The following is a 57,671-nucleotide window of genomic DNA, read 5'->3' as shown; positions in this document are numbered from 1 at the left end:
GGATTTAGGATAATGGCCAGAAACAGGGCCAGCAAAAACGGCACAATGATATCGGACGCGGCTCTTACACCGGCCAAGACAATAACCAGAGCCGCAGCCATAATTGCAATTCGAATACCCTGCGCGCTCAATACGGTTCGAGACATGGTGATTCCTTGTTGTCATATATCCTGATCGGTACGTTCCGATCCAGCTGTTCGCATGTTGCCTATCCAAGCCCTTGCTCACCCATCATTGTTCAGATGCTGTCTCTAGCCAGATACGGTAACTCTCTATAGATTATCGCAGGATTTTTTTGATAACCACCCACCCACTAAATTCAGAATATCAATATGAATAAGGTCATTGGTAGTGGTAATTAAATAATTGATTGTAATATATTTTACGTCAACATATTGATGGATACTCCATCCCACTGGCTAGAATCACGTATACTGGCGTTTTATTCTCTTTGATCCGGATCCCGAATGCTGTCGTTTAACCTCGATCGCCACGACTCTCTGTCGCTGCAAAAACAGATTTATCAGCAAATCCATACGGCGCTGCACAACGGAGTGTTAACGAACGGCGAACGCCTGCCTTCCATTCGTGAGCTCGGAGAAAAGCTACAGGTTTCCCGCAATACGATTACCGCCGTTTATGAAAAACTGGTTCTGGAAGGCTTTATCGCCAGCCGTCCAGGCGTGGGATACAATGTCATCCTCTCATCACGCGTAGAGCTCCCCGAGTCTAAAACGCCGCAAAGTGATTTAGACCACCCGCCCAGCGTTTTGCAGACTCAGGCTCCAGACACCTACGTTGACGTAGATAGCCCTATGTTTTTCAGTCTGGGTAATCCGGATGAGTCTTCATTTCCTTGGCAGCGCTGGCGCAGTTGGAATAACAAAGCCTCGCGCAGTAAACATCTGTTGATGACGCGTTATCACCCACCGGCAGGTCTGATGTCGCTGCGACAAGAGTTGGTCAAATATTTGGCTAATGCACGCGGCATTCATACCGATGCAGAGCACATCATCATCACCAACGGCGTCCAAGAAGGTCTAGCCCTGATTGCGCGCACGCTACTAACGCCGCAAGAGCATATTGCCGTGGAGTCACCCTGCTATTCCGGCGCGTGGAATTTGTTCAGCAGTTGTACCCCGCATATTCACGCTATTCCGGTTGATGATTTTGGGCTGCAAACCCAACGTCTGCCAGACCAGCAGTGCGCGCTAGCCTACGTGACACCGTCACATCAGTATCCTGTGGGCGGAACATTACCGCTAGAACGACGTAAAATGCTGTTGGACTGGTCGCGGCGCTCAAACGCCTACGTGATTGAAGATGATTACGACACTACGTTTCTCTACGGCACACAGCCGCTTCCGGCGTTGAAATCATTGGAAAATGCGAACAACGTTATTTATCTCAGCAGTTTTTCGAAAACGCTGGGGCCCGGCATGCGCATTGGCTTTATGGTATGTCCAGAGCGGTTAGTTGCGCCAATTCTTAATCTGAAAGCGCTGTGGAATCACGGTGCTAGTTGGCTGTATCAGCAATTTCTCGCCGATTTTATGCACGATCAGGGTTATCACCGCCATTTGCGCAAGCTGGAAATCGAATATGGCTCACGCCAAAAACTGCTACGTGAAGGATTAATGGCGCTATTCCCCAGTGCCACGCTGCTAGGCATCTCGTCGGGCCTGCACATCACATTAAAAACGTCACTATCGGCCCACACAGTTAGTCAACTGCGTGAACGCTGTCTGCGCGAAGGCGTACGTTTCGATACCTTGGGTAGCATGTGTAATGGTTCCGAGAATGCCTATCTCGCAGAAAATCAGGATACGCTGATGCTGTTTGGCTTTAGCGCGCTGTCGCAGGGACATATTCGGCTAGCATTAGAGATTATTGGCAAAGCCTGCCGGGAACTGGGTATTTCGTCCGCCGGCAAAGCTTAGGATAGATCATTTATGTGGATTATTCGTCGCGGCCGGGAAGGCGTAAGCGGAGCGGCTTGCTGCGTGACTTGTTGAAAATCATATTGCCATTTTCACGTCCGGCACGGCGAGCCCGCTGCTCATCAACCGGCAATGCCCGCTCCTCCTGGCATTCAGAACTACAGCAACCGCTGTATTTCTCTGCGCAGGACGGACATTGAATAAATAGCAGATGACAACCGTCGTTCAAACAGTTGGTGTGCGTATCGCATGGTGTCCCACACTGGTGACATTGGGAGATAACATCGTCGGTGATACGTTCGCCCATGCGCTCGTCAAAAACAAAGTTTTTACCTATAAACTTCAGCGGTAATCCCTGCTCACGCGCACGGCGAGTGTATTCGATGATGCCACCTTCAACGTGATAAACGTTGTTAAACCCGTTATGCAGCATATAGGCGCTGGCTTTTTCACAGCGTATCCCACCGGTGCAATACATCACGATTTTCTTATCTTTATCCTGCTGTAACATATCCACAGCCATCGGCAGCTGATCGCGGAAAGTATCCGAAGGCACTTCTAACGCATCAGTGAAGTGCCCGACTTCGTACTCATAGTGATTGCGCATATCCACAAACACCGCATCAGGGTCATCTAACATGGCGTTCACTTCAGCCGCTTTTAGATATTGACCCACGTTGGCAGGATTAAAGCTGGGATCATCAATACCATCGGCCACAATTCGCTCGCGCACTTTCATGCGTAACACCCAGAACGATTTTCCATCATCGTCGAGCGCCACGTTCATTCTTAGCCCGTCGAAATCAGGGTGCGCCTGATACAACGCGCTTTGCATCGCATCGTAGCGGCTTGCAGGAACGGAAATCTGTGCGTTAATGCCTTCATGCGCGATGTAAATACGGCCAAACACGCCTAGCTCACGGAACGCAATGTAGAGAGCGTCACGAAAGAGCTGCGGTTCTTCGATTCGGCAGTATTTGTAGAATGAAACCGTAGTGCGCGGCTCAGTTTCGGCCAGCATCTTGGCTTTTAATTCTTGGTTGGATATTTGGTTATGCAACACTGGCATGGTGTTCATTTCCTCAATGTTAGTTATTCAGATTCTCACAGGCACATCGAGCATATCACCCGAGTCAGCACCGCATAGGGCGGCGATTATGGATATTCATTGATGAATAATCCACCGACAGACCGTGTGGTTATTTAAAAAATAGCTAACAAAAAGATAAATAAATGTTGCTGGTTACTTATTCATCCTCACGCGTTTGGGGATAATGAACGATATTGTAGAATTTAGCGGCTTGATTGCTCGTATTGCGATAACTGTGTATTTGGTCAGCCACAAAGCGCAGCGGCTTGCTGGTGGTCACCGCCTGCCATACGCCTTTCACCTGCACTTCTATTTCGCCATCGATCATGAGAATGTCTTCAACAACCCCTTGCTCGTGCGCGTAGGAGTTGTGAATACACCCCGCATGCAAGGTGATCAGAAGCACTTCATAGCCCAACTGGGCATCAAAACTAAGCTGGGTTTGAGCGGTAATCGCCTCATCTTCATGATGCAAACTTAGCGTAGGCTCTTCATCCACCAGCTGCGGGGGTAAAAATTCACTGAAGGAAGCCTGTAGCCCGCTGGAGATCCGCCACAGGGTGACGACGGTCGGACTCGATTCACCACGCTCTATTTGCCCAAGCATGGCCTTGCTCACCCCCGTAGCCTGCGCCGTTTTATCTAGACTCCATCCGCGCCGTTGACGCAGTTCACGCAACGTTTTCCCAATATGAAGAGCAAGATCGGTCATGATTCATTCTCATTTGAGTTGTGCGTTATAACGCACAGTGCTAATCTTGTTTCGTGCGCTATAACGCACAAGGCGGTGAAAAGTTTATCCTAATACAAGCCATTCACCAATCCTGATACATAAAAAACTCGGACTTACCCATGCAGGCTATTGTCTACGGCGTGATCTCATCCCTTTTCTTCGCCTTCACTTTTATTTTCAATCGTTCTATGGAAATCGGCGGCGGCGACTGGATGTGGAGTGCCAGTTTACGATTTTGGTTTATGGCACCGATGCTATTGGTACTGGTCGCCCTGCGCGGCCAATTACGCCAAAGCCTTGCTCATCTGCGACAGAATATCCGCCCATATTTGCTGTGGAGCACGCTGGGCTTTGGACTGTTTTATGCGCTTGTCACACTGGCGAGCGCCTATGGTCCCGGCTGGTTAGTGGCAGGGACGTGGCAAATTACCATTATTGCAGGATCGTTGCTGGTGCCTTGGCTGGGCGCAAGCGGTGAGCCTAAGCATAAAATTCCGTGGTTTGGACTACGTTGGTCACTGCTGATCTTACTTGGTATCGCGCTGATGCTGTGGCAACAGGCTGAACATATCAGCCTATTTCAGGCGCTGGCGGGGCTTATCCCCGTGGTCATCGCCGCATTTTTGTATCCTCTTGGCAACCGCAAGATGATGAATATTTGCCACCATAATGTGGATACGTTGCAACGCGTATTGAACATGACCCTCGCCAGCCTGCCATTTTGGTTGGTGATTTCGTTAGTGGCTTGGTCACGTGTTGGTCTTCCTTCCGCACCACAGGTCGAGCAATCCGTGTTAGTGGCGCTGTTTTCTGGCGTTATTGGCACACTGCTTTTCTTTGCTGCAACCAACCGCGTGCGTAATGACCCATCGCAGCTTGCCGCCGTGGAGGCCACACAATCAGGCGAAGTATTGTTTACGCTGCTAGGCGAGATGTTTTTCCTCGGTGCCGCGCTGCCTTCCCCCGTATCTCTGCTTGGTATTACCTTAGTTATTTTGGGTATGATTGCGCACAGCATGGCCTCTAAGCAAATAAGAGGCTCAGGCAAAACGCGGGTCCGACGCAAAGCGAGCAACCAAGAAATCGAGGAACGCGCGTAGGGATACAGGTAGAAACTGACGCGACGTGTAAACACCATAAATCCCCAGATCTTCTGGTTGATATTCAGCAAGGATCTCAATCAATTGCCCATCCTCAAGCAATTGATTAACCAAATAACGCGGCAACAAGCTGATGCCAAAACCACGCAGCGTTGCCGCCGTTAACACCGTTGCACAGTTAGCACTTAAATTGCCGCTTATCGGTACCGTGATGGATTCTCCTTGATAGACAAAACCCCAATGATGATGAGCGTAGTATTCATGCGTCAGGCAGTTATGTTCACTCAAATCCGTAATTGTTTGCGGTAATGCATGGTGTTCGAAATAGCGAGGAGCCGCACACAATACCGAATGACAGGTTCCCAAGCGGCGAGCAATCAGGTTGTGATCCAGCTGATTCGTAATGCGGATTGCCAGATCGATACGTTCATCCACTAGGTTAAGCGTTTTTTCTTGGCGGCAAATATCAATCTGAGCAACAGGATTGAAGGTGAGATAGTCACACACCGCATCGGTGAGAAAGGCCTGTATCAGCGACTGACTGCTCGTGATACGTAACAAGCCTCTCGGTTGCTGCTGACTATTATCAACCACCTGCTCAATCTCTTCACTCAGCAGCAGCAACGCTTTACAGCGCACAAGAACTTCTTCGCCCGCGCTGGTTAGGCTTTGGCTGCGCGTAGTTCGATGCAACAGACGGCCACCAATCCACTGTTCTAAGTCTGCCAAATAGCGTGAAACCATGGCTCGCGAAAGATTCAGCTTCTCTGCGGCGCGACTCAAACTCCCCTGCTCAACGACGCAAACAAAAACCCGCATCGCACTGAGTCGATCCATGTGTTCTCTCCTACGATTTGCTCGATTTGGTAAACAGTATGTCTACTATTCTGGCCTATTTCTTTCAACAATTGCTGAATATACTTCCAAACAGTAATAATTCACATTAATAATAAAGGCCTGTCTCATGCAACCATCCATCGCGGTTAAACCTCTGATTTTGTCATTAGTTCTCTCCACCAGCGCCTTTGCAGCACAGGCTAAAGCGCTTGAGCTGCAAACCTATAACCCGGGTGCGACCAGCCTGTTTCCAGTCTCTTCTGAATTAATTGTTGGCGATAAAGAAGCTGTGCTAATTGATGCACAATTTGAGAAAAAAGACGCTAATGCGCTGATCGACATGATCAAAAAGAGTGGCAAAACGCTGACCACAATTTACATCAGCCACGGCGATCCTGACTTCTACTTTGGCTTACAAACGCTAGCAGCGGCCTATCCGCAGGCTAAAATTGTGGCCACTCAACCTACCGTTGACCATATCAAAGCGACTCAAAACGCCAAGCTTCAGTATTGGGGCCCATTGATGAAAGATCAGGCACCGACAAAAATCATTACGCCAGAAGTCCTTCAGGGCAACGAAATCACGCTTGAAGGTCAGAAACTGGTTATTGAAGATCTCGATAGTGCCTCGCCAGACCGTACCTATGTCTGGATCCCCTCACTCAAAGCCGTGGTAGGTGGAGTATTAGTTTCTGCCAATCAACATATTTGGACTGCCGATACCCAAACGAAGGCCTCGCGTGAAAACTGGATTAAAGCGTTAGATCGCATGCAGGCGTTAAACCCTCAAACGGTGGTTCCTGGACATTATTTAGGAACACCTCCGAAAGGTGACGCCGCGATTGTATTTAGCCGTGACTATCTGAAAAAGTTTGAACAGGTTTTAGATACTCATAAAACCTCTGCGGGTGTGATCGACGCTATGCAAAAGGCTTACCCTAACCTGAAAGATGGTGAAAGCCTTAATTTAAGCGCGAAAGTGAATACCGGCGAAATGAAGTGGTAATATTTCAATTATTTTGATGTTGTTTATCAATGTTATCCGGTTACTTGCGGGGGCAAAGTGCCGGATAATACCCATACAGTTTAGCCAAGAAATTTTACTTTTCCGGTGCTCGTTGGCACCACCTCTACAAAGGATGTAAGTATGCTCACCTCGCTGAATCAGGCTTTCACACGTTTAACCGATCACCCAGACGGCGGAAAACTATTGCTGCGTCTCACCTTTGGCCTATTGATGCTGTTTCATGGCGTTGCCAAAATTGAACACGGCGTTGGCTGGATTTCTGAGATGCTACAGGCACAGGGTCTGCCTGGGTTTGTCGCCTATGGTGTATTTATTGGCGAAATCGTTACGCCAGTGCTGATGGTTTTGGGCATTTTCACCCGCCCTGCGGCCCTGATTTACGCCGTTAACCTGTTGGTCGCCACCCTGATGGTGGGTACCGGCAAGTTTTTCACCCTGACCGACGTCGGTGCTTGGGGACTGGAAAATGAAATGCTGTATTTCATGGGTGGCATCATCATCATGTTGCTAGGCAGCGGACGTTACTCTGTCGTCAGTAATCAGGCTCTGCGTTAATACTGCAATTACTCCCCTTACCACTCGCTTAATCTGTTCTATCAAAAAGAGCTATTTGAAACCTTCAAATAGCTCTTTTGAAAACATCCCTTCTTAAACCATTTGTCGTCAAAAGCCCCGTGTCATAGCGATTCACAGCGGAAAAACCGTACCATTAACGATGTTTACCCTGCTTTACACCTCATTTCCGTTACAAAAGCCCAAATAACTGTTCACAAAACAACGATTTTGATGATAAAAAGATGACCACGCCTATAAATCTATGTTAGTTTCCAAATCCCGTATTATTAATGAATACTCGAATAACATGGCAAAAGCCAAACAGTTCATTAATAAATACTATAAATACAATGAGTTAAATATTAAGTTTTTAAGTTATCAATCATACGCTCTCGTTCTTTGCGTATAGTTAATGGGAATACAACATGCAATCCTCTGATAAAACACAGCAAGGCCGTACTTTCCTCGGTCATCCCTATCCACTCGGGTCATTGTTCTTTACCGAGATGTGGGAACGCTTCTCCTTTTACGGGATCCGCCCACTGCTTATCCTGTTTATGGCCGCCAGTGTTTATGAAGGCGGAATGGGCATTCCACGTGAGCAAGCCTCGGCTATCGTCGGTATTTTCGCCGGTAGTATGTATCTGGCCGCGCTGCCGGGTGGCTGGTTAGCCGACAACTGGTTAGGTCAGCGTCGTGCTGTTTGGTATGGTTCGATTCTGATTGCGTTGGGCCACCTAGCCATCGCGCTTTCTGCGCTGTGGGGCAATACCCTATTCTTCGTGGGTCTGCTGCTTATCGTTCTGGGAACCGGTTTATTTAAAACCTGTATTTCGGTCATGGTGGGTACCCTCTATAAAGACGGTGACACGCGCCGCGATGGCGGATTCTCACTATTTTATATGGGGATAAACCTCGGTTCATTCATTGCGCCGCTGGTAACCGGTTTACTCGTGGGTGAAAAGGGCTGGCATTGGGGCTTCGGTATTGGCGGCCTAGGCATGCTGGTTGCGTTGCTGATTTTCCGCTTCTTCGCTGTTCCTTCCATGCGCCGCTACGATCGTGAAGTCGGTTTGGGATCTAGTTGGAACCATGCCGTTGTTGAACGCAAAAACGTTGGTCGCTGGATTTCTGTCTTAGCCGTGATTGCCATCGTTTTGATTGGCCTGCTGGCAAACGATGTCATTCCAATTAACCCAGTCTTAATTGCCAGCGTGATGGTATACGTCATCGCCACCTCCGTAACGCTGTACTTTGTCTACCTATTTGCCTTTGCTGGATTAGCATCAGAAGAGCGAGTTCGTTTGCTGGTCTGCTTTATTTTGCTGGTTTCCGCGGCCTTCTTCTGGTCTGCATTTGAGCAGAAGCCGACCTCATTCAACCTGTTTGCCAATGATTATACCCAACGCCAGTTTGGTGATTTTGAAATCCCAACGGTATGGTTCCAGTCACTGAACGCCCTGTTTATCATCATCCTTGCGCCGCTGTTCAGCTGGTTATGGCCTGCTTTGGGTCGCCGTCAGATGCAACCAAGCAGCATGGTAAAATTTGTGATCGGTATTCTTTTTGCCGCCGCGGGTTTTGGCATCATGATTTTGGCCGCCCAGGATGTACTGGCCACTAGCCAATCTGTATCGCCGTTCTGGCTGGTGGGAAGTATTCTGCTATTAACGCTGGGTGAACTTTGCCTAAGCCCAATCGGGCTAGCGACCATGACATTACTGGCTCCCGATCGGATGCGCGGTCAGGTGATGGGGCTGTGGTTCTGTGCGAGCTCTCTGGGTAACCTTGCTGCGGGCTTGATCGGCGGTCAGGTTAAAGCTGATCAGCTTGATATGCTGCCAGACCTATTTGCGCGCTGCTCTATCGCACTGGTTATTTGCGCCGCGGTGCTAGCACTGCTGATTTACCCAGTACGCCGCATGATGAAAAACGTCGAAATCTAATATCGACCATTTCTCAATCAGTTCATATTCCAAGGCACCCTTTCAGGGTGCCTTGCTGTATCTGCGACCACGATCGCAATCACATCCCGACATCCTATTTCCTTAGATTTACATTTGTCATACTAAAAACATGGTAAAATACGCCAGCATTAGGGCTGAGCATTCCTAAGCTGTATTTTAAAAAAAGAATCTCTTTGTCAGTGTGAACATCAATAAGCGATAAATTGATGTGCGGTATCTCCGAAACTTCATGCCATTTAGCTTACAATAAATAGACTTGGGCTGAGTGTTTTAGAGCGGATAGCATACGCAGTTATTAAGGTAGAGTAATGGAAGTAATCAAAGAGATCCTACACGCACTGTGGGAACAAGATTTCAGTGTGCTAAGCGATCCCAAAATGATTTGGGCGATTTACGGTATTTTGTTCACTACGCTGCTACTGGAAAATGGGCTTCTTCCTGCCGCATTTTTACCCGGCGACAGCCTACTGTTACTGGCTGGTGCATTAATCGCCAAAGGCGTGCTACCTTTTTTCCCCACTCTGAGTGTGTTAGTCATCGCTTCGAGTCTCGGGTGTTGGATGAGCTATATCCAAGGTCGTTGGCTGGGCGATACTAAATTGGTGCAAGGTTGGCTAGTACAACTTCCGGCACATTATCACCAGCGTGCTTACCATATGTTCCATAAACACGGATTAGTCGCTCTACTGGTGGGCCGATTTTTAGCATTCGTGCGTACCATTTTGCCTACCATTGCAGGTATTTCTGGCTTAAAGAATGCGCGATTCCAAGTGTTCAACTGGCTCAGTGCGCTATTATGGGTTTGCTCTGTCACCGGCGTGGGATTAGCCATCAGCTATATTCCGTTTGTTAAGCGCCATGAAGATCAGGTGATGACCTGCTTAATGATTTTACCGATTGTGCTGCTAGTGAGTGGTCTGGTGGGGACGATCGTGGTGGTGGTTCGTAAAAAACGTCAAACGCCCGCTCAATAAATTCCGCAAATTGTCCTGTAAGGCATCGTTGCAACGGCCTTACAGGACAGCATATCTTTTAGAAACCTTCGTAACGCAGCAGCTCCGCTTTTAACTCCGCGTAGGGTGCGAAGAGTTTTGCTGCCGGTATTAGCCGCTGGCCCTGCTCTCCTACGACGATCAATGCAGGAACTCCGTTAATATTGTGTCTATCTAACAATGTTTGCGTTTCACGCAGGCTATGTTCGTAATGACGCAATAGCTCTTCGGTGGGGCGAGCTACCGCTAATGCTTCGCTCTCAAAGCCTTCCCGCTCCAGAATCTCAACCACGCTTTTACTGCTAGTGTTATCAAGCCCGTCAACATACCGTGCTTTTTGCAACGTTTTAAGCACATCACCCGCGCGCTCTGGCTCAAGGGTATTGGCAGCAATCACCGCTAACGTAGAGGCAAAGGAATCAAACACGCCGCCCTGATGTAATACGTTTTCTCGATACGCTTCGCTGAATATTTGCCCTGTCGATGATTCAATACGCATGTCATTTTGCCAAGCATATTGGACAAACTCCGGCGTCATATCACGTGCGCCTTCACGGGCAAAAAGCCCAGTGGGACGAAATGTTACGTTAAAATCGCTATCCTTAACCAGTTGGCTAATTTTCGGTGAAGCACCGTAGCACCAGCCACAAAGCGGATCAAAAAGATAAACGAGTTCTCGGATCTTCATCAGCACTCCTTGGTGTTGTTCAGCTCGTAGCACCATTGATACTGCGATAAACATAATGTGTGATCGTGGTTCTGCCAAGTTGCGGCAGGACGATATAATCTAAGTCTGGCTCAAAATCAGAGACTTGCCACCCTATTCCACTCAGTTAGCGTCGAGCGAACATCAAATAATGTTAAAGTTCGATACTGCGAATGCTTTTATTACGACGAGATTTTTTAGGTTTAATATCCGGATCTGAGTAGTATGACCACAAGAACAGCAATATCCCTCCAGCCGCCAAACCTGCGCCAACCCAGCCGGTAGATGACCAGCCCAAACCTGCAGCAATGCTTACACCACCAAGCCACGCACCCAGCGCATTTGCGATATTGAAAGCAGAATGATTTAAAGCAGCCGCCAAGGTTTGTGCATCTTCAGCAACGTCCATCAGGCGGGTTTGTAAGGCAGGAACCAGAGCAAAACTGCCCCCAGTGAGCAGCACGACCAATACGGTAGCCCATGCAATATCCGCCACCAAATAGAACGTCGTAAGAATAACCACGTTCCAAATTAATACACCAACAATCGTGCCCATCAAGGAACGGTCTGCCAAACGAGAGCCAAAGATATTCCCTAAAATCATACCCACGCCAAACACAATCAGCACCAAAGGCACGCTCGACGGTGACATCCCCGTTTGATGAATAAGCGTGGGTGCAATGTAGCTAAACACAGCAAATAGGCCACCAGAGCCTACCGCAGCGATACCGAGCGTGAGCCAAACCTGCTTACGTTTTAGCGCTCCCAACTCACGCAGCGGGCTTGCACCTTCCTCAACCTTATCTTTTGGCAGCCATAACATGACGAGCAACGCCGTTAGCGCCCCAATCACGCCCACCATCACAAACGCCGCACGCCAGCCCATCAACTGACCAATCCACGTTGCCAAAGGTGAGCCTAACAGCGTGGCCAACGTTAGGCCTAGCATCACGCGTCCCACCGCTTTCGCGCGTTGTCCAACGCCCGCCATCGATGCGGCCACCAGCGATGCCACACCAAAATAAGCCCCGTGAGGTAATCCACTGATAAAGCGAAACACCATCAGATTCCCATAGCTAGAACTCAATGCGCTGGCAATATTGCCAACCGCAAACAGCACCATCAAAAGCAGCAGTAAAGTGCGGCGAGAAAGTCGCGCGGCTAAAGTCGCAATCACCGGTGCTCCGATCACCACGCCCAGCGCATAAATACTGATCACATGCCCGGCCTGCGGAATAGAGATCGCCAAATCCTTTGCGACATTCGGCAGCAAGCCCATAATGGCAAACTCGCCGGTACCAATACCAAAACCACCGACAGCGAGCGCGAGTTCTGCCCCGCGTCGATGAGCAATAGGTGATGGTGCCGCTGACGGCGTTGATGTAGACATAGCTACCTCTAATATCTGAAAAATTCCTGACGCTGAATGCGCAAGAAAGCGTGATTTGAATCACATAATTAAGTGAGGTGAGCAGGATACCGAAGCTCACATTCAGCAGCCACTATTTTGTTAATTTTTCGTTGAATTCAGAATGGATATTGAACATTGTTAGGTTAAATAGAGACAAAAAAAACCACGGAATCACTCCCGTGGGCTTTTTCATTACATCACGCTTAGAACAACGTGAATGCAATCATTCCGACGACGCCACCCACGGTGCCCAGAATAGTTTCCATTACAGTCCACGTTTTCAACGTTTGCAGTTCGTTAGCGCCGGTAAATTTACCGAACAGCCAGAAGCCCGCATCGTTCACGTGGCTCAGTACAATCGAACCACCTGCAATACAGATAGCCAGCGCCGCGAGTTGACCACCGTTCAGACCAAGCTGAGTGGTAACAGGTAAAACTAAGCCTACCGTCGTTAAGCACGCCACGGTTGCAGAACCTTGGATCACACGTACTGCGGCCGACAATACAAAACACGCAACGGCAATCGGTAAACCGGCACCAATCAATGCATCACCCAGCGCAGGGCCAACGCCTGAATCGACCAGAATTTGTTTAAACACACCGCCCGCACCGGTCATCAGCAGGATAATACCCGCTGGTTGAATCGCCGCAGAACAAATAGACATGATCTGCTCTTTGCTCATACCACGTGGTTTTGCCAAGCCGTAGATAACCACCAGACAGGCGATCAGGATCGCGGTAAATGGATGACCGATAAACTCTAACCAGTCATATAAATTTGTATTTGGTGTCACGAAGCGGGCACCAATGGTTTTCATCCCCACCAGCACCAGAGGGCAAAGCACCAACGCCAAGCTCAGGCCAAATGACGGCATGTTTGATTTATCTAATACCGGGGCGCTCTCTTCTTCTGGCATTGGCCAGCTAACACGTTTGCTGATGAAGTTACCAAACAGCGGGCCCGCCAACAGCATCCCCAGAATCGCAGCCACCAGACCAATCGCAATCATCCAGCCAAAATCTGCATTCATCTGTGCAGCTAACAGCATCGGTACCGGTCCTGGCAGTAAGAATGCCGCCGCGCTCGCAACACCGGCGAACAGCGGGATCGCCATTTTTACCACGTTGCCGTTAGTACGACGCGCTACGGCAAAAACCACACCAATCAACAGCACAATCGCCACGTCAAAGAATAGCGGCAACGCACACACCAAACCGGCAATACCCAGAGCGTAATGGGCGCGTTTCTCACCAAAGCTTTTCAGCAAATGGGCTGCAATCTGGTCTAACGCCCCAGTTTCATGCAGGATTTTGCCAAACATCGCACCAAGAGCAACAACGATAGTCAGGAAGCCGAGTGTGCCGCCCATACCATCCTGCATAGCCTGAGTAATTTTGCTCAGCGGCATGCCAGAAAAAATACCTGCGCCAATCGACACCAGCATCAGCGCGACAAAAGCATGCAAACGCGCTTTCATCACTAAAAAAAGGAGAAGCAGTACAGAGCCGACAGCGGTGCCGACAAGAGTCATGGTATCCACAGAATTATCCCTGATTAGAACGTTGTTGGATGTGTTTCAACGTGTCAGCAATGACGGCGTCGAGCGGTTGATTGATATCAATGGCACAAACATCCTGTTCGTCTGAATCAGGCACTTCCAGCGCCTCAAATTGGGAAACCAACATCTGAGGTTTAAAGAAATGCCCTTTACGTGCTTTCATACGGGATTCGATAAGATCAAAATCGCCATCCATATACACAAAAGAGAGATTTCCATTACCTTCACGTAAACGGTCGCGGTAGCGTTTTTTCAGTGCGGAGCACACGATGATTGAAACATCGTTAGTGCGTTGCATGGCAAATGCTGCATCGTTCAACGCACTCAGCCAAGGAGCACGATCTTCGTCGTTCAACGCATGCCCTTCTGACATTTTGTTAATGTTGCTGCGTGGGTGCAAAAAATCGCCATCTAAAAAGCCACACGATAATTTTTGGGACACCGCACTCGCAACGGCCGATTTTCCGCTGCCCGATACGCCCATAACCACATACACGTAATGGGGCTTTTGTGTGTTTTTCATTGACTGGCTCCAGACATTTAGTGTTTTGTTGACGCTGGCATGCAAACCCCACGTCGATGTTACCGGTAATTGTTATCGGTAACATTGTCAGCCCCTTTACATAAACTTGCAATGTGAGCCAGCGCACAAAACTTTCTTGTGTGATCTATATCGCAATTTTAATTAGCGTCAGAACAATCACCATGAGAAGAAATAACAGGAATGCAACAGATGTAGGGGTAAAAACAATTTCATTAATGTTATTATTCAGTCATGAAATCAGTTAATTAACGCGAAGAATCGGAGATTAAAAGAGCGCCAAAGCGCTCATTTTGAAGGGGGATGTGGGATCAAAATCAGAAATAGCTACTGCCCGTAATAGGCATTTTCGCCATGCTTACGTAAATAGTGTTTATCCAGCAACGTTTGCTGCATATCCGGTAACTGAGGGCTTAGCTGCTGTGAGAAAATCCCCATATAGGCAACCTCCTCAAGCACAACGGCGTTATGCACCGCATCAATGGGATCTTTGCCCCAAGCAAATGGCCCATGAGAATGTACCAAAACCGCTGGCATCTGTTCAGCATCAATATGACGCTCTTGGAACGTCTTAATAATCACCTGCCCTGTTTCCCATTCATAACTATGCTGAATCTCTTCAGGCGTCATTAGCCGCGTACAGGGAATGTTTCCGTAATAGTAATCAGCATGGGTTGTGCCCCACGCAGGGATGTCCCGCCCCGCCTGAGACCAAATCGTTGCATGGCGTGAGTGCGTATGCACAATTCCGCCAATATTCTGAAAAGCTAAATACAGACCACGGTGGGTTTCAGTATCCGAAGATGGCTTCCACTTTCCCTCAACTACCGCGCCTGAGATTACATCGACTACCACCATATCTTCTGCGTTCATTCCTGCGTATTCGACACCAGAAGGCTTAATCACCATCAGCCCCGTAGCACGATCGATACCGCTGACGTTTCCCCAGGTAAACGTGACCAACCCATGTTTGGGCAGCGCCAAATTTGCGGCCAGTACCTGTTGTTTCAGTTCTTCGAGCATAGCTTCTCTCCCCACGTTGATAGCCTATTGTCCAGAACATGGCTCATCGCGGGTATGGGAAAACTGGCTACAAATCACTGGGGAATTGGCTAAATAAGAGGAATTGAGAGCATGCGCAACCGCATCGATAGCACTATTCGTTCATAGGAATAATTCAAAATAAGAATATTTACCTATTTTGAATTTAGCAAATAAATATACTAAGCCACATAGATATCACGGCAGTCAGCAGAATTATATTTCACTGATACAGCCAATACTAAGCATTACATTCTGGATTACCAATAACCAACAGCTAATTTTCTGCACGAAGCATGTCCTATACTTATATGGAAATATAATCGTCAGAAGCTTAAAAGGAGTAAGTGATGAATACCACAATGAAACGTTTTGCAGCGGCAGCACTGGCAGTGACGCTGGTTGCCTCTCTAAGTGCTTGTTCAAACTGGTCTAAACGCGACCGTAACACCGCGATTGGTGCTGGTGCAGGGGCCTTAGGTGGCGCCGTTCTTACCGATGGCAGCGCGTTAGGTACCGTGGGTGGTGCCGCTGTTGGTGGGATCATCGGCCATCAGGTTGGCAAATAATACGATTTCTATGATTTAGCTGTGGGCTGATTTTTATATCAGCCCATTTTTTATTCAAAGAACAAAACGGCTAATCAGCCACCGGCCAACTTTACCTTGTGACCTTTGGCCTCAAGCAGTTGCTTGAGCAAATCCCTCTTGTCACCTTGAATTTCAATCACGCCGTCTTTCACTGCACCACCACAACCGCACTTCTTTTTCAGCTCTGCCGCTAGGGTCTGCAAGGCTGTATCGTCAAGATCCAAACCGCTAATCAGGCAAACACCTTTGCCTTTACGACCGCTGGTCTGGCGCTGGATACGCACGATGCCGTCGCCTTTTGGGCGCACGACAACGGCTTTCTCTTCATCAATTCGCCCGGTTTCAGTTGAATAAACCAGTCTGCTGTTCTTGTCTTGCATGATTGGACTCTGTCCTGCTTAAGCTAAAGATTTCAATATTTCGCGCAATGTTTCTGCGGGCTCTGGAGATTGGGTGATCGGACGCCCAATAACCATATAGTCCACACCAGCTTTAGCGGCTTCAACCGGAGTCATAATCCTACGCTGATCGCCAGCTGAACTTCCTGCTGGTCTAATGCCCGGCGTGACCAGTTTAAACGCCTGCCCGCAGCTCGCTTTCAAGCGAGTTGCTTCATGTGCTGAGCAAACCACGCCGTTTAGGCCACACTCTTTCGTCAGCAGTGCCAGACGCTCGGCATAATCGGCCGGTGATTGTTCAATGCCAATACCACGCAAATCTTCTGCTTCCATGCTGGTTAGCACCGTCACTGCAATCAGCAGCGGCGCATCTTTTCCAAACGGTAGCAGCGCCTCACTGGCCGCTGTCATCATGCGCGCTCCACCGCTGGCATGCACGTTGACCATCCAAACCCCGAGATCTGCCGCTGCCGCCACGGCATGGGCGGCCGTATTTGGAATATCGTGGAATTTCAAATCGAGGAAAATTTCAAACTGACGCTGCTGTAATTCACGCACAAACTGCGGGCCAAACAGGGTAAACATTTCCTTGCCGACTTTAAGGCGACAGTCACGCGGATCGATATTATCGACAAACGCTAAAGCAGCATTTTTATCGGCATAATCGAGAGCGACTAGGATCGGTGACGTAATAGCGTTTGCCTGAGATGGCGTAGAAATGGACATTGCGACTCCCTGAAGCTGGCGGTAAATGAAATAAGGCCTTTATCAGGGAGGGCATTGTACACAGCGTTAGACAATGTGCCTAGCGCAGAGAGATATGAACGGAAAAGAATTACTGACCATCAAGCCCACGAATCGGCTTAATGGTTGACCACGCACGACACGATGGGCAGTGCCAATACATGGTGTGTGCTGTAAAACCGCATTTCATGCAACGGTAGCGCGGCTTAGTGCGAATTTGTTCACCCACCATATCACGCAGTAGCTGCAAGCTTTCTTTCGCCCTACCGTCTTCGGCTTCTGCCAGATGGTAATCCATCAACCGATGGAAGGTTCGCATCGTTGGATGACGTTGTATTTGGCGACCCACATATACATGAGCAACCTCGATACCTTCGTTTTGTTCCAAGACTTCGGCCAGCATCAGCTCTGCGGTTGCGCCGGTATTCTCTTCTACGCAACGGCGTAAAAATGAAACCCATTGATCCGGCTGATTCAGCTGCTGGTAACACTCTTGCATCATTGGCAAGACTTCGCTGACCAGCTCTTTGTCTTGCTCTAATACCTGAGACAACGCCTCAACCGCCTTAGCCGGCTCATTTTTGGCAATATAAATACGGCCAAACATCACCGACACGCGAGCGCAATTTTTATCCGCAGAGGCCGCTTTTTTTAACAGCGCCATAGCTCGATCTAAATCATCGCTGCCCATTGCCTGCAATGACAATTCACAGTAGAAATGCGCAATTTCAGTGCGTTGCTGATCTTTACCCAGTTTCACTAATTTCTCAGCAACATCGATGGCTTTTTGCCAATCGCTGGTCGCTTGATGGATGATCAACAGCTGTTGCAGCGCTGAAACTTTAAAATCCTGCTCATCAATAAGCTGATTAAACATTTCCTCCGCGCGATCGTACAAACCGGCGGCCATATAGTCACGGCCAAGCTGCTGCACGGCCAGCAGCCGCTGATCAAAAGTCAGAGAAGCACTCTCCATCAAAGACTGATGGATACGGATAGCGCGGTCGACTTCGCCACGCGAGCGGAATAAGTTGCCTAACGTAAGATGCGCTTCGACCGTATTGCTGTCCTCTTTTAGCATATCAAGGAACAGGTCGACCGCTTTGTCCTGCTGGTTAGAAAGCAGAAAGTTCACCCCAGCCACGTATTCACGTGAAAGACGGCTCGCTTCCTGTTGCTTATCCTGCTGAGCACTTCTGCGTCCCATATACCAACCATAGGCGGCAGCAACGGGAAGAAGCAGAAACAGCAGCTCTAACATAGTCTCTATTCCTTCGGTGTCGCAGAAGGCGCGAGGTTTTCTGGCTCAGTCGGCGCAGCCTGCTGTTCCAGTCGGCGGATTTTCCGTTCAGCGCGCACTAAACCTAAGCGCACTCGGACATAAAACAGACCGCAGATAACCCAACCCAAAATGAATCCGGCTGCAAACAATGTGGCAAGCAACGTCGACAGGCGATATTCGCCCTGAGCAATTAAGTAGTTGAACGCAACAACCTGATCGTTATGCGCACCCAATGTGACAGAAAGCACAAAGATGGCTAAAACGACCAAAAAAATCAGCAGATATTTCACATTTCTTCCTGTAAATCAGGTTAACCGGATGAATTATGCCAAAGAAAACAGCACCCGAATGGTTAAATTATCATTTAGTTATATTGTAGGGAAACCCCACGTAGCACTAAAACCCTGTTTTAACAGCGTGCTCACCCTAACAACATCATGCCATTCTCCAATGAGATCCCCAAGTACCACACGGAAGAATAGATAAATATTAGGATCATATGGGGCCAAATGCCTAAAACTTCAAGCGTTCTTCAGACTTACTCTTCTGTGCGCGCGCGGATTTCCTGAGATTCAGGCACGCTGATGCCAAGAGAACCGCACCATCGCTGTACCAACACGCAAGAAAGCGTGACAAGCGCCCAGCTTATCCCGCTTGCGACAATTAAATCCACGGGCCAGTGCATTCCTAACACCAAACGGCTTCCCATCACGCCTATTGCCCAGAGGGTGATTAGCGCCGTTGAAACATAATGGCGACGTGGCAATAGCAGGCCAAACGCAAGCAGTGCCCACGTTGCAGCAAACATTGTGTGCCCTGAAGGAAATGCAAAACCCGTTTCAAACGCCCAATGACTTTTCAGCCACTGTGGAATTCGTGTTTCATGCAGCAATTGTTCTGTGACAAGAGTGCTACGCTCTGCACGTTTGAGCGCATAAAACGCCTGAGCATCAACGCTATGTTCGCTTTCGAGCCATAAAACAAAAGGCCGCGGTTCTTGCACCCAGCCTTTTATCGTCGATTTAATCGTCTGCCCCACCAGCACCGTTGCCATCAGTATAATAAATAGGATTATCGTTGCTTTGATCCGAAAGCGTAAACACCATAAAAACCAACAGCCAAGGATCAAACACGTAAGGATGCCCCACGGCGCTGTCACTGTTTCAGTCATTGCAAAGAGGGCTTTGAGCACATTGTCTGAGCCATCAGGCTGCCATTTCCAGCCGCAAAGCCAAACGCTCACCGGCATCGCCAGCAGCACAATCAGGCCCAAAGTAGTACGTTTTGCAATCTGTAACATCAATTAATCCTTTCTTTCTATTGATTATTCAGTGTAGCAACACCATATCAATGAAGCCTATCAGGAATTGCCGAGCGGTGTTTTATTGACCGGTTGAAACAAATAATACGTGTCCTACAGCGAAAACTGCTGTATCGCCGCGACTTGTGGCAAAATAGGAACCCTATTAACGATTCGGTTTTACCGGATTTACTTCGGTTGTGCCTGCACTCACCTGCATCGGCGGCGCACAATAACCGATGTCCGTTATGGACAGTATCTAAAAGATGTAGTTGTGGAGATCAACATGCAGCTTAAACGAGTGGCTGAAGCAAAACTGCCGACACCTTGGGGTGATTTTTTGATGGTCGGCTTTGAAGAAATTGCCACCGGTCATGACCATCTGGCATTAGTTTATGGTGATGTGTCTGGCTCAACGCCCGTGCTTTCACGCGTGCACTCCGAGTGTTTAACCGGCGATGCCCTATTCAGCCTACGCTGCGACTGTGGTTTTCAGCTAGAAGCGGCGCTTGAGCACATCGCTGAAGAAGGTCGAGGGATCTTGCTTTACCATCGTCAAGAGGGCCGCAATATCGGTCTGCTCAACAAAATTCGGGCTTACGCCTTACAAGATAAAGGCGCGGATACGGTTGAAGCTAACCACCAGCTAGGTTTTGCCGCTGACGAACGAGATTTCACCCTCTGCGCAGATATGTTCAAACTGTTGGGCGTAGACCAAGTGCGTTTGCTGACGAACAATCCAAAGAAAGTAGAAATTCTGACTGAGGCTGGTATCAACATTACCGAACGCGTACCGTTAATCGTGGGTCGTAACCCTAAGAATGAACGCTATCTGTCGACCAAAGCCGCAAAGATGGGTCACTTGCTCGATTAAAATAAATCTATGTGATGTGTTGCTGATATCGCTACAGATACAAAAAAGGAGGCCAATGGCCTCCTTTTTTCATACGCGCTTAGCGGTATAGCAGGATTAGTGACTACGGATGTACTCATCCATATCGGTTTTCAGGTTATCGGATTTTGTACCGAAGATAGCCTGAACGCCAGAACCCGCAACAACCACACCCGCAGCCCCCAGTTTCTTCAGGCCAGCCTGATCCACTTTAGCTACATCGGCCACGCTCACACGCAGACGAGTGATACACGCATCAAGGTTTGTGATGTTGTCTTTACCACCGAATGCAGCTACCAGCGCAGCAGACATACCGTCATTGCTTTGCGCGCTTTGTTCGGAAGATGAATCTTCACGACCTGGCGTTTTCAGGTTCAATTTGGTAATCAGCACACGGAAAATCGTGTAATACACCAGACCGTAGATGATCCCCACAATCGGGAACAGCCAGATTTTGCTGCTATTTCCACTCAGAACGATAAAGTCGATCAGACCATGTGAGAAACTTGTCCCATCACGCATGCCCAACAGAATACAAATTGGGAAAGCCAGACCCGCCAGAATCGCGTGAATCGCATACAAAATTGGCGCTACGAACATGAAGGAGAATTCAATCGGCTCGGTGATACCCGTTAAGAACGAGGTCAACGCAGCAGAGATCATAATCCCACCGACTTTGGCACGATTTTCTGGTTTAGCAGAATGCCAAATAGCAATCGCTGCCGCAGGCAGACCGTACATTTTAAACAAGAAGCCACCCGACAGTTTACCTGCGGTTGGATCGCCTGCCATATAGCGAGGGATGTCACCGTGGAATACCTGCCCTGCCGCATTGGTGAACTCACCGATCTGCATTTGGAAAGGTACGTTCCAAATATGGTGCAGACCAAATGGTACCAGAGAACGCTCAACCAAACCGTAGATGCCAAAGGCAACAACAGGGTTTTGATAAGCCGCCCACTGCGAGAAGGTTTGGATCGCGGTTCCGACCGGAGGCCAAATAAAGGACAGCACAATGCCCAAGAAAATGGCAGCCAGACCAGAAATGATCGGAACAAAACGTTTACCGGCAAAGAAACCCAGATATTCAGGGAGTTTAATGCGGTAGAAACGGTTGAACATGTAGGCCGCAATAGAACCCGCGATGATCCCACCCAGCACACCGGTATCGGCTAAGTGCTTCGCGACGATCTCTTCGGCAGGCATGTGCAGGACCAGAGGCGCGACAACAGCCATGGTTTTCACCATAATGCCGTAAGCGACCACCGCTGCCAGCGCAGATACGCCGTCATTGTTAGTAAAGCCGAGCGCAACACCAATGGCAAAAATTAGCGGCATGTTTGCGAAAACTGAGCCACCGGCTTCAGCCATCACATGAGAAACTACCGCAGGTAACCAGCTAAAGTTGGCAGAACCGACACCCAGCAGAATACCTGCGATGGGCAATACGGAAACTGGCAGCATTAGCGACTTACCTACTTTCTGCAGGTTTGCGAATGCGTTTTTGAACATAGTTGAGAGTGCTCCTGAATAAATAGTGCTCTTTTATTAGCCTGCCCTCGTATGCCCGAGAGTCACGCCGCGAACAGGAAGAGAACCTGAACGCCTAGAAGTGTCTTAGCACTCCTTTAATTTTTACGCAGGGTAAAATAAATAGCCTGCAATATGTTTGATGGCTGTCACGTTTCCATAATTACAGAGATCCAAATAACATTTATGACAAAAAAATGTTAAAAAAATCACCAAAATGGTTTCATAAAACAGCCATGTAAACATTTTCGAACAGCAAGATACCTGCTTGAACGATTAATTACGAGCAATAAAATAAATAGCCATTACCCATGTATCGGCAATGTCACACCAAATAAACGGCTGAAATTGTCTGTCGTTTGCTGAGCTAAGGCATCAGGGGTCATCCCCTTCAATACCGCAAGATACTCAGCAACATCGCGTACATAGGCAGGTTGGTTCTCTTTACCACGGTGAGGCACGGGAGCAAGATAAGGCGAGTCGGTTTCCACCAGCATGCGATCGACAGGAACATAGCGGGCAACTTCACGTAGCGCATCCGCATTGCGGAAAGTCACGATGCCAGAAAATGAAATATAAAAGCCCATATCGAGCAGTTGACGCGCTGTTTCCTGATCTTCCGTAAAGCAGTGCAATACGCCGCCGCATTCACTCACCTGCTCTTCACGCAAAATATCTAACGTATCCTGCCGCGCATCACGGGTATGCACGATCACGGGCTTATGCAGCTCGCGGCCTATGCGAATATGCTGACGGAAAGACTCCTGCTGCAAGGGAATATTGTCTTTCTGATAGAAATAATCGAGACCGGTCTCCCCCATCGCAACCACTTCTGGGACGTTCGCTAACTGGCGTAGCTCATCATAATCATAGCCACCCTCAAGATTTAGCGGATGAACGCCACAGGAAAAGGCTACGTTCTCGCGCTGTCCGATTTGTTCACGCATCGCGCGATAGCCTGGCAGTGTCGTCGCCACCGCCAGAACAAAACCGACATCGCGCGCTTTGGCATCAGCTAAAACGCTATCGACACTTTTGTGCAGATTTTCATAATCCAGACCATCTAAATGGCAATGGGAGTCAACTAAGTACATAAATTTTGACCTGATATTAATAACGGAACGCGTATATCACCCGAAGGTATGGTTACGCGTTAGGAGGAAAGGAGTCACTCCACAGGCAAAGCTGACGAGTGAGCATTAGCTCGCGATTGAGCCCGGTGGTAGTGAGAAGCTGATGACGGCAGAAAATCCATTGTTCTAGCTGTTGCTGCAAAATCGTCGTTGCCTGAGTCGACGCCAATTGATAAACCAACGGCTGTTGATCCAAGTTTGCAATGGCCGTCGTGGCGCCCTGTTGCAGCTTCATCGCATCGAGCAGCAACGCACATAACCATGTTAGTCGATCATGCACATTATCGTGGTTTAACAGTTGTAATAACTGCATCCACTGGCGTTGAGGGATCGCCTGCTGCAAACCCTGACACAGCTGAAGACGCTGTTTCCAGCTATTTGGCTCAAGCAAACTCATGGCTGCCACCGGCGCACCACCGTTCAAGCGTAATGCGGTACACATAGCCAACTCATCACCCGGCTGTTGGCTTTGCAGCCAACGTAAGCTTAATGATTCGTCAGGCACAGCAAGATGCATGTAAAAACAGCGGCTACGCAATGTGGCTAGCAAATTGGCCGGTTCACGCGTCCCCAATAGGAAATAGGTCTTCTCAGGTGGCTCTTCAAGCGTTTTCAACAACGCATTGGCTGCCGCTTCCGTCAGCGTTTCAGCCCGCGGCAACAAAACAACCTTGGCGCCGCCCTGTTGGGCATGACCATAAAGATGCTCGATAATCTGGCGAACAGGCTCAATGCCGAGGCTCGTTTTTCCTTTTTCCGGCTGTAAGTCGTACCAGTCAGGATGGTTACCCGCCAGCATCAAGCGACAGCTATGGCACTCACCACAGCTTTTGTCACCGTTTGGCCGCTGACACATCAGCCAGCGCCCTAATGCATACATCAGGGAATCATCACCGCAGCCCGCAATCGCGTGCACCAGCAAAGCATGGTGCCCTCGCCCACTCTGGTGCTGAGCAACCAGTTGACGGTAAGGTGCGGTCAGCCAAGGATACCAATTCACGCGTGTTGCTCCTGATCCTTAAACCACGTCTGAAGCGCAGTGCGAATAGAGGCCGTCACTTCAGGTAAAGTTTGCGAAGCATCAACGGTGATAATGCTGTCATCCTGTTCGGCTAATGCCAGATAACGCGCTCTTGTGCGCTCGAAAAAAGCCAACGATTCTTGTTCGATACGATCTAATGCCCCACGGCTACGCGCTCGTTCTAAACCTATCGCCGGAGGTAAATCCAGATACAGCGTTAAGTCAGGTTTGAAATCACCAAGTACCGTATCGCGTAACGACTGCATCAGGCGGGAGTCAATCCCTCTTCCGCCACCTTGGTATGCCTGAGAAGAGAGATCGTGGCGATCGCCAACCACCCATGCTCCGCGAGCCAACGCTGGTTTGATCACATTATCCACCAACTGAACGCGTGCAGCGTAGAGCATCAACACTTCTGCTTTGTCAGTCAGTTTTTCGTTTTCAACACCTTGCTTAACCAAATCACGCAACTTTTCAGCCAACGGAGTTCCACCTGGTTCACGGGTGAAAACGATATCCTCAATACCCTGCTGACGAAGCTCATCTACTACGGTATCGCGGGCAGTCGTCTTACCGGCCCCTTCCAGACCCTCAATCACGATGAACTTACTTTTCATTCTTTTCCCTTAGCACCTGCAAATAGTTGCGTACGGCTTGATTATGGCTCTGTAGATTAGTGGTAAATACGTGTCCACCTTTCCCATCTGCAACAAAGTACAAATAAGAGGTTTTATCCGGATGCGCTGCGGCCTCTAACGAGGCTCGGCTCGGCATGGCAATCGGCGTTGGCGGCAAACCGGATATAACGTAGGTATTGTATGCGGTTGGCTGCTGTAAGTCGCGCCGCGTCAAATTACCGTTATAGTTTTTGCCGAGACCATAAATCACCGTAGGATCGGTCTGTAAACGCATGCCAATACGAAGGCGATTGATAAATACCGATGCCACTTTGCCGCGCTCTTCACCAACCCCAGTTTCTTTTTCAATGATTGACGCCATGGTCACCAGATCTTCAGGTGTCTTATAAGGCAGATTTTTCTCGCGATCTTGCCATATCTCGCCAACTTCTTTGCTCATGCGATTATACGCCCGCTTAAGTATCATCTCATCGCTATTGCCTGCGGTGTAATGATACGTATCGGGATAAAGCCAGCCTTCGATTGGGCGACCTTCAGGTATGCCCAAGATTTTGGCGATCTGGCTTTCATCTTTATTCGCCAACGCATGTTTTAGGTTTGGCGAAGCCGCTAAGACCTGCATCCAATCTTGAAAACGAGTTCCTTCAATGAAGCGTACGGTGAACTGTGCTTCTTTGCCGCTTTTAAGCAGTTCAAGAAACTCACGCACGGTCATACCGGGTGTAATGCGATATGTACCCGCTTTAAAATTAGCCAACTCAGGCTCAAGTTGCAGTAGCCACGGAAAATAGCGGGGATGCGCAATAAGCTTGTCCCTTACTAGCAGGCCTTCTAACGCCACGCGCCCGGTGCCCGCAGGCAGTTTAAACAGAGTTTCTTGAGTAATTGCCAAAGGCGTTCGGGCAAACTTCTGCACTTGTTGATAGCTCCAAAATAGTGCTACTAACAAAACAACAATGCAGACAACAAGAAGTCCAAACAGTTTTTTCTTCATTCAACCGCCAAATCATGACTCATACACAGGAAGTAAACACTGTGGTAATAAATATTCCGCCAATTGCCGTGAACTGAAGCGATACTCCCCCGCTTCATTCACCGGCAACAGCGGCATTAAAGAGTTGCATATAAAAACTTCTTCCGCGTCTCGCAGCACGTCTAAAGGTGCGGAAACAATGCTTAATTCATACCCGCTTTCAGCCAATAAACGAATAATGCGCTGACGCATTAGCCCCTCTACGCCTGCGTTGGCAAGCGTTGGCGTAAATACTCGCTTTCCAATACGCCAGAATAAATTAGCCGCACAGCATTCCACTAGCCTTGCATTGCTGTCAAGCACCAGTGCCTCATGGGCATTCGTCTGCTCAAGCTTTGCCTTAATCAGCACCTGCTCTAGGCGATTAAGATGTTTAATGCCAGCAAGAGAAGGGTTGATACCTAAGCGAATAGGGCTCACAGCCAGCGTGATGCCATCCTTCTGCCACTGAGCATACTGAGTTGGAATTGCGCTATTTGAAAATATACGGCTCGGGTTTTGGGCTCCAGAAGTGGAATAACCACGCCCACCACTGCCCCGAGTTATAACCGCTTTAACCACGCCGTGCCCTGTTTCTATCGCCGCTTGACGAAATTCGGCTAGCCAAGCGCTCCAATCAACAGATTCAATCAGTAACTGCGAGCAGGCAAACTGCATCCGGCTAAAGTGAGCGTGAATACCATCGATCTGCCCATGAACAGCACGAGCCGTAGTGAAACAACCATCACCATAGTGCAAACCGCGGTCGCCGAGCGAAATAACCTCTTCGGGTGTTCCATTAAACCAAAACATCACCAACTCCCGACGATGGCCAAGGCGTTCTGCCTCGATCCGGTATTCATATTTTAGCGTTTTGAGAGGCGCAGGTAAAAAAAATGGCCCCATAAGGGCCATTTGATTTTTGCAGATAACATCTCAAAACTTAAGCGACTTAGATCTTGCGAAAAATCACAGAACCGTTAGTGCCACCAAAGCCGAAGGAGTTACACAGTGCATATTCCAAACCTTTCACCTGACGAGCTTCGCCTGGTACAAAGTCAAGATCACAACCTTCATCTGGATTATCCAAGTTGATGGTTGGCGCAACAATTTGGTCGCGCAGCGTCAGAATAGTAAAGATAGATTCAACTGCACCAGCGGCACCCAGAAGGTGTCCCGTCATAGACTTGGTGGAGCTGACCATTACTTTAGCGGCATCTGCGCCGTATACACTTTTCACTGCCTGAGTTTCTGCTTTGTCGCCCGCCGGAGTAGACGTTCCGTGAGCGTTGATGTAGCCAACCTGAGATGGGTTCAAGCCTGCATCACGCAGAGCATTCACCATCGCCAGTGCTGCACCTTCACCGTTTTCCGGTGGAGAAGTCATGTGGTAAGCATCGCTACTCATACCGAAACCAACGATTTCAGCATAAATTTTTGCACCACGCGCTTTCGCATGCTCGTATTCTTCAAGAACCAGAATACCAGCACCGTCACCGAGAACGAAACCGTCACGATCTTTATCCCACGGGCGGCTTGCCGCTTGCGGGTTATCGTTACGCGTTGACAGTGCGCGTGCGGCACCAAAGCCACCGACACCCAGAGGTGTACTTGCTTTTTCTGCACCACCTGCCAGCATGACGTCTGCGTCGTTATACGCGATCATACGAGCTGCATGTCCGATGTTATGCACACCAGAAGTACATGCCGTTGCAATAGAAATGCTTGGGCCACGCAGACCTAACATGATAGTCAGATGACCCGCTACCATGTTCACAATGGTTGAAGGCACGAAGAATGGGCTGATTTTACGCGGTCCGCCTTTAACAAGCGCACTGTGATTTTCTTCAATCAGGCCAAGCCCACCGATACCAGAACCAATCGCGGCACCGATACGTGGAGCATTTTCCTCAGTTACTTCAATCCCAGAATCTTTAAATGCCTGAATACCGGCAGCGATTCCATACTGAATGAAGGCATCCATCTTGCGTGCATCTTTACGCGAGATGTAGTCTTCACTATTAAAATCCTTTACTAAGCCAGCAAAACGCGTTGCATAGGCGCTAGTATCGAAATGGTCGATTAGGCTGATGCCACTCTGCCCGGCCACGATAGCATCCCAAGTGGAATCTACAGTATTGCCGACAGGAGACAACATGCCCAGTCCGGTCACAACAACTCGACGCTTAGACACGTTTGTCCTCCAGGGAGGGAATTTAATTTGAAACTCTATGAGAGCAGGAAAAAACGTAGGCGGTCGAATGACCGCCTAGATGTGTTCGATTACTTGTTCGCAGATTCGATGTAGTCGATTGCTGCTTGAACAGTAGTGATCTTTTCTGCTTCTTCGTCCGGAATCTCAGTATCAAACTCTTCTTCCAGAGCCATAACCAGTTCAACGGTGTCAAGAGAATCAGCACCCAGATCGTCAACGAAGGAAGCAGCATTCACGACTTCGTCTTCTTTAACACCCAGCTGTTCGATAATGATTTTCTTAACGCGTTCTTCGATAGTGCTCATACTCTTAAATTTCCTATCAAAACTCGCTTTCGCGATGGTTTTCGTAGTGTATTGAAAGTTGAAAAAGATGCAACTAAATCCCGGCTGGTCAAACCACGATTTTGCGCTATTTTGCGGTCATTCCCTCAAAAAACGCAAATTTTTTTCGTGATTTTTAGATCATATACATGCCGCCATTGACATGTAAGGTCTCACCGGTGATATAGCCAGCTTCATCTGAAGCTAAAAAAGCAACAGCATTCGCGATTTCTTTTGCATCACCCAAGCGGTTAGCCGGGACCTGCGAAAGAATACCGGCACGCTGTTCATCCGTTAACGCACGAGTCATATCAGTTTCAATAAAACCGGGTGCCACGACGTTAACGGTAATGCCACGAGAAGCAACTTCTCGTGCTAGAGACTTACTAAAGCCAATCAAACCTGCTTTAGCGGCCGCGTAGTTTGCTTGTCCAGCATTACCCATTGTACCCACAACAGAGCCAATGGTGATAATGCGGCCACAGCGTTTTTTCATCATAGCTCGTAAAACCGCTTTTGACAGGCGGAATACCGAAGTCAGATTCGTGTCGAGGATATCCTCCCACTCATCGTCCTTCATACGCATCAATAGGTTATCACGAGTAATGCCGGCATTATTGACCAAAATGTCAATTTCGCCAAATTCAGCACGGATAGTGCTCAATACTGCATCAATAGAAGCCGGATCAACAACGTTCAGGTTTAAACCTTTGCCGTTTTCGCCCAGATAAGCGCTAATATCTTCTGCGCCTTTATCACTAGTTGCGGTGCCAATAACGCGGGCACCACGGGCAACTAAAGTCTCAGCAATAGCGCGGCCAATACCACGGCTTGCGCCGGTGACCAGTGCAATTTTTCCTTCGAAGCTCATCATTTTCCTCTTCTTATTGTGCAAGCGCTGCAGATACAGACGCAGCGTCGTTAATCGCAGCTGCCGTCATAGTATCGACAATACGCTTGGTCAGACCGGTCAGAACTTTACCCGGGCCAACCTCCAGCAGGTGCTCAATGCCCTCACCTGCCATAAATTCGACTGATTCACTCCAGCGTACTGGGCTATACAGCTGACGCACTAAGGCGTCACGGATAGCGTCTGGCGAGGTTTCAGTTTTAACATCCACATTATTCACTACGGGGAACTGAGGCGCATTGAAAGCAATACCCTGCAGCGCAATCGCAAGCTTATCAGCAGCAGGCTTCATTAGCGCACAGTGCGATGGCACGCTAACAGGCAACGGCAGCGCACGTTTTGCACCGGCCGCTTTACACGCAGCACCAGCACGCTCAACGGCGTCTTTATTGCCCGCAATAACAACCTGTCCTGGCGAGTTAAAGTTCACAGGAGAAACAACCTCACCCTGAGCAGACTCTTCACATGCTTTTGCAATGGCATCGTTATCCAAACCGATAATGGCAGACATCGCGCCAGTACCCGCAGGTACAGCTTCCTGCATCAGCTTACCGCGCAGTTCAACTAAACGAATCGCCTGTTTGAAATCCAGAACACCGGCACATACCAATGCAGAATACTCACCGAGGCTATGGCCCGCCATCATTGCAGGCTGAGCACCATTTTCCTGCTGCCATACGCGATAAATCGCGACGGACGCCGCCAGCAACGCAGGCTGCGTTTGCCAGGTTTTGTTTAACTCTTCAGCCGGGCCTTCCTGAACCAGTTTCCACAGGTCGTAACCCAACGCGTCAGATGCCTCAGCAAAAGTCTGCTCTACAATCGGAAATTGCGCCGCAAGATCGGCCAGCATACCTACGGTTTGCGAGCCCTGCCCTGGAAACACCATTGCGAATTTAGACATGTTTGTTTTCCTGATATTCTTTTTATAACCAACGAGTTAAATATTGTTACCCTGTAACTTAAGCAACAATATTCATGCCAACGTCAGAAAATCTTAACGATTAAAAACGAACCAAAGCAGAACCCCAGGTGAAACCGCCACCAAAAGCTTCCAGCAGAATCAATTGACCACGCTGAATGCGACCATCACGAACGGCCTCATCTAACGCGCAAGGCACGGATGCCGCAGAGGTGTTGCCGTGACGATCAAGAGTCACGATCACGTTTTCTAACGTCATGCCCAATTTTTTCGCGGTTGCGCTGATAATGCGCAGGTTAGCCTGATGCGGAACCAGCCAATCCAAATCGCTACGTTCAAGGTTATTCGCAGCAAGAGATTCGTCGACGATATGCGCGAGTTCAGTTACGGCCACCTTAAACACTTCGTTACCCGCCATAGTCAGATAAGCCTGATCTTCAGTGTAACGTTGGCGATTTGGCAGAGTCAGCAACTCGCCATAGTGACCGTCAGCATGGATATGAGTCGAAAGAATACCCGCTTCTTCAGATGCACCGAGTACAACAGCACCCGCTCCGTCACCAAAGAGGATCACGGTGCCACGATCGGTCGGATCGAGGGTACGGCTTAAAGTATCAGAGCCGATCACCAACGCGTGTTTGACCGCACCGTTTTTAACGTACTGGTCGGCAATGCTCAGCGCGTAGGTAAACCCTGCACAGGCAGCGGCAACGTCAAAGGCCGCACAGCCTTTGATATCCAGCATCTGTTGAACCTGACACGCTGCGCTTGGGAACGCATGCGTTGCCGATGTTGTAGCAACAACGATCAGGCCAATATCATTTTTATCGAGGCCAGACATCTCAAGCGCATGTTTCGCCGCTTCAAATGCCATGGTTGATACGTTTTCATCCGGCGCAGCGATGCGACGTTCACGAATGCCTGTACGGGAAACAATCCACTCATCAGACGTTTCAACCATACTTTCTAAATCGGCGTTGGTACGCACTTGTACGGGCAGGTAGCTCCCCGTACCGAGAATTCTTGTATACATGTACGATCAATCACTCTTGGGTAATATCGCCTCAAGGCGCAGGGCAATTCGCTGTGGAATTTGCCTTTGCACCGCCTGCACAGCCTGTTCGATAGCGACAGCGAACGCTTTTTCATTCGCCGCGCCGTGGCTTTTAATCACGGTGCCACGTAATCCTACCAGACAAGCTCCATTATACTGGTCGGGGTTCAAATCACCGAAACGCTTAGCAATTCTTTTTTGTATCAAGCGCCCCAATAATTTTAGCCACCAAGAGCGCTTGCGCTTCTCTCCTGGTGATTTGAGAAGGGATAGAAACATACGTACCACCCCCTCCATCGTCTTTAACGTAACATTACCCACGAAGCCGTCACAAACCAACACATCTGTTTTGCCTGTCAGCAAATCATTACCTTCCAGATAGCCGATATAGTTAATCGCTGGCGTGCTTTTGAGCACAGCGGCGGCTTCGCGGATATTGTCTAAACCTTTAAACTCTTCTTCGCCAATGTTTAGCAGGGCGATGCGTGGCGAGGTTATGCCAACGATCTCTTCCGCCATTACCGCACCCATCACGGCAAACTGCACTAACATGGCACTAGTGCTTTCAACGTTAGCGCCCAAATCTAGCACTACCGTTTTACTCTTTTGCTGATTCGGTAACACCGTCATCAGCGCTGGACGCTCAATACCGTCTAGCGGTTTAAGCATCAATTTCGCCAGCCCCATCAGCGCGCCGGTATTCCCCGCACTTACAACGGCCTGAGCCTCGCCATTCTTCACTAAATCAAGCGCGATACGCATCGATGTTCCTTTGCTGGTGCGGATAGCATGCGAAAGTTTAGCATCGTTGGGTATAACTGATTCAGCAGGGATCACACGCAAACGTTGTTGAAGCGCAGGTGCTGCTTTAGCAAGATAAGGTGCGATGGCGTCGGGTTGTCCGACAATTAGAAGGTATAGCGACGAAGTAGACGCCAGTGCCTGCAAAGCTGCAGGCACTGTGATGCAAGGACCGAAATCCCCGCTCATAGCATCTAACGCGAGGGTTAGACGAGTCAAAGTATCGCCTTGTAAATACTAAAAGTATTACTTAACGATAACCTTGCGACCGCGGTAGAAACCGTCCGCAGTGACATGGTGACGCAGGTGAGTTTCACCGGAAACCTTGTCAACAGAGACGGTAGTCGTGGTCAGCGCATCGTGTGAACGACGCATACCACGGCAAGAGCGGGTTTTTTTGTTCTGTTGTACGGCCATTGACCTTACTCCTTGATTACTTACGCTTTAAACTGGCTAATGCGGCAAATGGATTTGGTTTGTCTACCTCAGGAGGCAGTTTACCAAATACCATGTCCGCGTCGGACACTTCACAGTGTTCAGATTCATGCACCGGAACTACCGGCAGGGCGAGGATGATTTCATCTTCAACCATTGCCAGCAAATCGACTTCACCAAAATCGTTGACTTCGATCGGCTCGTAAGCTTCCGGCAATGCCTCAGCCTGCTCGTCATTGGCGACCGGGCTGAAACAATACGTTGTATGGACCTGCTGTTGGAACGTCTGATTACAGCGCTGACAACATAGCGTAACCGCTACATCGGCATGGCCGGTAATCACCGCTAACCGCTGGTTATCAATATTAAATGACAACGACACGGCAACATCGCTATCCACACTGACCACAGATTCAGCAACTCGCGTTACCTGCTCAGACGAATAGAAACCAACGTAATCTAATCGTTTCTGTGCAGTACGAACTGCATCAAGGGTCAAGGGTAATTTTACCTTTTGCATAGGGCGCGCATATTAACTTTGTAAAGACCGAGAGTCAAAGGAAAAGGCCTTGCAGGCACACTTTCCCTCCAATATTCGCTTCCTGAGCGGCGGACAGTTTAAAATGTCAGATTCAATTACGCCATGCTTTATGGAAAAAATATGTCACCTTTAATTTTAGCCTCTACTTCGCCCTACCGCCGAGCTTTACTTGAAAAGCTCGGTGTTGAATTCATTTGTGCCGCGCCCGACACGGATGAAACCCCAAAAGATGGAGAGTCAGCAACCGATCTCGTCCAGCGTTTAGCACAAGAAAAAGCACACTCTCTGAGCGAAAAATTCCCTAATCATTTTATTATTGGCTCCGATCAGGTCTGCGTTATTGATGGGAAAATCGTCGGAAAACCGGGTTCGATTGAGAATGCGCATCAACAATTGCGAGCCGCTAGTGGAAAAGTCATTACCTTTTATACCGGCCTCTGCGTGCTAAATAGCCACACAATGCAAAAGGAAATTATTTGTGAGCCTTTCCACGTGCACTTTCGCCGCTTAACCGATGATGAAATCAACGCCTATATTAAACTCGAGATGCCGCTGTATTGTGCAGGCAGTTTTATGTGCGAAGGTGCTGGTATATTGCTGTTTAGCCAGCTTGAAGGCCGAGACCCTAACGCATTAGTGGGTTTGCCTCTAATTGCTCTCAACGAAATTCTGCTGAAATTTGGCTATAACGCATTGCTTGAAGGTCAAAATAAAGCATAAAAAAAGCCGGAGTGATCCGGCTTAGTTAATTTATCAGCGACTAGCTGGCTTTGGTTTTACGCAACACATCGAGACAATGGCGCAATTTCTTGTCCATAGGGGCTTCCACCCGCATGGTTTCGCCTGTATTCGGATGTTCAAAGCGTAATGCGGCAGCATGTAAGAATAAGCGGTCTAGGCCTGTTCCCTTCAGCTCAGCATCAAAATCACGATCGCCATAGCGATCATCGAAAGCAATCGGATGACCAGCATGCAGCGCATGCACGCGGATTTGATGAGTTCGGCCCGTTACTGGGCTGGCCTTCACCAAGGTTGCATGCTCAAAACGCTCTTCAACCTTAAAGCGCGTTTCAGACGGTTTGCCCTCAGCATTAACGCGAACAATACGCTCGCCGCTTTGCAGAATATTTTTGAGTAGCGGCGCCTGCACAACTTTACAATGCGACTGCCACTGACCACGAACCAGCGCCAAATAGTCTTTCTGCATCCCTTTCATGCGCAGTTGCTCATGCAACGCACGCAGTGCAGAACGCTTCTTAGCGACCAATAATACACCGGAGGTTTCACGGTCTAGGCGGTGCACTAGCTCCAGAAAACGCGCTTCTGGACGTAATGCGCGCAGTCCTTCGATAACACCAAAGCTTAAGCCACTGCCGCCATGCACGGCGGTACCCGACGGTTTGTTCAGCACCAATAAATGATCATCTTCAAAGATAATGCAATCATTCAGCGCGGCCACTTTGTCCAGCTTTGCCGAAACGGGAGCCTCATCGCGTTCGGCAATCCGCACCGGTGGGATTCGAACTTCATCACCCGGCTGCAATTTATATTCTGGCTTGATGCGTTTTTTATTAACTCGCACCTCGCCCTTACGCACGATGCGATAAATCATACTTTTTGGCACGCCTTTCAGCTGATTGCGCAAAAAATTATCAATACGCTGCCCTGCCTCATCGGCGGCAATCGTGACTAACTTTACTGAGGTGTTATTCATATTCATGGGCGCGATTTTAAAGAGGCATTCAACGGCATGCCACTTCTTTTTTGAGCTAACGGCAGATTATCGTGAAAGGTAAGAATTATGAGAGCGGAGAGAACGTTTGCGCCCGCATTCTGCCTAATATACGAGCAACCAGACAGACTTGTTGTGAAGTACCGCAAGAATCTTCTTGATAAGGGTAAAAGTCGTCTTGCTATACAGGCCGTTGCAGTGGAATAATGACAAAGATTTCCGCGTTAATTCTCATTAAGACAGGGAAAACGACGGGACTTGACGTTTACTTGATGCCACAGAAATGCAGCAATGGCGTAAGACGTAGTGTGAAATCAAGTAATTAGCGGGCTGTGGGTAGCAGTCTGACCTAAAACATGGAATCAGCAATGCTGCATATTTTTGCAATCATTGACTGATAAACAGTGCTGTGTTTCACAAAGCTGTATTTTCGCTAAGAAACATAGGCTTACCGAAATATGCGCCCCTATGCAGGCGACAACCGTGAGGTTGACGACTTTGCGATAAGACTCGGGGTCATCGGTCTTCCTCTCGGTCAGGACGTTATTTTGCCCGCAGCTTAGTTGCCAATGCAAAAAAAATGAGTAAGTTGAAGATGAAAAGAATGTTGATTAACGCAACTCAGCAGGAAGAGTTGCGTGTTGCCCTAGTAGACGGACAGCGTCTGTACGATCTGGATATTGAAAGCCCAGGCCACGAACAGAAAAAAGCGAATATCTACAAGGGAAAAATAACCCGTATTGAGCCAAGTCTGGAAGCTGCTTTTGTAGATTACGGTGCTGAACGACATGGTTTTCTCCCCCTCAAAGAAATTGCCCGCGAATATTTCCCAAACAATTACTCCTCACATGGCCGTCCAAACATCAAAGATGTTTTACGCGAAGGTCAGGAAGTTATTGTTCAGGTTGACAAAGAAGAGCGTGGCAACAAAGGCGCGGCACTAACAACGTTTATCAGCCTTGCTGGTAGTTACTTAGTACTGATGCCTAATAACCCACGCGCTGGCGGGATCTCTCGTCGCATCGAAGGTGATGACCGCACTGAATTGAAAGAAGCCCTTTCTTCTCTGCAGTTACCCGACGGCATGGGCCTTATTGTTCGTACCGCAGGCGTTGGCAAATCAGCCGAAGCCCTGCAATGGGATCTGTCATTCCGCTTGAAACATTGGGATGCCATTAAAAAAGCCGCTGAAGGCCGCCCTGCTCCGTTCCTTATCCATCAGGAAAGCAACGTTATTGTTCGCGCATTCCGCGACTACCTGCGCCCAGACATTGGCGAAATCCTGATTGATAATCCAAAAATTCTCGATCTGGCCAAACAGCATATCGCCGCGCTGGGACGTCCTGATTTTAGCAGCAAGATTAAACTCTATACCGGTGAAATCCCGCTGTTTAGCCACTACCAAATCGAATCTCAGATTGAGTCAGCATTCCAACGTGAAGTTCGCCTGCCTTCCGGCGGCTCCATTGTTATTGACTCCACTGAAGCCCTGACAGCTATCGACATCAACTCCGCACGCGCTACACGCGGTGGTGACATCGAAGAAACCGCATTCAACACCAACCTTGAAGCCGCTGATGAAATTGCTCGCCAGCTGCGTCTGCGTGACCTTGGTGGCCTGATTGTTATCGACTTCATCGATATGACGCCAGTTCGTCATCAGCGCGAAGTTGAAAACCGTCTGCGTGATGCTGTTCGCCAAGACCGAGCGCGTATTCAGATTGGTCGCATCTCTCGCTTTGGCCTGCTTGAAATGTCTCGTCAACGCCTCAGCCCATCACTGGGTGAGTCAAGCCACCACGTTTGCCCGCGCTGTAACGGCACCGGTACCGTGCGTGATAACGAGTCACTTTCACTCTCCATCCTGCGTTTGATTGAAGAAGAAGCGCTGAAAGAGAACACCAATGAAGTTCACGCTATCGTTCCAGTTCCGGTTGCCTCTTACCTGCTGAACGAAAAACGTGAATCTGTTAGCGCCATCGAAAAACGTCAGGACGGCGTTAAAGTTATCGTGGTGCCTAACGACCAGATGCAAACTCCGCACTACAACGTAGTTCGTGTGCGCAAAGGTGAAGAGACCAGCACCCTTAGCTATCTGCTGCCTCAGTTGCATGAAGCGGAAACGCTGACCGCCGAGGAAGAACCAGTTCTGGAACGTAAACGTCCAGAACAGCCTGCGTTGGCGGCATTCTCACTGGATGTTGAAGCGCCACCGGCAGAAACAGCGACTCCGGTAGCTGCTGCGCCTGCGGCCAAAACCGTAGCTCAACCTGAAACACCTGCTCAACCAGGTTTAGTAAGCCGTTTCTTCTCTGCGCTGAAAAACATTTTTGCAGGTTCTGAGCCTGAGCAAAAACCAGCCGTAGAAGTTTCAACGCCTGCTGAAGAACCTCGCCGTCAGAATCAGGATCGTCGTAACAACAACCGCCGCCAGCAGAATGGCCGCCGCGATCGTAATGACCGCTCTGACCGTAGCAACGACCGTAACGAGCGCAACAACGATCGTAACGACCGCGGTGAGCGCACCGAACGCAGCAACGAGCGTAATAACGACCGCAACAGCAACCGTGAAGACCAGCGTCGCAACCGTCGTCAGTCAACACAACCAGTAAATGCTGATGTGAGCGTTGAAACAGCGAACGTAGAACAACGTGATGAGCAGCAGCCTCGCCGTGAGCCGCGTAATAACGATCGCCAACGTCGCCGTACTGAAGATAAGCGTCAAGCCCAGCAGGAAGTTAAAGCGCTGGAAAACAACGATGTCGCAGTAGCGAATGAGGCTGAAGAAAACAGCCGCGAAGAGAATCAGCACGTGCCGCGCCGTCAGCGTCGCCAACTGACTCAGAAAGTTCGCTTCACGACTCAAGCTGAAGACGATGCCGCCGCAGCTCTGGCCACAGCATCTGTCCCTGCCGTTGTCACAGCGCCAGTGGTTGCAGAAACCGCACCACAAGCTGAACCAGCACAGCAGCAAAACAATGATGATGAAGGGTTCCGTGATAACCGCCAAGGTGAAAACGGTATGCCACGTCGTTCACGTCGCTCTCCTCGCCATCTGCGTGTGAGCGGCCAGCGTCGTCGTCGTTATCGTGATGAGCGTTATCCAACTCAGTCGCCAATGCCGTTGGCATTTGCAGCAGCATCACCTGAGATGGCTTCTGGCAAGGTGTGGATTAGCTATCCAGTCGCACAGCCGGCTATCGCGGAGACAGAAGTTGAAACACAGGCTGCCGCTATCGAACAACCGATTGAACAAGCACCTGTTTCACTGGCCAACGAATCTGTGACTGAACATGTTGCTGAGCAGCCTGTTATCGCCGAAGAACCTGTTGCCACACCTGTCGTTGTTGAGCCTGTTGTTGCTGTATCAAACGTGGTTGAACCAGCCGTTGTTGCGCCAGTTGTAGAGAAGCCCGCTGCCTCCGCACCGGTCGTCGCTACCTCTGCAGCAGCAGTCCCAGCTGCGTTTGACGCCATCGTGCCAGCTCAAGTTATCAATGACGAACCGACCGCTGTTGAAGAACCAACACCAGCAGTTGAAGAGCCAGCGGTCGATGATAAAGTCACTGTAGTTGAAGAAACGACGTCTGAAGCGCCTGTCGTAACAGATACCGTAATGACAGAAACTGTCGTTGAAGAGACTTCTGCAGAGCCTGCTATCGTAGAAACAACTGCGGTCGAAACGCCAGCTGTTGAAGCAACGGAAGAAGCGGTAGTTGACGAATTGACAGCTGAAGAACCGGTTGCTCAAGTTGTTGCCGAAGAACCTGTGCAACCAGTCGTAGCAGCGAAGCCTGTTGTCGTTGTTGCAGCGAAAGCGCAACGCGTGGCATCAGCGCCGATGACCAAGGCTCCAGCGCCAGAATATGTACCTTCTGCGCCTGTCGTCAGCAACTGGCAACGCCCTACTCTGGATTTGCAGAGCAAAGGCGGTGCCGGTGGACACGCTGCGGTGAGCCAAGCGACGGCTCCAGCGACCAAGCCACCAGCGGTTACTGACTAATCAGCGAGTGTAGTAAATAAAAAACCCGCCGATGGCGGGTTTTTTATATCGATTAATTAAATAGGAATATATTTACTAAATAACAAAAATCATTCTCAGTTATTTAATAATACATATCATAATTAATTAGCATAATAATTAATCATCGTTTGAGCTATGATAAGTTTCTTACAGATGAAATATAATTTGGCTAGAATTTCCAGCATCTCACTGTATTATGCCCGCACAGTCTCCGGCTGCATGATGCAATGGGCATTAAGGAAAACCTTAGCCCCCGGAGACTGGCTATACCCACGTGTTTCGTATTAAAGAGTGGGCACGTAGTGAGTTATATCGCTATACTCGACACGCAGACGCTAGAATATATTCATCCACACGCCTGCTCTATATATCAGGCAATCTGATGTAATACTTTTATATCGAGTGTTTCCAGTTTTCCTTCAACTTCTTTTACGAAGTTCTGGAAATGGACGGTATTATTATGACGATCTACCGCTTCCTGAGACGCCCACACCTCGAAGAAAACATAGGTCCCTTTGTGTCCAATCTCCTCATGCAGATCATATTGGATATTACCCATTTCTTGTCTGCTTGGCTCAACAACACGCTCAACCGCGCTGTGAATAGCCGCTTTGTGTTCAGGTTTAGCTATTAAAGTTGCAACTATACGAACTTCACTCATCGTGGTGCTCCTTTTTCATGTCCACTGAATTCATTCATGTAAAACCTATTGCCAGACTACGCTTTTTATCACACAAAATCCTGCTGGAATTATATGAATTATCAATAGAACACAACAAACGAGTGCATCTTAGTCCATTTGCCCTTATCCTTATCCCCCGCCACAAAAACACATTTTCATCCTTCAGTTGGAAAGTGTGTCTCGCAAGATCTGTATCGTCAACATCACTCATGACAGCATTGTCAGCCGGAGCCTTGTAATGACCGTAATGCAGCACGCCCTTAAGATCCGCCGCCCAGATGACTGGCATCTCCATCTTCGCGATGACGAAATGCTGAAAACCGTTTTGCCGCATACTAGCCAGCACTTTGCCCGTGCTATTGTGATGCCTAATCTGGTTCCGCCGATCACCAGCATTGCTCAGGCGCAGGCTTATCGCCAACGTATTCTTGATGCTGTTCCAGCAGAGCATAACTTTACACCGCTGATGACCTGTTATTTAACCGATGGCTTAGATGCCAACGAGTTAATCTCTGGCCATGCCGATGGCGTATTTACAGCTGCCAAGCTTTATCCAGCAAATGCGACCACCAATTCCAAACATGGCGTAACCTCAGTTCCAGGGCTTTACCCGCTGTTTGAACAAATGCAGAAAAGCGGCATGCCGCTGCTTATTCACGGAGAAGTCACGCTGCACGATGTTGATATTTTCGACCGCGAGGCGCGTTTTATTGACGAAGTGATGCTGCCATTACGCCAGAACTTCCCTGAGCTAAAAATTGTCTTCGAGCACATTACTACCCGAGAAGCCGCCGAGTTTGTGACTGAGGGTAATGAGTATCTCGCGGCCACCATTACGCCACAGCATCTGATGTTTAACCGTAACCATATGCTGGTTGGCGGCATCCGCCCGCATTTATTCTGCCTGCCAATATTGAAGCGCAGCACCCACCAAGAAGCCCTGCGTAAGGCAGCGACCAGCGGCAACACCCGCTTCTTCCTTGGCACCGACTCAGCACCTCATTCACGACAGCGTAAAGAGTCTAGCTGTGGCTGTGCGGGGGTATTTAACGCACCGACAGCGCTCCAAGCCTACGCAGCGGTATTTGAACAAGAGAATGCGCTACAGCACCTCGAAGCATTCTGCTCTCTCAATGGCCCCGCTTTCTATAACTTGCCAGTTAACGACAGCTATATTGAGTTGGTACGTGAACCCGTTACTATCGAAGAATCTATTCCCTGCGGCGATGATACGTTAATCCCATTCTTAGCTGGTGAAACCGTTCAATGGACAGTAAAGGCCTAAACTCGGCCGCAGAGTGATACCTGAAAGTTAAATTAACCCACTTCTCAGAGTGGGTTAATCAATTAAAATGGAAGATGAAATGAATAATACGGAGAACCTACTTGAGCTCCGAAACATTTGCTTTAGCGCAGACCAGCAGATCATTATCGATAATCTCTCACTTACGCTTCAGCCCAAAGAGCTTAAAGTTATCACCGGCCCTTCTGGCTGTGGAAAAAGCACCCTGCTAAAAATTATCGCCTCACTGTTTCCTCCAACCTCGGGTGATATTTTTCTCAAAGGTAAAAATATCCTCACTCTGAAACCAGAGGCGTATCGCCAGCAAGTTTCATACTGCTTCCAAACCCCGATGTTGTTCGGCGACACGGTCAAAGACAATCTTCAGTTTCCCTATAAAATCCGCGGCGATAAAGTTGATTTAGAAAAAATAAAGCGTGGATTATTACAGTTCGATCTTCCACTGCACTCGCTAGATAAGAAAATCGACGATCTCTCTGGCGGCGAAAAACAGCGCGTTGCTTTGCTGCGCAACATCCAATACCTGCCAGAGATCTTATTGCTAGACGAAATAACCAGCGCGCTAGACGATAAAAATAAGCAAATCGTGCATCAGGTGATTGATGATTTAATTACCCACGCCGGCATTGCTGTTTTGTGGGTCACCCACAACAGCGACGAAATCAGCCAGTCTCATAACCTTCTGCGCATGACAAAATACGAAGCACCAGAGGCCAAACAATGAGCGAACATAACATCACCGACCAATCGTTAATCATGGCATTAGCCCTTGTAGCTATTGCCCTGCTTATCAGCGGGAAAGAAAAACTCGGGTTAGAGAAGGATATTATCTGGAGCGTTACCCGTGCGATTATTCAGCTCATTATCGTTGGCTACGTACTTAAATATATTTTCAATATCGACCACGCGCTACTCACGCTATTGATGGTGCTTTTTATCTGCGTCAACGCGGCCTATAACGCGAAAAAACGCAGCAAAGGTTTAAGCCATGCTTTCGTTATTTCTCTTATTGCTATTGTGACCGGCACCGCGCTCACGTTAGCCGTTCTGATCGGCAGCGGCTCCATTACGTTTACCCCCATGCAGGTCATCCCCATCTCCGGCATGATTGCCGGTAATGCGATGGTTGCCGTTGGATTATGCTACAACAATCTGCGACAGCGTTTTGCCGATGAAAAGCAGAAAGTCCAAGAGATGTTGAGCTTAGGGGCAACACCGAAACAATCATCTGCTTCCATTATTCGTGCCAGTATAAAAGCAGCGCTGATCCCCACCGTTGATTCCGCCAAAACAGTTGGCTTAGTCAGCCTGCCTGGAATGATGTCTGGTTTGATTTTTGCGGGCGTCGATCCGGTCAAAGCGATTCGCTACCAAATCATGGTGACATTCATGCTGCTTTCTACAGCAAGTCTTTCCACTATCATTGCGGGCTATCTTGCCTATAAGAAATTTTATTCTGATCGTTCACAATTATTGTAGTTCACACTCCAATAGCAAAAAGCCCTGCATAATCAGCAGGGCTTTTTATTAGACGAGATATCAGCGATCGGTCATTTCACGCAGCGAGTACACTGCTCTGATTGGATCACTTGGAAGAAGTCATTGCCTTTGTCATCAACCAAAATAAACGCAGGGAAATCTTCAACTTCAATTTTCCAAATGGCTTCCATACCCAGCTCAGGGTATTCAAGACACTCAAGGCTCTTAATACTCTGCTGAGCCAGCACCGCCGCTGGGCCACCAATACTGCCTAGGTAGAAACCACCGTGTTTTTTACACGCATCCGTGACTTGCTGGCTGCGGTTGCCTTTTGCCAACATCACCATGCTGCCACCGTTAGCCTGAAGCAGTTCAACGTAAGAGTCCATACGGCCAGCCGTTGTTGGGCCTAAAGAACCAGACGCGTAACCTTCTGGAGTTTTCGCCGGACCCGCATAATAAATAGGATGATCTTTAACGTATTGAGGCAGGTCTTCACCGTTATCTAAGCGCTCTTTCAGCTTCGCATGAGCAATATCACGGCCAACAACAATAGTTCCGCTCAGCGACAGACGCGTAGAAACCGGATACTGAGAAAGCTGCTGCAATATTTCAGACATCGGACGGTTTAAATCAACTTTAACCGCTTCGCCCTCGCCGGCTTTGCGCAGGTGTTCAGGAATATATTTACCCGGATTGCTTTCCAGTTTTTCAATCCAAATACCTTCACGGTTAATTTTCGCTTTGATATTTCGATCCGCAGAACAGGAAACGCCCATACCCACTGGACACGATGCGCCGTGGCGAGGCAAACGAATAACGCGCACGTCATGAGCGAAATATTTCCCACCAAACTGAGCACCCAGCCCCAAATTCTGCGCTTCTTTCAGCAGTTCTTGTTCCAGCTCGATATCACGGAAGGCCTGACCATGCTCATTACCTTCGGTTGGCAATCCGTCATAGTATTTCGTCGAGGCCAGCTTCACGGTTTTTAGCGTAGATTCAGCGGAGGTGCCGCCAATAACAAACGCAACGTGATAAGGAGGACAGGCTGCTGTACCCAAAGTACGCATTTTATCCACCAGATAATTTTTGAGCTTGCCTGGCGTTAATAGCGCTTTGGTTTCCTGATAGAGATAGGTTTTGTTCGCAGAACCGCCGCCTTTAGCAATGCACAGGAATTTATACTCATCGCCATCGACGCTGTATAAATCGATCTGTGCAGGCAGATTGCTGCCGGTATTCACTTCTTTATACATATCCAGCGCCGCATTTTGCGAATAGCGCAGGTTATCTTCAATATAAGTGTTGTAGACACCACGAGACAGCGCCGCTTCGTCACCGCCGCCGGTCCATACTCGCTGGCCTTTTTTGCCTACGATAATTGCCGTGCCCGTATCCTGACAGGTAGGCAGAATGCCTTTTGCCGCAATCTCTGAGTTGCGCAGAAATTGCAGGGCAACATATTTATCGTTCTCGCTGGCTTCTGGATCGTCCAGAATTTGAGCGACTTGCTGCTGATGTGCAGGGCGCAGCATGAAAGAAGCATCATGGAAAGCATGCTGTGCAAGGAGAGTCAGCGCCTGCGGCTCAACCTTCAGGATTTCTTGCCCTTCAAACTCGGCAACGGACACATGATCTCGACTTAACAGATAGTATTCAGTCTCGTCTTTTTTCAGCGGGAACGGATCTTGGTAATGAAATGGCTTATTTGACATTTTTTTCTCACTTGCAACATCAGCTTCAGTAGATTCACACTCACGCGGCCTGTTCTTCGCCGGCTCACTGTGTAAAGAAAACACCACCACCTTACGTGTTTTTAGCCTGTTGATTCTTGAGCTAAATCCAAAATATACCCTCTAATTATAAAGGGGTACTTTTTGCATAGGTGCTTTCCGGCTTCACAGGGTGAGAACTGCGGGTACAGACTATTTGTATCTATATTTATTATCCCGTAGTTAACACAATGATTACAATCACTACAACCCGATCGGCATCTCAATGTGGCACATTACTTATGTAATGCGCACAAAAAAGCGGCCCTGAGGCCGCTTCACACAAATAATCTTGGTTATGCGTTTTTGTAGCGCACAGCCAGCGCGTTCGCGGCAACCATCGCTTCATAAACGTCATCCGCCGTCAATTCCATCGGCACATTGCCCATGGTATCACCGTCAGCGCAGGCAATTTCTGCTACCTTGCGCCATTCGGCCTCAACGAATGTTTTCAGGCCCATGTCCTGCAGCGTCAGTGGCAAACCAGCAACTTTGATGATACGTACGACTTCGTCGATTTCTGCACGCGGTGCATTTTCCAGCACCAACTGAGTGAGCAGGCCAAACACCACTTTTTCACCGTGCTGCGCGCGATGTAAATCAGGTACCGCTGACATACCATTGTTTACCGCGTGAGCCGCGGCTAAGCCACCGGCTTCTGCGCCGACGCCGCTGAGATAAATCGTCGCTTCAATGGTTTGTTCCAAAGCGGGCGTGGAGACTTTATTTTTCACCGCATCCATGGCTGCGTCGACGTTTTCACTCAGCAATTGATAGCAGAGCTGTGCTAAGCCTAGACCGGTACGGGAAGGCTTTTTCAAAACTAAATTGACACCGTCAGCTGCATAGCAGGCACGAGCCTCAAAGTAAGTGGCTAACGCATCGCCCACGCCTGCGGCAAAGAAACGCACCGGAGCAGCGGCAATAATGGATGTATCCGCAATAACGGCATCTGGATTTTGTGGCAGGAATAGATAGCGCTCAAACTCACCTTGCTCGGTATAAATAACGGCCAGTGCAGTGCACGGCGCATCGGTAGAGGCAATCGTTGGGAACAAAATGACGGGAAGTTTATGGTAATAAGCAACGGCTTTTGCAGAGTCTAACGTTTTACCACCGCCAATACCGACGATAACATTGGCCTGCTGAGCCTCGGCTAAAGCACCTAAGCGTCTGATCTCAACTTCGGTACACTCATAATTGAATTTCTCACTTGCACCCTTCAATCCGGCTTGTTTAAGCCCAGCGATAGCTTCGTCATTCACGCGTTGCAAAATAAATTCATCGCTGATAATAAACGCATTATCGCCAAAATCTTTCACGTAATCATGCATCTGCTGAAGAAGACCACGTCCAATGACAAATTTTTTCGGTGAAGTAACCGTGCGAGGTGTTTTATTCATGGTGACACTCCTAAAAATGGCAGCGTGATTTGCTGAAGGTGATTTTTGTTAGGAAAATATTTACCTTTTTTAAAGGATACGCTTTCCAAGGCCCCTAAACTACCTTCAGGAGAAATAAGCTAACCATTTAGGGTTATCATTTTATCAAGAGTATATTTTCAGATAAAAAGGGAGGTTTCGACGAAAAAACAAACGCTGAAATAGTTAAATAGCCTCATAAAATACTGCTGTTTGTTTATGAGATTTTTCTATTTCTGGTTTTATTCTAAACAAAAATTAAAGAATTTATTCATATTACAAATAGAGCTAAGCAACAACTTTATTTGCATAACTCCAAGAGTTACCATCTCAAACATGGCTTACTTTTGATGGAGTATCTGTATGAATATTGCCTATGATAGAAACAGAAATCCTTTACGTGTTGGTGCTCATGTTATTGAAAATGGCACACGTAGAGTCATGGTGATCACAGCAATTAACGATGAAAAATTGGCAAGAGAAAAAGTTCGCGCGGCAAAATGTGTGCTTTGTCATGGTGACTCCAACGCTTATGCCCCTCAAGATCTCATCTTACTTGGACATTAATAAACATTGAGACCAGCCTTCACTCTTTTATATATGCAAAAAAGCCTGAACATTAATGCTCAGGCTTTTCTTTTGAGAAATAACTCAGATTAATCTTTTTTCTCAAGCAGGTGACGATAAATCAGGCCACCAATAATCCCACCAATAATTGGCATTACCCAGAATACCCACAGCTGTTGCAGCGCCCAAGTACCTTGGAAGATAGCAACGGCAGTACTACGTGCTGGGTTTACCGAGGTATTTGTAACAGGAATACTGATCAAGTGAATCAAGGTTAACGCTAAACCAATCGCTAAAGGCGCAAAGCCAGCTGGAGCACGTTTATCAGTCACACCATGAATAACGATTAAGAAGAAAGCTGTCAGAACAATTTCAGCCACGATAGCGGCCTGCAGGGAGAACCCGCCAGGTGAATGCTCGCCAAAACCATTAGATGCAAAGCCGCTCGCCGTTGCATCAAAGCCCGCCTTACCACTTGCAATGACATACAGAATTGCGGCACCAACGATACCACCAATAACCTGAGCGACAATATATGGCACAACTTCTTTCGCACTAAAACGACCGCCGGCCCACAGACCTAAAGTTACTGCTGGGTTAAAATGCCCACCAGAAATGTGGCCCACGGCATATGCCATAGTCAGAACGGTCAGGCCAAATGCCAATGCAACACCAGCAAAACCAATACCTAATTCAGGAAAACCTGCTGCTAATACGGCGCTACCACAGCCACCAAATACTAGCCAGAACGTACCAAAAAACTCTGCCGATAATTTTTTAAACATTACTACCTCAGCAATCAAAATAAGGGTTCATTGGCAGAGATATGTTTATCCCACTGCCAATACCGTATCTTTTATAGGCACTCTAATCAGGCATGTTCTATATAAAATAAAAACAAAAGATCGCTTGCTTAACTCTCTCCGCGTACAAACGATTATTACGTCCATGTCAAAATAAGCCTAACCCCCACACATCCCGTGTTGAGAAATAAGCTTTATTTAAATAGGTATCCAATTTTTTTATGTATTCTCCACAAGTTTCATTTTTTCTCAAGAAAAACTTGTTGAGATTATTCTGGGATAATCTTGAAAATCAGTCTATTAGTCTAATGTCCATTACATAAGCACCATTTATGCAACAACTCTCATAAACCGCTTAGTTAAATTCTATACGATCTTTGACTAATTGCCTTTTTTAGCAGAAAAATTTCACATTATTTTTTATGGATTGATATGCGGCTTAGAAATATCTGCTTTTTGGCAGACTTCAGTAAAAATCTGCATTCTTTCGCACGTTTTATCCACGGCAAAAACCATCATGTAGCAGAAGATAAGGAATCCAACGAGGCAGAATAGGATAAGCAGTAGTTTTGTTTTCATCGGCAGTTAGATAGACGTATGTATCGCTGTTAATGTGGGCTAGGCCAACAATATCAGAAGAAACTTAAACTAAGACTCTACAGACTTATGTCAGAACTATCAAACAGCACATAATGCTAACAGATGAAACGCACTCGGCACGAAAAGACACGCGCTACATGGAGGCGCCGAACACGTTTCTCTGTTACCACTTGTTCGTAGCCTCCAAGGATAGGATCGCTTGACGAAAGTTTCAAGCCTCTGCCGCCTCAACATATTGTAATCTAAGGATTAGGTAATAAAATCCTGCCGTTTAATCTGAGCAGTGTGAAGCGGTATCTCCCCTAACATACTGACATATCTATAAAATAAAAAAGCCAGCCGTTCAGCTGGCTCCAAAAAGTATGCTATGACGCGATAGGAACAATCGTACTCTTATAGCGTTCAAGCACGGATGATTTAGCATCCTGCGGGTTTTTCAGCGTCCAAAGATTACGATTGATACCATCATTCACTAAGTAGATAACACCTGTTTCTATCGCTGACATCACACAAAGCATAACGGGTTCATTAGTTGTGTAACCAATTTCGCCTTCAAGCAGACGCTGGTAATCTATATATCGAAACACGCCGGCCTGCACTTCATAAGACAAAATAGTTTTGCTGGTATTTACCGATGATAAAACCTGTCCTGTATTCACATCAACTACGCGCAGGTTAACCGCAATCTGATCAAGCTGATATTGCGTGCTAGCGCCAATACCAAAGAATCTTGCCCCTGCTCCCCCAGATTTCACATTGCTTTCATAGCCAATAATCGATCCTTCAACCAGCACATTCGCCGCAACTAAGGAAGAAAGCTGATGCTGGTTATTTACGGCAGCGGTGCCATTTTCTTGTGCTGCACGAATAATTTTTCGCTCATTTAGCAGGTTCTGTAATCCTTGGCGTTCTAAAGGAATAAACCACCCAGAATCCTTTAATGCGGAAACTAGCATAGCGGTTGCACTTTGTGGTACCGCGGTAGAAAAGTTACTGGCTGGATAAGGTTTAAACTGCCCCGTCTCATCTTGAATATTGTAAACCGAAACAAATAGCTTACCTGCTGGCTCCGGCAAATGCGTTAAATCTTGATAGCTTTGTGCTCGTGGCATTAGCGTAGGTTTCGCGGCTTGTTTAGGTGGTGCCGTCAAACATCCGCTTAAAAAAAGTACCGAAATGATCAATAAATAGCTGCGCATGGCTCATCATCCCGTTCTAATTGGTTTTAATGCTGGAGAGTCCATCAACTTCGATGGTTGAGGATTTTCCCGTTGTGCGATCAAGAATATTCATCGTTAATCGCCCATCGGTATTTTTCACATCGACAATAAAATCCTTGGTCACTAACCGTCCCGGTTTCCCTTGGCTGATATTTCCCATCAGATTTCCTAGCAATTGAGATTGAATCACGGAAGTAAAATTATCTAACGGTGAAGGCGTCGAAGTATCAAAGTCATAGCCATTGGGATCTTTATATGAATTTTGCGCATTAGCTTCGTTTAATAGGAACGAGCCATTGTTTGGGTTTCCACCAAAGTTAGGGTTAACAAACTGAAAAACCATATTGCCTCCCCAGGAAACCGGAGATATAAGCAAAGCGATCAGAGCTATATAGAAAATTCGCATGGGTACTCCTTAAAACTCATCAGCGGTTAAGTCACCTGTATTGAGCAGCGCTTTATCAATAGTTCGGCGCGATAAAGATTCACTAACGCTCTCAATAGCCACGGCGACGTCTTTGTCAAAGCTACGTTTATTTGGGAATAGAAAGGTTTGATAGACTGTATCCTGTTCAATTTTAATCGTGATCCAACTTCCCCAGCGCGCACTGGGTCTTTCACTGATAGTGAGTGTTCCGGGATATTCTTTTTCCCAGTTGTCACTAAAATCTCGATAAAATGCATGGCCAACGGACGTTACCGTGTGGTCAGTAATTAAACCTGGAACTTCAATTTCAGCCGCAGTTACCTGCTTTGCCCCGCAGCTCAAAGAGGCAAAGAGAATAAAAATAAGTATTTTTTTCATCGTTCAACGCCTGAGATTATCGTTAGCCCATGAAACGGCCTGTGTTCGGTTTTTCACCGAGATTTTTTTAAACAGATTGTAGAGATGTGTTTTGACCGTATTTTCACTGATAAACAATAGCCGCGCTATTTCCGTATTTGAGGCACCTACGCGCAATTTGTTGAGAATTTCTTTCTCTCTATTAGTTAACCCTGTTGATTCTTGGCTGTGATAACGATAATGCGAAGATTGACTAATAAGATAGCTCGCAACGCTCTGACTAAAATAACATTCTCCATTTATGACGCTTTTGATCCCCTCAACCAAAGATCGCTCATCCATAGATAAATAAAATACAGCACTAATATTTGGCCATGAGCCGATATCTTGGTATTGATAGTCGTCTGGTGTATTTAACAGAAGCAATCTATTTTTCTCTCGGCAGCGACTAAGCTCTGATTGCCACAGAACAGTCGTTCGTCTGTCAGCTTCCATCAAATCAAACAGGAATAATGTATTTTCAGTTGAATCATTTAAATATTTGTTGATGTTATGTATTTTGGCATTTACATCTAATATGGACTTAATCTGGTGCAGTAGCGCGGTCGCCTGTAAAGACGGCCTAGTAATTAAAACTAATGAGTAGTTTTGATTTGCTGCTTCATTAAGCATAATAACAACCTACCTAGATGCGACGCGCAGCGCTCTCTGCTTTATAAAAACAGATTGATGACGCGCTACATTTCCGCTGCTGTGTAAAAGGCAGTGCACAAAATAATGAAAAATGCACAGAGTTAAATTGTATATACCATCGTTTTCTTCGGGCATATTACATGATTCAATCTAGACATTGGCGCATCCAGCGCAAGTGCTATTTGTGTTTCAAAATGTTTCATGATATTTATAAATAATTCTTATAGTTAATTTAAATACCAGAAATGCTTAATAATCCTTTCACATTTTCGCACTAACAATAAAATTATCATTAGTCGATAAGCTACAATAAAAAATAAAAACCCTTATTAAATAGATAATTAAGAAAGACATATAACATGCATACTCCCTTTTAGTTAGCTGGCTTGGTATATATTCATTTGTTTTTCTTAGGTAAGTGGTATCAAGATTGTATCTTTACAGTGTCATTATTCATCAAGCTGGTCATCATGCTTCCGCATGAATTTGATATGGCTGCTTGCTGTGTTGACAACCCTTGCGATATCTCATGGACTATATGTGTGGGATCGACCATCCAATACAAGCAACGCTTGTTTCTTTACGTAAATCTATAGGCAGAAAAAGTAAAAATTTTATTTTCTTTTGCTAACAAGAAGTAAACGACAAAAATAATACTTTTTCATGACGCCTTCTTTTCAAAATACAACTTATAGGTGAGATATTTAATTTTTCTTCCGCACATACTCAAATCGTAAATCGGAATATTCTTGAAAAACACATCAGGAAATCAGGTGAGCGCTTTACAGGCTTGTTTTCTTACTGACCGAATTACGTTAGGACGGCAACATGAAAAAGTTAGTTGTAGCAACCGCTCTGCTACTTACGCCTTATTTGGCTATAGCGAATAGTGATTTGGCACATTCTGAAATAATCACAGGCTTTAGTGATATTAACAGTAACTACAGCCAAAGCACGGCAATTAATCAAATAGGAAGTGGTAATAGAGCATATTCAAATCAACAAGGGATCAATAACCACGCGGTTATTGTTCAGCAAGGAAACGGAAACCAAGGCAGAATCAATCAGTCAAGCAGCAATAACAATGCGTTAATTGCCCAGCGTGGCACGGGGAATTCTGCGGATATAACACAGCTTAGCAGTAATAACACCGCCGTTATTGCTCAGCTAGGCAGTGGGAATAATGACTCCATCATTCAAGACAGCTTTGGTAACTCTGCTTATATTTTTTCTATCGGAAAAAATAATATAACGCAAATTAACCAAACGGGTACGAACCGGTCCGCCGGTGTAGTACAAAATGCATCAGGCATGGCCATTAGAGTTACACAACATTAGTTATCGTTTATCTGATACACACATCTGATTCTATAACCAACGGGGTAACATCATGAATAAGTGGAAAATCATCGCCGCATCAAGCTTTGTCTTCGCCATGAGTAATGCAATGGCATTAACCAACCCGGCTTACGTATTTCAATTAACACCTCAAACAGGTGCATTAGGCGGAGAAGTTCAAGTTTACCAGCAAGGTAGTAATAACTATTCTAACGTCAACCAAGACTCCGCTATTTTATCCAAAACCTCAGTATCACAATCAGGTGGGTTCCTAGGCGGTAGTAATAATAGCGCCACGGTCAATCAAAACGGGAATATCAGCTTGGTTGATATTAACCAGAGCGGCAATGGCCACTCTGCGACTTCGAGTCAAAATGGTGATTGGTCAGTCACCGAAATTTCACAAAGCGGTCTCTTCGGTAATTCAGCAACAACCAGTCAAAACGGTGACTTCTCCAAAACAGCCGTATCGCAGTCTGGCCTTGGTTTAAACAACGCCGTCACTACGCAAAATGGTGATGCAGCCGTGATTGTCGTTCGCCAAAATGGTGCATCTAACTACGCCAACAGCAGCCAGAATGCTAACTTCTCCTACTCTAACGTTAACCAGATTGGTCTTGGCAACGTTTCCTTTGTAAGCCAGAACTAGTTACGTCGCCATCCTATAAAACAGGGCTAAGCCCTGTTTTATTTTTTTATTCGGAGCCTGAAATGCATACGCTGCTTATCGCTTCTCTGCTTTCTAACCAGCTTTGGTTTGATACGACACAAGACGGTCAATATTATGTTCTTACGCCCATGGCTTCTGTCACGACGTCGTGCCTGTGTAATATTGACGTTGATGTGATTCGCCGTGGCATCCATGGTGAAAGCACTTCTCGCCAAAAAGGGGCTATTCAGCTCATGGCAAATCAAAAGCAAGCTTTGGGTCAGATGAGTTTCCCCGTTCAACAAGGAGACTGGCTACAGATCACTATCGTATTAAGCGACGGGGATAAAATGCGGATTGAAAAACAAGTTATTCTGCCGGATAAAGTTTAAGACAATATGCTTTGCTCCAAATAAAAAAGGAAATGCCTTTTCAAGCATTCCCTTTCGCTACCCACAGTTCTCAATAATTAAACGGTCTTAAATTCTGCTTCCGCATCGGCAAAGCGCGTTTGAATCGTTTGAGAAGGTGTTTTACCCATCAGGCTCACAACCACAATTGCGACGCTGGCAAAAATAAAGCCAGGAATAATTTCGTACAAATTAAACCAGCCATACTGTTTCCATATAATGACCGTCGCCGCACCGATAATCATTCCCACCAGCGCACCGTTGCGCGTCATTCTTGACCACATCACCGAAATCAGAACGACCGGGCCAAAAGCAGCGCCAAAGCCCGCCCACGCATAGCTCACCAAGCCTAATACGCGGTTTTCAGGATTTGCAGCCAGCGCAATCGCGATCAACGCCACCAACAACACCATTAAGCGTCCCACCCATACCAGCTCGCGCTGAGAGGCTTTTTTGCGGAAGAAAGCCTTATATAAGTCTTCGGTTATCGCGCTAGAACACACTAGCAGCTGACAGCTTAGCGTACTCATTACCGCAGCGAGAATTGCCGACAGCAATATTCCTGCAATCCACGGGTTAAACAAGATCTTCGCTAGCTCGATAAAGACACGCTCGCCGTTTTCGGAAACAGTTCCTGCTTGGCTTGGGTTATTTTCAAAATAGGCAATACCGAAGAAGCCAACCGCAACCGCGCCGCCTAGGCACAGAATCATCCATGTCATACTGATTCGGCGTGCATTGCGAATAGTATGGTGTGAATCAGCCGCCATGAAGCGCGCCAAGATATGTGGCTGACCAAAGTAGCCTAGACCCCATCCCATCAATGAGATAATGGCGATCAGATTTAACCCTTTGAACATATCTAAGTTTGCTGGGTTTTTAGCTTCAATCACCAGCATCGATGTATCAATGCCGCCCACGGCTAAAATAACGATAACCGGCGTTAAGATAAGCGCAAAAATCATCAGGCTGGCCTGAACGGTATCCGTCCAACTTACAGCCAAGAAACCCCCAATGAAGGTATAGATAATCGTTGCCGCCGCACCGGCCCACAACGCTGTCTCGTAACTCATTCCGAAGGTGCTTTCAAACAGGCGAGCACCTGCCACAATGCCAGAAGCACAATAGATGGTGAAGAACACCAAAATGACTATCGCCGAGATCACTCGCAGCAGTTTGCTGGTGTCTTCAAAACGACTCGTGAAATAATCCGGCAGCGTCAGTGCGTTATTATTGGCCTCGGTGTGAACACGCAAGCGCCCCGCCACCAGCTTCCAGTTCAGATACGCCCCCACGGTTAAGCCAATCGCGATCCAGCTTTCAGAGATCCCTGAAAGATAAATAGCGCCAGGCAGTCCCATTAACAGCCAGCCGCTCATATCTGAAGCCCCAGCCGACAGCGCAGTGACGACGCTACCTAAACTACGTCCGCCCAAAATATAGTCATCAAAATTATTCGTGGCGCGATAAGCCACTAAGCCAATGACGATCATTCCCAAGATGTAGACCAAAAAGGTCACCAACATCGGTGTACTTATCATGCAGGTGTCTCCGTATTTTATTTATGCCCAAGATTCAGGCTTTTTTATGCAAATTGTTTCGTTTTAAAAATCGGCCACATCGGAACGATGACATGGCCGAACCCCATCTCAAATAAAACCAACAAGGAAAATCTAAACGCGGCATCTTATGAACAGGCGAGTTTCATTAACAAGTTTTTTAACTTAAAAGTTACACAAAGTTTACCACCCATCACATTTTATGCGGCGACCGGTTGCAACTCAAATCCATTTGCATGCGCCAACGCAGATTGAGCAGAAAAATATCCCTTTAAATTATAATGAATTATTTATCTCATAGTGCAACTATCACACTGACACGCCCTCATTGTTCGCATTCTATCCGTTAGAGCAAAACCTGCGCTATTTCACACATTGGACACTTAAGTCATTTAACAAGATTGCACAAAGTTGCAACATTCATAATGAACGGGATATGCTCAGGCTCTACCTTAAAAAAATAAAACGGAGTAGGACGGCATGGGCACCACCACTATGGGTGTAAAACTTGATGAAGCGACTCGAGATCGTATTAAAGCCGCCGCACAGCAAATCGATCGCACGCCGCATTGGGTCATCAAACAAGCCATTTTCAATTATCTTGAGCGAGTAGAGAGCGGTAGCGCCCTGCCTGAGCTCCCCCTCCCTGCTTCAGATGCTATTTCTAACGACACCGAAGAAACCAGCACGCCTCAGGAACAACCTCTTCAGCCGTTCCTCGATTTTGCCGAACAAATTCTGCCGCAGTCGGTTTCACGTTCAGCGATCACGGCGGCCTATCGTCGACCTGAAAATGAAGCCGTCTCCATGCTGCTAGAACAGGCTCGCATGGCACCGGAACTCGCTCAGTCGACACACCAGATGGCGTATAAAATCGCGGAAAAACTGCGTAACCAGAAAAGCGCTAACGGTCGCGCCGGAATAGTACAAAACCTATTGCAGGAATTTTCGCTCTCGTCACAGGAAGGTGTGGCGCTGATGTGTTTAGCCGAGGCTTTGCTACGTATTCCCGATAAAGCCACGCGCGACGCGCTTATTCGCGACAAAATCAGCAACGGTAACTGGCATTCTCATCTTGGCCGCAGCCCATCGCTGTTTGTTAATGCCGCGACGTGGGGATTGCTGCTAACCGGACGCTTAGTGGCAACTCACAACGAATCTAATCTATCGAACTCGCTCAACCGCATTATTGGCAAGAGCGGTGAGCCGCTGATCCGCAAAGGCGTGGATATGGCGATGCGTTTGATGGGTGAACAATTTGTGACGGGTGAGACCATTGCTGAAGCGCTGGCTAACGCGCGTAAGCACGAAGATAAAGGCTTCCGTTACTCTTACGACATGCTGGGTGAAGCCGCGCTGACCGAAGCCGATGCCCAACGCTATATGATTTCATATCAGCAAGCGATCCACGCCATCGGCAAAGCATCGAACGGGCGCGGCATCTATGAAGGCCCCGGGATTTCGATCAAGCTTTCCGCCTTACATCCACGCTACAGCCGTGCGCAATACGAACGCATGATGGACGAGCTTTACCCTCGCCTTCTCTCTCTGACCTTGCTGGCTCGCAGCTACGACATTGGTATTAATATCGATGCTGAAGAAGCTGACCGCCTTGAAATTTCACTCGATTTGCTTGAGCGCTTATGCTTTGAGCCCGACCTCGCCGGTTGGAACGGCATTGGCTTCGTAATTCAGGCCTACCAAAAGCGCTGCCCTGCGGTGATTGATTATGTTATCGATTTAGCGCAGCGTAGCCATCGCCGTTTGATGATCCGTCTGGTGAAAGGCGCATACTGGGATAGCGAAATTAAGCGCGCACAGGTTGATGGGCTTGAGGGCTATCCGGTTTATAGCCGCAAGGTATATACCGACGTCTCTTATTTGGCCTGCGCCCGTAAACTGCTAGGCGTACCTAACGCCATATATCCCCAGTTTGCTACGCATAACGCCCATACGTTGTCGGCCATTTATCATCTGGCAGGACAAAACTACTATCCGGGTCAGTATGAATTCCAATGTCTGCATGGCATGGGTGAACCGCTGTACGATCAGGTCGTAGGAAAAATTGCCGACGGCAAATTCAACCGCCCTTGCCGCATTTATGCACCGGTCGGCACGCATGAAACACTGTTAGCCTATTTGGTTCGTCGCCTATTAGAAAACGGAGCGAATACCTCATTTGTTAACCGCATTGCCGATACCACGCTGCCGTTAGACGAACTGGTTGCCGATCCCGTCTCTGCCATTGAAGCCATGGCGGCCAAAGAAGGCGCGGTGGGTCTGCCACATCCACGTATTCCATCACCACGTGGGCTTTACGGTGAAGATCGTCGCAATTCACGCGGTTTAGACCTCTCCAACGAACAGCGCTTAGCGTCACTTTCCAGCGCACTGCTCAGCAGCGCCAGCACGCCTTGGGTCTGTACCCCCATCATTGAAGGTAATGTCTCGAGCCAAGAACAGCCTCAGGCCGTGATTAACCCAGCAGAACCGCGTGACATCGTGGGGTATGTGACGCCGTCCAGCGAAGCTGATGTAGAAGCCGCGCTGACTAGCGCCGTCAGCGCAGGTCCAATCTGGTTTTCAACGCCTCCAGCACAGCGTGCCGCTGTTTTAGAGCGCGCCGCAGACTTAATGGAAGACCAGCTACAAAGCCTGTTAGGCCTATTGGCTCGTGAGGCCGGAAAGACCTTCAACAACGCCATTGCCGAAGTGCGTGAGGCTGTTGATTTCCTACGCTATTACGCTCAGCAGGTACGCAATGATTTTGCCAACGACACGCACCGCCCACTGGGCCCCGTAGTTTGTATCAGCCCTTGGAACTTCCCTCTGGCGATCTTCACCGGACAAGTAGCCGCGGCATTAGCTGCGGGTAACAGCGTATTGGCCAAACCTGCCGAACAAACACCGCTGGTTGCCGCTCAGGCCGTTCGTATCCTGTTAGAAGCCGGTGTGCCAGCTGGCGTTCTGCAACTACTACCGGGCGAAGGTGAAACCGTAGGTGCCAAGCTGGTTGGTGATAGCCGCGTACGTGGCGTGATGTTTACCGGTTCTACCGCGGTTGCGGGCCTATTACAGCGTAATATTTCAGGCCGCTTGGATCCTCAGGGACGCACAACGCCGCTGATTGCCGAAACCGGTGGTTTGAATGCGATGATCGTCGACTCATCGGCGCTTACTGAGCAAGTCGTTACCGACGTAGTCGCCTCGGCCTTCGATAGCGCCGGTCAGCGTTGCTCTGCGCTGCGTATTCTGTGCGTCCAAGAAGATATCGCTGACCACACTCTGCAAATGCTGCGTGGCGCGATGGCGGAATGCCGAATGGGCAATCCTGAACGTCTCTCAACCGATATCGGCCCAGTGATTGATGCTGAAGCTAAAGAGAATATTGA

Annotated in this window: 56 protein-coding genes (2 of these 56 only partly in view); 18 read left to right on the top strand and 38 right to left on the bottom strand. The window is 48.0% G+C overall.

The window, feature by feature from the left end; genetic code table 11:
- A protein-coding gene (locus tag RSC70_RS09025) for an AI-2E family transporter (protein ID WP_332542256.1) crosses the window boundary here: on the bottom strand, positions 1–146 show its 5' end (the start). 892 nt of this gene lie to the left of the window's left edge; the window shows 146 of its 1,038 coding nt (coding positions 1–146); it begins with the start codon at positions 144–146; the stop codon falls past the left edge of the window.
- A 321-nt stretch (positions 147–467) separates the two neighbouring features.
- On the opposite strand from RSC70_RS09025, the gene pdxR reads away from it, so the two are divergent.
- Positions 468–1,940 (top strand): MocR-like pyridoxine biosynthesis transcription factor PdxR, encoded by a 1,473-nt coding sequence (gene pdxR / locus RSC70_RS09020; protein ID WP_332542255.1) that lies wholly within the window; start codon positions 468–470, stop codon positions 1,938–1,940.
- 19 nt (positions 1,941–1,959) lie between these two features.
- Here the strand turns inward: pdxR and trhO are convergent, their stop codons facing one another.
- Both trhO and RSC70_RS09010 read right to left on the bottom strand, forming a co-directional pair.
- Positions 1,960–3,009 (bottom strand): oxygen-dependent tRNA uridine(34) hydroxylase TrhO, encoded by a 1,050-nt coding sequence (trhO, locus tag RSC70_RS09015; RefSeq protein WP_332542254.1) that lies wholly within the window; start codon positions 3,007–3,009, stop codon positions 1,960–1,962.
- A gap of 178 nt (positions 3,010–3,187) precedes the next feature.
- Positions 3,188–3,742: a helix-turn-helix domain-containing protein gene (locus RSC70_RS09010; protein ID WP_130987656.1), complete on the bottom strand. Its 555-nt coding sequence runs from the start codon at positions 3,740–3,742 to the stop codon at positions 3,188–3,190.
- A 140-nt stretch (positions 3,743–3,882) separates the two neighbouring features.
- Here RSC70_RS09010 and RSC70_RS09005 point away from each other — a divergent pair, with 140 nt between their 5' ends.
- Positions 3,883–4,863 carry a DMT family transporter gene (locus RSC70_RS09005; protein ID WP_040046528.1) on the top strand — a complete coding sequence of 327 codons (981 nt, stop codon included), beginning with the start codon at positions 3,883–3,885 and terminating at the stop codon, positions 4,861–4,863.
- On the opposite strand, the gene RSC70_RS09000 is transcribed toward RSC70_RS09005, so the two are convergent.
- Complete coding sequence (locus RSC70_RS09000; protein ID WP_130999085.1) at positions 4,804–5,700, bottom strand: LysR family transcriptional regulator; 897 nt, start codon at positions 5,698–5,700, stop codon at positions 4,804–4,806. The two genes, RSC70_RS09005 and RSC70_RS09000, sit on opposite strands and share 60 nt — an antisense overlap.
- 127 nt (positions 5,701–5,827) lie before the next feature.
- Here RSC70_RS09000 and RSC70_RS08995 point away from each other — a divergent pair, with 127 nt between their 5' ends.
- The 4 genes from RSC70_RS08995 (at position 5,828) to RSC70_RS08980 (ending at position 10,223) form a co-directional block, all read left to right on the top strand.
- Positions 5,828–6,706 (top strand): MBL fold metallo-hydrolase, encoded by an 879-nt coding sequence (locus RSC70_RS08995; protein ID WP_282807194.1) that lies wholly within the window; start codon positions 5,828–5,830, stop codon positions 6,704–6,706.
- Positions 6,707–6,847: 141 nt separating this feature from the next.
- On the top strand, positions 6,848–7,282 hold the full coding sequence (locus tag RSC70_RS08990) for a DoxX family protein (protein ID WP_040046525.1): 435 nt from the start codon (positions 6,848–6,850) through the stop codon (positions 7,280–7,282).
- 425 nt (positions 7,283–7,707) lie between these two features.
- Positions 7,708–9,228 (top strand): peptide MFS transporter, encoded by a 1,521-nt coding sequence (locus tag RSC70_RS08985; protein WP_234618524.1) that lies wholly within the window; start codon positions 7,708–7,710, stop codon positions 9,226–9,228.
- 329 nt (positions 9,229–9,557) lie between these two features.
- The gene (locus tag RSC70_RS08980; protein WP_025797145.1) at positions 9,558–10,223 is read left to right on the top strand and encodes a DedA family protein; all 666 of its coding nucleotides are present in this window, start codon (positions 9,558–9,560) and stop codon (positions 10,221–10,223) included.
- A gap of 58 nt (positions 10,224–10,281) precedes the next feature.
- On the opposite strand, the gene RSC70_RS08975 is transcribed toward RSC70_RS08980, so the two are convergent.
- From RSC70_RS08975 to araD, 5 genes are all read right to left on the bottom strand, one after another.
- The gene (locus tag RSC70_RS08975; protein WP_332542253.1) at positions 10,282–10,929 is read right to left on the bottom strand and encodes a DsbA family protein; all 648 of its coding nucleotides are present in this window, start codon (positions 10,927–10,929) and stop codon (positions 10,282–10,284) included.
- A 172-nt stretch (positions 10,930–11,101) separates the two neighbouring features.
- Complete coding sequence (locus RSC70_RS08970; protein ID WP_103009887.1) at positions 11,102–12,337, bottom strand: MFS transporter; 1,236 nt, start codon at positions 12,335–12,337, stop codon at positions 11,102–11,104.
- 224 nt (positions 12,338–12,561) lie between these two features.
- Positions 12,562–13,899 carry a gluconate transporter gene (gene gntU, locus RSC70_RS08965; protein WP_332542252.1) on the bottom strand — a complete coding sequence of 446 codons (1,338 nt, stop codon included), beginning with the start codon at positions 13,897–13,899 and terminating at the stop codon, positions 12,562–12,564.
- 4 nt (positions 13,900–13,903) lie between these two features.
- Positions 13,904–14,440, bottom strand: coding sequence for a gluconokinase (gene gntK / locus RSC70_RS08960; RefSeq protein ID WP_025797156.1), 537 nt, complete (start codon positions 14,438–14,440; stop codon positions 13,904–13,906).
- Positions 14,441–14,785: 345 nt separating this feature from the next.
- Entirely contained in the window at positions 14,786–15,481 is a 696-nt protein-coding gene (araD, locus tag RSC70_RS08955; protein WP_040046521.1) for an L-ribulose-5-phosphate 4-epimerase, read from the bottom strand.
- A 368-nt stretch (positions 15,482–15,849) separates the two neighbouring features.
- On the opposite strand from araD, the gene osmB reads away from it, so the two are divergent.
- Positions 15,850–16,068 carry an osmotically-inducible lipoprotein OsmB gene (gene osmB / locus RSC70_RS08950; RefSeq protein WP_004092957.1) on the top strand — a complete coding sequence of 73 codons (219 nt, stop codon included), beginning with the start codon at positions 15,850–15,852 and terminating at the stop codon, positions 16,066–16,068.
- A gap of 74 nt (positions 16,069–16,142) precedes the next feature.
- Here the strand turns inward: osmB and yciH are convergent, their stop codons facing one another.
- The 5 genes from yciH to pgpB all read right to left on the bottom strand — a co-directional run bounded on the left by yciH (position 16,143) and on the right by pgpB (position 19,813).
- Positions 16,143–16,469 (bottom strand): stress response translation initiation inhibitor YciH, encoded by a 327-nt coding sequence (gene yciH / locus RSC70_RS08945; protein ID WP_046359816.1) that lies wholly within the window; start codon positions 16,467–16,469, stop codon positions 16,143–16,145.
- Positions 16,470–16,487: 18 nt separating this feature from the next.
- Positions 16,488–17,213, bottom strand: a complete 726-nt coding sequence (pyrF, locus tag RSC70_RS08940; RefSeq protein WP_332542251.1) for an orotidine-5'-phosphate decarboxylase — start codon at positions 17,211–17,213, stop codon at positions 16,488–16,490.
- Between the two features lie 109 nt (positions 17,214–17,322).
- The gene (gene lapB, locus RSC70_RS08935; protein ID WP_332542250.1) at positions 17,323–18,492 is read right to left on the bottom strand and encodes a lipopolysaccharide assembly protein LapB; all 1,170 of its coding nucleotides are present in this window, start codon (positions 18,490–18,492) and stop codon (positions 17,323–17,325) included.
- A 5-nt stretch (positions 18,493–18,497) separates the two neighbouring features.
- Positions 18,498–18,803 carry a LapA family protein gene (locus tag RSC70_RS08930; RefSeq protein ID WP_040046518.1) on the bottom strand — a complete coding sequence of 102 codons (306 nt, stop codon included), beginning with the start codon at positions 18,801–18,803 and terminating at the stop codon, positions 18,498–18,500.
- 248 nt (positions 18,804–19,051) lie between these two features.
- Complete coding sequence (gene pgpB, locus RSC70_RS08925; RefSeq protein WP_025797166.1) at positions 19,052–19,813, bottom strand: phosphatidylglycerophosphatase B; 762 nt, start codon at positions 19,811–19,813, stop codon at positions 19,052–19,054.
- 286 nt (positions 19,814–20,099) lie between these two features.
- Between pgpB and ribA the strand changes: the two genes are divergently transcribed.
- Positions 20,100–20,687: a GTP cyclohydrolase II gene (ribA, locus tag RSC70_RS08920; protein ID WP_025797168.1), complete on the top strand. Its 588-nt coding sequence runs from the start codon at positions 20,100–20,102 to the stop codon at positions 20,685–20,687.
- A gap of 96 nt (positions 20,688–20,783) precedes the next feature.
- On the opposite strand, the gene ptsG is transcribed toward ribA, so the two are convergent.
- The 14 genes from ptsG to yceD form a co-directional block, all read right to left on the bottom strand.
- Entirely contained in the window at positions 20,784–22,217 is a 1,434-nt protein-coding gene (gene ptsG / locus RSC70_RS08915; RefSeq protein ID WP_046449145.1) for a PTS glucose transporter subunit IIBC, read from the bottom strand.
- Between the two features lie 323 nt (positions 22,218–22,540).
- Positions 22,541–23,329: a metal-dependent hydrolase gene (locus RSC70_RS08910; RefSeq protein ID WP_332542249.1), complete on the bottom strand. Its 789-nt coding sequence runs from the start codon at positions 23,327–23,329 to the stop codon at positions 22,541–22,543.
- A 52-nt stretch (positions 23,330–23,381) separates the two neighbouring features.
- Positions 23,382–24,368, bottom strand: a complete 987-nt coding sequence (gene holB, locus RSC70_RS08905) for a DNA polymerase III subunit delta' (protein WP_332542248.1) — start codon at positions 24,366–24,368, stop codon at positions 23,382–23,384.
- Positions 24,365–25,006 carry a dTMP kinase gene (gene tmk, locus RSC70_RS08900; protein ID WP_282814109.1) on the bottom strand — a complete coding sequence of 214 codons (642 nt, stop codon included), beginning with the start codon at positions 25,004–25,006 and terminating at the stop codon, positions 24,365–24,367. The genes holB and tmk overlap by 4 nt, the downstream gene beginning before the upstream one ends.
- Positions 24,996–26,021: an endolytic transglycosylase MltG gene (gene mltG, locus RSC70_RS08895; protein WP_332542247.1), complete on the bottom strand. Its 1,026-nt coding sequence runs from the start codon at positions 26,019–26,021 to the stop codon at positions 24,996–24,998. The genes tmk and mltG overlap by 11 nt, the downstream gene beginning before the upstream one ends.
- Positions 26,022–26,033: 12 nt before the next feature.
- Complete coding sequence (pabC, locus tag RSC70_RS08890) at positions 26,034–26,852, bottom strand: aminodeoxychorismate lyase (RefSeq protein ID WP_332542246.1); 819 nt, start codon at positions 26,850–26,852, stop codon at positions 26,034–26,036.
- 139 nt (positions 26,853–26,991) lie between these two features.
- Positions 26,992–28,233, bottom strand: a complete 1,242-nt coding sequence (fabF, locus tag RSC70_RS08885) for a beta-ketoacyl-ACP synthase II (protein ID WP_025797183.1) — start codon at positions 28,231–28,233, stop codon at positions 26,992–26,994.
- 89 nt (positions 28,234–28,322) lie between these two features.
- Positions 28,323–28,559, bottom strand: coding sequence for an acyl carrier protein (gene acpP / locus RSC70_RS08880; RefSeq protein WP_004092933.1), 237 nt, complete (start codon positions 28,557–28,559; stop codon positions 28,323–28,325).
- Between the two features lie 154 nt (positions 28,560–28,713).
- Positions 28,714–29,448, bottom strand: a complete 735-nt coding sequence (gene fabG, locus RSC70_RS08875) for a 3-oxoacyl-ACP reductase FabG (protein ID WP_332542302.1) — start codon at positions 29,446–29,448, stop codon at positions 28,714–28,716.
- 13 nt (positions 29,449–29,461) lie between these two features.
- The gene (gene fabD, locus RSC70_RS08870; RefSeq protein ID WP_025797187.1) at positions 29,462–30,391 is read right to left on the bottom strand and encodes an ACP S-malonyltransferase; all 930 of its coding nucleotides are present in this window, start codon (positions 30,389–30,391) and stop codon (positions 29,462–29,464) included.
- A gap of 100 nt (positions 30,392–30,491) precedes the next feature.
- Positions 30,492–31,442: a beta-ketoacyl-ACP synthase III gene (locus RSC70_RS08865; RefSeq protein ID WP_025797189.1), complete on the bottom strand. Its 951-nt coding sequence runs from the start codon at positions 31,440–31,442 to the stop codon at positions 30,492–30,494.
- A gap of 6 nt (positions 31,443–31,448) precedes the next feature.
- A complete protein-coding gene (gene plsX, locus RSC70_RS08860) occupies positions 31,449–32,483 on the bottom strand; it encodes a phosphate acyltransferase PlsX (protein ID WP_071892217.1) in 1,035 nt (344 codons plus the stop codon).
- A gap of 27 nt (positions 32,484–32,510) precedes the next feature.
- Positions 32,511–32,681, bottom strand: coding sequence for a 50S ribosomal protein L32 (rpmF, locus tag RSC70_RS08855; RefSeq protein ID WP_004092921.1), 171 nt, complete (start codon positions 32,679–32,681; stop codon positions 32,511–32,513).
- A gap of 16 nt (positions 32,682–32,697) precedes the next feature.
- On the bottom strand, positions 32,698–33,219 hold the full coding sequence (gene yceD, locus RSC70_RS08850; protein WP_040046509.1) for a 23S rRNA accumulation protein YceD: 522 nt from the start codon (positions 33,217–33,219) through the stop codon (positions 32,698–32,700).
- Between the two features lie 141 nt (positions 33,220–33,360).
- Here yceD and RSC70_RS08845 point away from each other — a divergent pair, with 141 nt between their 5' ends.
- A complete protein-coding gene (locus RSC70_RS08845) occupies positions 33,361–33,960 on the top strand; it encodes a Maf family protein (protein WP_130999075.1) in 600 nt (199 codons plus the stop codon).
- 40 nt (positions 33,961–34,000) lie between these two features.
- Here the strand turns inward: RSC70_RS08845 and rluC are convergent, their stop codons facing one another.
- On the bottom strand, positions 34,001–34,960 hold the full coding sequence (rluC, locus tag RSC70_RS08840) for a 23S rRNA pseudouridine(955/2504/2580) synthase RluC (RefSeq protein WP_025797197.1): 960 nt from the start codon (positions 34,958–34,960) through the stop codon (positions 34,001–34,003).
- Between the two features lie 607 nt (positions 34,961–35,567).
- On the opposite strand from rluC, the gene rne reads away from it, so the two are divergent.
- Entirely contained in the window at positions 35,568–38,975 is a 3,408-nt protein-coding gene (gene rne / locus RSC70_RS08835) for a ribonuclease E (RefSeq protein ID WP_332542301.1), read from the top strand.
- Between the two features lie 391 nt (positions 38,976–39,366).
- Here the strand turns inward: rne and RSC70_RS08830 are convergent, their stop codons facing one another.
- Entirely contained in the window at positions 39,367–39,657 is a 291-nt protein-coding gene (locus RSC70_RS08830) for a putative quinol monooxygenase (protein ID WP_043493705.1), read from the bottom strand.
- Positions 39,658–39,916: 259 nt separating this feature from the next.
- Between RSC70_RS08830 and pyrC the strand changes: the two genes are divergently transcribed.
- From pyrC to fetB, 3 genes are all read left to right on the top strand, one after another.
- The gene (pyrC, locus tag RSC70_RS08825) at positions 39,917–40,963 is read left to right on the top strand and encodes a dihydroorotase (protein ID WP_130999073.1); all 1,047 of its coding nucleotides are present in this window, start codon (positions 39,917–39,919) and stop codon (positions 40,961–40,963) included.
- Positions 40,964–41,042: 79 nt separating this feature from the next.
- Entirely contained in the window at positions 41,043–41,705 is a 663-nt protein-coding gene (fetA, locus tag RSC70_RS08820) for an iron efflux ABC transporter ATP-binding subunit FetA (protein ID WP_040046504.1), read from the top strand.
- On the top strand, positions 41,702–42,460 hold the full coding sequence (gene fetB / locus RSC70_RS08815; RefSeq protein ID WP_040046503.1) for an iron efflux ABC transporter permease subunit FetB: 759 nt from the start codon (positions 41,702–41,704) through the stop codon (positions 42,458–42,460). Before fetA ends, fetB begins: the two co-directional genes overlap by 4 nt.
- Positions 42,461–42,531: 71 nt before the next feature.
- On the opposite strand, the gene fumA is transcribed toward fetB, so the two are convergent.
- Together fumA and RSC70_RS08805 are read right to left on the bottom strand one after the other, a co-directional pair.
- Positions 42,532–44,178 carry a class I fumarate hydratase FumA gene (gene fumA, locus RSC70_RS08810; protein WP_332542245.1) on the bottom strand — a complete coding sequence of 549 codons (1,647 nt, stop codon included), beginning with the start codon at positions 44,176–44,178 and terminating at the stop codon, positions 42,532–42,534.
- 353 nt (positions 44,179–44,531) lie between these two features.
- The gene (locus tag RSC70_RS08805) at positions 44,532–45,638 is read right to left on the bottom strand and encodes a glycerol dehydrogenase (protein ID WP_332542244.1); all 1,107 of its coding nucleotides are present in this window, start codon (positions 45,636–45,638) and stop codon (positions 44,532–44,534) included.
- Positions 45,639–46,019: 381 nt separating this feature from the next.
- Here RSC70_RS08805 and RSC70_RS08800 point away from each other — a divergent pair, with 381 nt between their 5' ends.
- Positions 46,020–46,223, top strand: a complete 204-nt coding sequence (locus RSC70_RS08800; protein WP_043493710.1) for a putative selenium delivery protein YdfZ — start codon at positions 46,020–46,022, stop codon at positions 46,221–46,223.
- Between the two features lie 89 nt (positions 46,224–46,312).
- Here RSC70_RS08800 and aqpZ read toward each other — a convergent pair whose 3' ends face one another.
- From aqpZ to csgD, 5 genes are all read right to left on the bottom strand, one after another.
- On the bottom strand, positions 46,313–47,008 hold the full coding sequence (gene aqpZ, locus RSC70_RS08795; RefSeq protein WP_025797214.1) for an aquaporin Z: 696 nt from the start codon (positions 47,006–47,008) through the stop codon (positions 46,313–46,315).
- A gap of 983 nt (positions 47,009–47,991) precedes the next feature.
- On the bottom strand, positions 47,992–48,825 hold the full coding sequence (gene csgG / locus RSC70_RS08790) for a curli production assembly/transport protein CsgG (RefSeq protein WP_025797216.1): 834 nt from the start codon (positions 48,823–48,825) through the stop codon (positions 47,992–47,994).
- A 16-nt stretch (positions 48,826–48,841) separates the two neighbouring features.
- Positions 48,842–49,252, bottom strand: a complete 411-nt coding sequence (gene csgF / locus RSC70_RS08785) for a curli production assembly/transport protein CsgF (RefSeq protein WP_149227998.1) — start codon at positions 49,250–49,252, stop codon at positions 48,842–48,844.
- Positions 49,253–49,261: 9 nt separating this feature from the next.
- Positions 49,262–49,651 (bottom strand): curli production assembly/transport protein CsgE, encoded by a 390-nt coding sequence (gene csgE, locus RSC70_RS08780; RefSeq protein ID WP_040046499.1) that lies wholly within the window; start codon positions 49,649–49,651, stop codon positions 49,262–49,264.
- Between the two features lie 3 nt (positions 49,652–49,654).
- On the bottom strand, positions 49,655–50,302 hold the full coding sequence (csgD, locus tag RSC70_RS08775; protein ID WP_025797222.1) for a biofilm master transcriptional regulator CsgD: 648 nt from the start codon (positions 50,300–50,302) through the stop codon (positions 49,655–49,657).
- A gap of 849 nt (positions 50,303–51,151) precedes the next feature.
- Here csgD and RSC70_RS08770 point away from each other — a divergent pair.
- The 3 genes from RSC70_RS08770 (at position 51,152) to csgC (ending at position 52,702) form a co-directional block, all read left to right on the top strand.
- On the top strand, positions 51,152–51,661 hold the full coding sequence (locus tag RSC70_RS08770) for a curlin (RefSeq protein ID WP_304187342.1): 510 nt from the start codon (positions 51,152–51,154) through the stop codon (positions 51,659–51,661).
- Between the two features lie 52 nt (positions 51,662–51,713).
- On the top strand, positions 51,714–52,310 hold the full coding sequence (locus RSC70_RS08765) for a curlin (RefSeq protein WP_304187339.1): 597 nt from the start codon (positions 51,714–51,716) through the stop codon (positions 52,308–52,310).
- Between the two features lie 62 nt (positions 52,311–52,372).
- Positions 52,373–52,702 (top strand): curli assembly chaperone CsgC, encoded by a 330-nt coding sequence (gene csgC / locus RSC70_RS08760; RefSeq protein ID WP_040046495.1) that lies wholly within the window; start codon positions 52,373–52,375, stop codon positions 52,700–52,702.
- Between the two features lie 77 nt (positions 52,703–52,779).
- Here csgC and putP read toward each other — a convergent pair whose 3' ends face one another.
- Positions 52,780–54,261: a sodium/proline symporter PutP gene (gene putP, locus RSC70_RS08755; RefSeq protein ID WP_130971426.1), complete on the bottom strand. Its 1,482-nt coding sequence runs from the start codon at positions 54,259–54,261 to the stop codon at positions 52,780–52,782.
- A gap of 498 nt (positions 54,262–54,759) precedes the next feature.
- Between putP and putA the strand changes: the two genes are divergently transcribed.
- Positions 54,760–57,671 carry the 5' portion of a trifunctional transcriptional regulator/proline dehydrogenase/L-glutamate gamma-semialdehyde dehydrogenase gene (gene putA, locus RSC70_RS08750; RefSeq protein WP_332542243.1) on the top strand. Its footprint extends 1,063 nt past the window's final position, so 2,912 of the gene's 3,975 nt are visible here — the first part of the coding sequence; the start codon lies at positions 54,760–54,762; its stop codon lies beyond the right edge, outside the window.

It is taken from the genome of Hafnia sp., from assembly GCF_036648275.1.
Taxonomy (GTDB): domain Bacteria; phylum Pseudomonadota; class Gammaproteobacteria; order Enterobacterales; family Enterobacteriaceae; genus Hafnia; species Hafnia alvei.
The sequence above is the reverse complement of the archived record's forward strand: the minus strand, read 5'-3'. Positions and strand labels throughout refer to the sequence as shown.

What these genes read in the sequence shown, in the direction of transcription:
- RSC70_RS08995 (WP_282807194.1), top strand. Translation starts at nt 5,828, where the DNA reads ATGCAACCATCCATCGCGGTTAAACCTCTGATTTTGTCATTAGTTCTC.
- aqpZ (WP_025797214.1), bottom strand. Translation starts at nt 47,008, where the DNA reads ATGTTTAAAAAATTATCGGCAGAGTTTTTTGGTACGTTCTGGCTAGTA.
- fetB (WP_040046503.1), top strand. Translation starts at nt 41,702, where the DNA reads ATGAGCGAACATAACATCACCGACCAATCGTTAATCATGGCATTAGCC.
- RSC70_RS08805 (WP_332542244.1), bottom strand. Translation starts at nt 45,638, where the DNA reads ATGAATAAAACACCTCGCACGGTTACTTCACCGAAAAAATTTGTCATT.
- pgpB (WP_025797166.1), bottom strand. Translation starts at nt 19,813, where the DNA reads ATGTTACAGATTGCAAAACGTACTACTTTGGGCCTGATTGTGCTGCTG.
- fabG (WP_332542302.1), bottom strand. Translation starts at nt 29,448, where the DNA reads ATGAGCTTCGAAGGAAAAATTGCACTGGTCACCGGCGCAAGCCGTGGT.
- rne (WP_332542301.1), top strand. Translation starts at nt 35,568, where the DNA reads ATGAAAAGAATGTTGATTAACGCAACTCAGCAGGAAGAGTTGCGTGTT.
- tmk (WP_282814109.1), bottom strand. Translation starts at nt 25,006, where the DNA reads ATGAAAAGTAAGTTCATCGTGATTGAGGGTCTGGAAGGGGCCGGTAAG.
- fumA (WP_332542245.1), bottom strand. Translation starts at nt 44,178, where the DNA reads ATGTCAAATAAGCCATTTCATTACCAAGATCCGTTCCCGCTGAAAAAA.
- RSC70_RS08985 (WP_234618524.1), top strand. Translation starts at nt 7,708, where the DNA reads ATGCAATCCTCTGATAAAACACAGCAAGGCCGTACTTTCCTCGGTCAT.
- RSC70_RS09010 (WP_130987656.1), bottom strand. Translation starts at nt 3,742, where the DNA reads ATGACCGATCTTGCTCTTCATATTGGGAAAACGTTGCGTGAACTGCGT.
- fabD (WP_025797187.1), bottom strand. Translation starts at nt 30,391, where the DNA reads ATGTCTAAATTCGCAATGGTGTTTCCAGGGCAGGGCTCGCAAACCGTA.
- csgF (WP_149227998.1), bottom strand. Translation starts at nt 49,252, where the DNA reads ATGCGAATTTTCTATATAGCTCTGATCGCTTTGCTTATATCTCCGGTT.
- acpP (WP_004092933.1), bottom strand. Translation starts at nt 28,559, where the DNA reads ATGAGCACTATCGAAGAACGCGTTAAGAAAATCATTATCGAACAGCTG.
- RSC70_RS08845 (WP_130999075.1), top strand. Translation starts at nt 33,361, where the DNA reads ATGTCACCTTTAATTTTAGCCTCTACTTCGCCCTACCGCCGAGCTTTA.
- RSC70_RS08800 (WP_043493710.1), top strand. Translation starts at nt 46,020, where the DNA reads ATGAATATTGCCTATGATAGAAACAGAAATCCTTTACGTGTTGGTGCT.
- yciH (WP_046359816.1), bottom strand. Translation starts at nt 16,469, where the DNA reads ATGCAAGACAAGAACAGCAGACTGGTTTATTCAACTGAAACCGGGCGA.
- araD (WP_040046521.1), bottom strand. Translation starts at nt 15,481, where the DNA reads ATGCTCGAAGAACTGAAACAACAGGTACTGGCCGCAAATTTGGCGCTG.
- ptsG (WP_046449145.1), bottom strand. Translation starts at nt 22,217, where the DNA reads ATGTTCAAAAACGCATTCGCAAACCTGCAGAAAGTAGGTAAGTCGCTA.
- RSC70_RS08990 (WP_040046525.1), top strand. Translation starts at nt 6,848, where the DNA reads ATGCTCACCTCGCTGAATCAGGCTTTCACACGTTTAACCGATCACCCA.
- RSC70_RS08830 (WP_043493705.1), bottom strand. Translation starts at nt 39,657, where the DNA reads ATGAGTGAAGTTCGTATAGTTGCAACTTTAATAGCTAAACCTGAACAC.
- pabC (WP_332542246.1), bottom strand. Translation starts at nt 26,852, where the DNA reads ATGTTTTGGTTTAATGGAACACCCGAAGAGGTTATTTCGCTCGGCGAC.
- RSC70_RS08980 (WP_025797145.1), top strand. Translation starts at nt 9,558, where the DNA reads ATGGAAGTAATCAAAGAGATCCTACACGCACTGTGGGAACAAGATTTC.
- csgG (WP_025797216.1), bottom strand. Translation starts at nt 48,825, where the DNA reads ATGCGCAGCTATTTATTGATCATTTCGGTACTTTTTTTAAGCGGATGT.
- rluC (WP_025797197.1), bottom strand. Translation starts at nt 34,960, where the DNA reads ATGAATATGAATAACACCTCAGTAAAGTTAGTCACGATTGCCGCCGAT.
- gntK (WP_025797156.1), bottom strand. Translation starts at nt 14,440, where the DNA reads ATGAAAAACACACAAAAGCCCCATTACGTGTATGTGGTTATGGGCGTA.
- pdxR (WP_332542255.1), top strand. Translation starts at nt 468, where the DNA reads ATGCTGTCGTTTAACCTCGATCGCCACGACTCTCTGTCGCTGCAAAAA.
- rpmF (WP_004092921.1), bottom strand. Translation starts at nt 32,681, where the DNA reads ATGGCCGTACAACAGAACAAAAAAACCCGCTCTTGCCGTGGTATGCGT.
- lapB (WP_332542250.1), bottom strand. Translation starts at nt 18,492, where the DNA reads ATGTTAGAGCTGCTGTTTCTGCTTCTTCCCGTTGCTGCCGCCTATGGT.
- putP (WP_130971426.1), bottom strand. Translation starts at nt 54,261, where the DNA reads ATGATAAGTACACCGATGTTGGTGACCTTTTTGGTCTACATCTTGGGA.
- osmB (WP_004092957.1), top strand. Translation starts at nt 15,850, where the DNA reads ATGAATACCACAATGAAACGTTTTGCAGCGGCAGCACTGGCAGTGACG.
- mltG (WP_332542247.1), bottom strand. Translation starts at nt 26,021, where the DNA reads ATGAAGAAAAAACTGTTTGGACTTCTTGTTGTCTGCATTGTTGTTTTG.
- RSC70_RS08765 (WP_304187339.1), top strand. Translation starts at nt 51,714, where the DNA reads ATGAATAAGTGGAAAATCATCGCCGCATCAAGCTTTGTCTTCGCCATG.
- RSC70_RS08975 (WP_332542253.1), bottom strand. Translation starts at nt 10,929, where the DNA reads ATGAAGATCCGAGAACTCGTTTATCTTTTTGATCCGCTTTGTGGCTGG.
- ribA (WP_025797168.1), top strand. Translation starts at nt 20,100, where the DNA reads ATGCAGCTTAAACGAGTGGCTGAAGCAAAACTGCCGACACCTTGGGGT.
- trhO (WP_332542254.1), bottom strand. Translation starts at nt 3,009, where the DNA reads ATGCCAGTGTTGCATAACCAAATATCCAACCAAGAATTAAAAGCCAAG.
- csgC (WP_040046495.1), top strand. Translation starts at nt 52,373, where the DNA reads ATGCATACGCTGCTTATCGCTTCTCTGCTTTCTAACCAGCTTTGGTTT.
- csgE (WP_040046499.1), bottom strand. Translation starts at nt 49,651, where the DNA reads ATGAAAAAAATACTTATTTTTATTCTCTTTGCCTCTTTGAGCTGCGGG.
- RSC70_RS08770 (WP_304187342.1), top strand. Translation starts at nt 51,152, where the DNA reads ATGAAAAAGTTAGTTGTAGCAACCGCTCTGCTACTTACGCCTTATTTG.
- pyrC (WP_130999073.1), top strand. Translation starts at nt 39,917, where the DNA reads ATGACCGTAATGCAGCACGCCCTTAAGATCCGCCGCCCAGATGACTGG.
- csgD (WP_025797222.1), bottom strand. Translation starts at nt 50,302, where the DNA reads ATGCTTAATGAAGCAGCAAATCAAAACTACTCATTAGTTTTAATTACT.
- pyrF (WP_332542251.1), bottom strand. Translation starts at nt 17,213, where the DNA reads ATGTCCATTTCTACGCCATCTCAGGCAAACGCTATTACGTCACCGATC.
- yceD (WP_040046509.1), bottom strand. Translation starts at nt 33,219, where the DNA reads ATGCAAAAGGTAAAATTACCCTTGACCCTTGATGCAGTTCGTACTGCA.
- RSC70_RS08865 (WP_025797189.1), bottom strand. Translation starts at nt 31,442, where the DNA reads ATGTATACAAGAATTCTCGGTACGGGGAGCTACCTGCCCGTACAAGTG.
- fetA (WP_040046504.1), top strand. Translation starts at nt 41,043, where the DNA reads ATGAATAATACGGAGAACCTACTTGAGCTCCGAAACATTTGCTTTAGC.
- RSC70_RS08910 (WP_332542249.1), bottom strand. Translation starts at nt 23,329, where the DNA reads ATGTACTTAGTTGACTCCCATTGCCATTTAGATGGTCTGGATTATGAA.
- RSC70_RS09000 (WP_130999085.1), bottom strand. Translation starts at nt 5,700, where the DNA reads ATGGATCGACTCAGTGCGATGCGGGTTTTTGTTTGCGTCGTTGAGCAG.
- RSC70_RS08970 (WP_103009887.1), bottom strand. Translation starts at nt 12,337, where the DNA reads ATGTCTACATCAACGCCGTCAGCGGCACCATCACCTATTGCTCATCGA.
- RSC70_RS09005 (WP_040046528.1), top strand. Translation starts at nt 3,883, where the DNA reads ATGCAGGCTATTGTCTACGGCGTGATCTCATCCCTTTTCTTCGCCTTC.